The organism is Stenotrophomonas sp. CCNWLW162 (genome assembly GCF_037203745.1).
GTDB classification, from domain to species: Bacteria; Pseudomonadota; Gammaproteobacteria; order Xanthomonadales; family Xanthomonadaceae; genus Stenotrophomonas; species Stenotrophomonas maltophilia_AQ.
Map to the genome: position 1 here is coordinate 695,371 of NZ_JBBCBL010000001.1, position 57,671 is coordinate 753,041.

A 57,671-nucleotide genomic window follows, 5' to 3' on the forward strand; every position below is an offset into this window, starting at 1 on the left:
CAACGAAGATCATGTCCGCGCCCGCCTCCACATACGCACGCGCGCGTTCGATCGCCGCGTCCAGGCCTTCGCAGGCGATGGCGTCGGTACGCGCGATGATCATCAGCTCCGGGTCGATCCGCGACTGGCAGGCGACGCGGATCTTCGTGCACATCTCGCCCACGTCCACCAGCGTCTTGTCATCCAGGTGGCCACAGCGCTTGGGGAAGGCCTGGTCCTCGATATGCAGGGCGGCAACCCCTGCCCTTTCCAACGCGCGCACCGTACGTTCAACATTCGCGGTGCCGCCGAAGCCGGTGTCAGCGTCGGCGATCACCGGCAGATCGCAGGCATCGACGATCCGTTCCACCTGCGCAAGCACTTCGCTGAGACCGAGCAGGCCGATGTCCGGCACGCCGGCCGAACGTGCGATGGCCCCGCCGCTGGCGTACACCGCATCGAAGCCGGCCAGCTCCACCAGGCGTGCCGACAAGCCATCGAATACGCCCGGTGCGATCACGCTGCCCCGCCGAAGCAGATCGCGCAGCCGACGTGTCTTCTTCATGTGGTCTCCCTTGTAGTTGGTCATCTGTCGTGGGATACCGATGATGTTGCCGCCACCGGCGACCGTCCAATACCGTGTTCGTACAGCACCAGAACGCCTGAGGTTCCAATGGAACTGCGCCACCTGCGCTACTTCGTCATGACCGCCCAACTGCAGAGCTTCACCAAGGCCGCTGAGGCCCTGCATATCGCCCAGCCACCGCTCGGGCAGCAGATCCGCGCCCTGGAGGAAGAGATCGGCACGCCGCTGTTCCATCGCCAGGGACGCGGCATCGTGCTCAGTGACGCTGGCCGCGTGTTCTGGGCGGCTGCAGTGGACATCCTCGCGCGCGTCGACCAGGCCAAGGAACAGGCGCTGAGCGCTGCACGCGGCGAGGTCGGCACGCTCACGCTGGGGCTGACCGAATCGGCCTCATACAACGACGCGGTGACCGCCCTGCTGCGCAGGTTCCGGCAGGCGCATCCGGCGGTGCAGCTGCAACTGGTCGAAGACGGCAGTGAATCCCTGATCCGGCGCCTGGACGACGGCGAACTGGACGCGGTAATCGTGCGCCCACCGTACTCGCATCCCGGCGAGCTGGTGATCCAGCAGCTCAGCGCCGAACCACTGGTGGCGGTACTGCCGGCCGAACACCCGCTGGCCTGCCGGGCGGGCATCGCACTGACCGAGCTGCGCGATGAGCGCTTCATCCTGTTCTCGCGGAAATCCGGCTATGGCCTGAGCGCCGATGTCGTCGCTGCCTGCCGCAGCCAGGGCTTCACCCCCACCATCCAGCAGGAAGCGCCACAGGTGGCCTCGGCCATCAACCTGGCCGCAGCGGGCCTGGGCATCGCCATCGTGCCGGCCTCGATGCAGACCCTGCATCGGCCGGGCCTGGCCTTCGTCGCGCTGGAACTAGGCATGCCGATCACCGCCCTGCAGCTGGCCATGCGCGGCCAGCATCCCGCGCTGGCCGCCGCGCTACTGCGCTGTGCATGCAGCAGCGCATAGCCGCTGCCGGGGCCGGGCGACGCTCGCAGCACGGAGCTGCCTACCCCTTGATTATTTGACTTGGGCAAGTAATTATTTGACAAAGTCAAACAAGTGGATCGGCCATGACAACGGGTACGCTTTCCGAACGCGCCGATGCAGTGCGGCGCTTCAACCGTTTCTATACCCGGCAGATCGGCGTACTGCAGGAATCGCTGCTGCGCAGTGGCCTGTCCCTCACCGAAGTCCGCATCCTGTACGAACTGGCCCACCACGCACCGTTGTCGCCCTCGGACCTGTGCCGCGAGCTGGGCCTGGATGCCGGCTATGTGAGCCGGGTCATCGCCAGGTTCGAGCGGCAGGGCTATCTCATCAAGGACCGCTCGGCCGGGGATGCGCGCGTGGTCGTTCTGACCCTGACTCCGGTTGGGCACAGCGTGTTCGCGCCGCTGGAAGAAACCTCGCGGCGGGAAATGGCCGAGCTGTTGGCGACGCTGCCCGAGACGGCACAGCTGATGCTGCTTTCGGCCATGGGCCAGATCGAAAGCGTGCTGGGCGACAGGTCTCCCTCGTACCTGCTGCGTGACCCGCGGCCGGGCGACATGGGGCTGGTGGTCTCGCGGCAGTCCGCGCTGTACGCCCGCGAATTCGGCTGGAATGCGGAGTACGAAGCGCTGGTGTCGGAGATCGTTGCCAGGTACCTGCGCGAACTGGACCCGGCGCGTGAACGCTGCTGGATCGCCGAGAAGGACGGCGACATGGTGGGCTCGGTGTTCGTGGTCAGGCAGGACGACAGCACCGCCAAGCTGCGCCTGCTCTATGTGGATGCCACCGCGCGCGGCATGGGCATCGGCGCCCGGTTGGTGGAAGAGTGCATCGCGTTTGCGGCGTCCGCCGGCTATACGCGGATGACGCTCTGGACCAACAGCGTGCTGGCCGATGCCCGGCGCCTGTACGAACGCGCAGGCTTCCAGCTGGTGCAGGAAGAACCCCACCACAGCTTTGGCCACGATCTGCTCGGCCAGGTCTGGGAACGAGCGCTCTGATACCCGCATGCGCACGGCGTGCGGTGCCGTATATCAGTCCGCCCAGCTGGCCGTATTCTTGCCTTGGCGCTTGGCGTGATAGAGAGCCTTGTCGGCCGTGGCCAACCAGTCTTCCACGGTGCCCTGGCCCGGCGTCGCCGCGATACCGATGCTGACACTGAACTCCACGCCCGGTGCCACCTGCCTTGCCGCTTCGAGCAGATGCAGCCGGATCCGCTCGGCCACATGCATCGCATCACGCGTTGTGCAATCACGCAGCAGCACCACGAATTCGTCGCCACCCAACCGTGCCGGTATGTCGCCCGGGCGCGCGAATTCGCGCAAGGTGGCGGCGATCTGCCGCAACACCTCATCCCCGGCCCGGTGCCCATGTGAATCGTTGATGCGCTTGAAGTCGTCAACGTCGAGCATCAGCAGGCAGGCGAATCCACCCTGTCCCTGCGCCTTGTCCAGCACCTGCTGCGCGCGAAGGATCAGAAAGCCACGGTTGGCCAGCTCCACCAGTGGATCCATCCGGCTCAGCCGCTGCAGCTGGCGGTTCTGTGATTTGACCCGGCGTGCCAGTTGCCAGCTCAGGATGCTCAGCCCGATGCCATATACGAACAGGAACGGCACGCTCAGCACGATCGTGCGCTGCGAGGAGATGGGCTGGTAGGGAAATCCAAGCGCCCACCAGCTGAGCAGAAAGCCCAGCACCAGTGCCAGCGTCGCCCGCATCGCCAACCGCACGCCACCGGCAGCGATCTTGTCGGCGACCAGCAGCGCGGCGAACAACGCACTGGGGACCGCGCTCAGCGCCATGAAGGCGATCCAGCCGCCGCCGAAGAAGGAGTCGGCCACCATGCAGCGGAACTGGACCACTGCGGGCTGGCGGGATCGGTGGGTCAGCAGCAGTGCAAGCGTCGGCCACGCCAACGCGTTGAGCAGCAACAGTACCCACGCCCAGGCGCCATCCTGGCGTTCGAGAATGATCGAAGCGATGGGGATCGCCCCCAGCCCATTGCCGACGAAGCGCATCCAGCCGATGCGCCGCGCCGCGCCGATGCCCTCGACTGCGACTTCCGTCGCGTCAATCAAGAACGGCATGGCCGACCCCCTTGAGCGATCGCACGTTCCCCCCTGGCAGCCTGGCGGGCTGCCTGTGCCGAGTCTGACAGCTTCGCGTCAATTCCGGATCAAAGGTTGCTGGCTGCAACGGCGCGGGCCGGCGGCCGCACGTCCATTGCCCCGCACCGCCCTCAGCCGTTCCTGGGTGCAGCCGTCGAGCCGCGCAGCATCAGGCGGAAATCCAGCGTCTGCTGCAGCGGCACATCGACCTGCTCGATGATGGCGAGCAGCAGGCTGACCGCGCGCTCACCGATCTCGCGCATGGGCTGCCGGATGGTGGTCAGCGGCGGCGTGAGGTAACGCGACGATGCCAGATCGTCAAAGCCGACGATGGACAGGTCATCCGGCACGCGGATGCCCAGATCCCGGCAGGCCGCCAGGGCGCCCAGCGCCATCTGGTCGCTGAAGCAGAAAATCGCCGTCGGCGCGGCGGCCGAGGCCAACAGCCCCTGCGCAGCCGCATGGCCGGACTGCAGGGAAAAATCGCCCGGCACGATGCCCAGCTGGCGCAGGCGGCCACGCGCCTTGGCGGCGGCCCGGACCCCTTCCATCCGTTGCTGGTGCAGCGGATTGTCGGACGGTCCGCCGACCACGGCGATGCGCTCGTGCCCCAGTCCATACAGATGGTCCATCACCGCGCGCGCGGCGGCCGCGTTGTCGATGTGCACGCTGGGGATGCCCAGCGCGGGATCGAATTCGCAGCCATTGACCACCGGTGCAGCGGTGCCCCGCTGCTGGACGATCTCGTGGGCCGTCGGCGGCAGGCGGTGCCCCAGCACGATCAGGCCGTCGGCCTCGTTGCGCCGGAGCATCTGCGCGTAGCGCTCCTCGCGCTCGGGCAGATTCTGGGTATCGCCCAGCAGCACGGCGTAACCGACCGCCTGCGCCGCGTCCTCCGCGCCCTGCAGGATCTGCGCGAAGAATGGATTGGCGATGTCCGGGACGGTGACCAGGATCTTGCCGCTGCGCTGGGTCTTCAGCGTCCGGGCGACCGTGTTGGGCACATAGCCCAGGGCAGCGGCCGCCTGTTCGATGCGCGTGCGGGTGGCCGGCAGCACCTTGTCCGGCCGCGAAAGCGCACGCGACACCGTGCCAGCGGAAACGCCAACGTGCTTTGCGATGTCGTAGATGGTTGCCATGGCGTTACGTTGTTCCAGCCGCTGTGCAGTGCACAACGGGTCTGCAGGAGGCCCATGCTAGGGTAATGCAATCGATTGCATCAGGGCGAATCATCTTGAAGACGCTCAAGGGTCCAGCGCTGTTCCTGGCGCAGTTCATTGGCGACACACCTCCCTTTGATCGACTGGACACGCTGGCCGGATGGGCCTCGGCGCTGGGCTATTCTGGCCTACAAGTACCGACCAGCGCGCCCCACCTGTTCGATCTGGCCGAGGCCGCGCGCAGCCAGGCTTACTGCGACGACCTCGCTGGCATGCTGGGCGGGCATGGCCTGCAGATCACCGAGCTGTCCACCCACCTGCAAGGGCAGCTGGTTGCCGTCCACCCCGCCTACGACAGCCTGTTCGACGGTTTCGCGCCGGCAGACAAGCGCGGCGATCCGGCTGCACGCCAGGCCTGGGCGGTGCAGCAGCTGCTGCTGGCGGCCAAGGCCAGCCAGCGCCTGGGGTTGACCGCGCATGCCACGTTCTCCGGCGCACTGGCCTGGCCCTATTTCTATCCCTGGCCGCAGCGTCCACCGGGGCTGGTGGAAGAAGCCTTCGCCGAACTCGGCCGCCGCTGGCGCCCCATCCTGGATGCCTTCGACGCCTGCGGCGTGGACCTGTGCTTCGAGATCCATCCGGGCGAAGACCTGCATGACGGCGCGACCTTCGAGCGCTTCCTCGATGTGGTGGATCAGCACCCACGCGCGAAGATCCTCTACGACCCCAGCCACCTGCTGCTGCAGCAGATGGACTACCTGGGTTTCATTGACCGCTATCACGATCGCATCGGCATCTTCCACGTCAAGGACGCGGAGTATCACGCAAGCGCGCGCAGTGGTGTCTATGGCGGCTACCAGGACTGGATTGATCGTCCGGGGCGGTTCCGTTCGCTCGGCGACGGCCAGGTCGACTTCAAGGCGATCTTCTCGAAATTCGCGCAGTACGACTTCCCGGGCTGGGCGGTGCTGGAGTGGGAGTGCTGCCTGAAGCACCCCGAGGACGGCGCACGCGAAGGTGCCGCGTTCATCCGCGACCACATCATCCGGGTAACCGAGCGTGCCTTCGATGATTTCGCCGACAGCGGCACGGCCCCACACTCACTGCGCCGCATGCTGGGGATCTGAGCCATTACCGCCCTGGGAGGGCAAGCCATGACGCACACCATGTCGCGCTTGGGCGCGATGATGTTTCTGCAGTTCTTCATCTGGGGAGCCTGGTTCGTCACCCTGGGAACGTACCTGGTGCAGGGCCCGCTGCAGGCCAGCGCCAGCCAGGTGGCAACGGCCTTCCTCAGCCAGTCCATCGGCGCCATCGTCGCGCCCTTCCTGGTCGGCCTGATCGCCGATCGCTACTTCGCCGCGCAGCGCATCCTCGCGGTGCTGCACCTGGCCGGCGCTGTGCTGATGTGGCTGGCGTCCACGGCCACCAGCTTCAGCATGTTCTCGGCGTACGTCATGGGCTACATGCTGCTGTTCATGCCCACGCTGGCGCTGGCCAACAGCGTGGCGATGCGGCACATGCAGTCGCCCGAGAAACAGTTCCCGCTGGTGCGGGTGGCCGGCAGCATCGGCTGGATCGTGGCAGGCGTGCTGATCGGCTGGCTGGGCTGGGAACAGGCGCATCGTCTGGAGCTCACGTTCCAGATGGCGGCGATGGCCTCGCTGGCGCTGGGCCTGTACGCGTTCACCCTGCCGCATACGCCGCCTCTGGCACAGCAGCGTGACGCTGGACTGGGGCAGATCCTGGGGCTGGACTCGCTGCGGCTGCTGAAGTCGCGCGCCTACCTGGTGTTCTTCCTGGCATCCATCGCCATCTGCATCCCTCTGTCGTTCTACTACAACTTCACCAACCCATATCTCAACGACCTGGGCGTGCGCGGCGCGGCCGGCCTGCAATCGCTGGGCCAGGTCTCCGAAGTGCTGCTGATGCTGGCAATGCCGTTGCTGTTCGTGCGGCTGGGGGTGAAGACGATGCTGGCGGTCGGCATGGCCGCGTGGGTGGTTCGCTACGTCATGTTCGCCTTCGGCGATGCGGGTGGCGGCTTCTCGCTGCTGGTGATCGGCATCGTGCTGCACGGCATCTGCTACGACTTCTTCTTCGTCACCGGCCAGATCTACACCGATGCGCATGCCGGCCCTGATGCACGCAGCAGCGCGCAGGGCTTCATCACCCTGGCCACCTACGGCGTGGGCATGTTGATCGGCACCTTTCTGTCCGGCGCGGTGGTCGAGCACTACACGACGGCCGCAGGGCCGGACTGGCAGAAGATCTGGCTGTTCCCGGCCGGTGTTGCACTGGTCGTGCTGGTCGCCTTCCTGCTGCTGTTCCGCGAGCGGCCTGCCGCCGCGGCCACACCTTCCACGCCCTGAGGACCGCAGCCGATGCCAAAGCTTGGAATCGCCATCATCGGCGCCGGCATGATCGGTACCGTGCATCGCCGTGCGGCATTGCTGGCTGGTGCCGAGGTATGCGGCGTGGCGGCCTCGTCACCGCAGCGCGCGCGTGAGGCAGCGCAGTCGTGGAATGTGCCGCGCGCCTACCGGAACATCGAGGAGGTGGCCGCCGATCCGCAGGTGCAGGTCGTACACGTCTGCACGCCCAACCATCTGCACCGCTCGATGGCGCAGGCTGCGCTGGAAGCCGGCAAGCACGTGATCTGCGAGAAGCCGCTGGCCACCACGCTGGAAGATGCGCAGGCGCTGGCAGGTTTGGCCGCGTCGACCGGACTGGTTGCTACGGTGCCCTTCGTCTACCGCTACCACCCGGTGGTGCGCGAGGCGCGCGCACGCATCGCCCAAGGCGATCTGGGGCCGCTGCATCTGATCCACGGCAGCTACCTGCAGGACTGGCTGCTGGACCCTGCCAGCAACAACTGGCGCGTGGACCCGGCGCTGGGTGGCGCATCGCGCGTGTTCGCCGACATCGGCTCACACTGGTGCGACCTGGTGGAATGGGTCAGCGGCGAGCGCTTCACCGAAGTCAGCGCCGCGTTCGATACCGTGATCGCCGAACGTGGCACCGACACCGGCCAGAGCTTCAGCACGCCGACGGGGGGCAGCCCGATGCAGGCGGTGACGAGCGAGGATGTGGCGGCGGCAATGTTCAGAACCGGCGCCGGTACGCTGGCGTCGCTGACGGTCAGCCAGGTCTCGGCCGGACGCCGCAATCGCCTCTGGTTCGAGATCGACGGCGCCAACGCCAGCGTGGCTTTCAACCAGGAAGACGCCGAGCGGCTGTGGATCGGCCTGCCCGACCAGCGCGAGGAAATCTTCGTGCGTGGGCCCGGCGCCGGCAGTGCCGAGCAACGCCGGCTGTCGGTGTTGCCGGCCGGTCACGCGCAGGGGTACGCGCAGTGTTTCGAAGCATTTGTTGCGGATACCTATCTCGCCATCAACGGCGAGCGCCCGCAGGGACTGCCGACCTTCGAAGATGGGCTGCGCTCGGCGCAGATCGTCGATCGTGTCATTGCATCGGCCAGGTCGCGCGCCTGGACTGCCATCGGTTGAAAACCCGGGAGGATCTGTAGATGAAAACCCTTGTCCGTAGAACTGCAAGTCTCGTCCTGCTGCTCACTGCCCTGCCCGCCTTCGCAGGCGAAGCCGCCAGCACGCAGAAACCGATCGCGGTGCAGATGTACACCCTGCGCAACGCCGGCTCGCTCGACCAGCAGTTGAAGATCGTCCACGACGCTGGCGTACACGCGGTGGAAACGGTCGGCACCCAGGACACCAGCGCGACGGAACTCAAGCAGCTGCTGGAACGGTATTCGATCAAGGCGATCTCATCGCACGTGCCATTGGCCGAGTTGCGCAGCAACCTGGACGGTGTGGTCGCCTTCAACCGATCAATCGGCAACACGACGCTGGTTGTACCGTACCTGGACAAGAAGGATCGCCCGAGCGACGCCGCAGGCTGGACCGCGCTGGGCCAGGAACTGGGCAGTATCGCCAGGCAGGTGCGGGCCAAGGGCATGCGCCTGGCCTACCACAACCACGACTTCGAGCTGGTCGACTTCAACGGCAGGACGGGCCTGGAACTGCTGTTCGCCGCGGCCGGCCCCGACCTGCAGACCGAGCTGGACCTGGCCTGGGTCGCGCGTGCGGGCCTGGATCCGGCGGTGATGCTGGGAAAATTCCGCGGCCACATGTTCGCCGTGCATGCCAAGGACAATGCGCCGAAGGACCAGGCCGAAGACGAAGGCGGATTCGCTGCGGTGGGCCAGGGCGTGCTGGACTGGAACGCGATCCTGCCTGCTGCGGCAGCCGCCGGCGTGCACTGGTACATCATCGAGCACGACCAGCCACGCGATCCGGCCAAGGTCGTCCAGACCGGTGCGGACTATCTGCGTGAACACCTGACCACCAAAGCGCCTGCCCATGCGCGGCGCTGACGCATCAAGGAGCCCCACATGAAAATGATCCTCGCAATGGCGGCGGCCCTGGGCGGCATGAGCCTTGCGACAGCAGCATGGTGCAAGGATGACCCGGCCGCCGGTGCAAAGCTCTACACCGCGAACTGCGTGGCCTGCCATGGTGCGGATCGCGCGGGCATGCCGGGCGCATTCCCGGCGCTCACCGATATCGGCAAGCGCATGGCACCCGCGCAGATCAAGGAAAAGATCAGCAAGGGCGGCGGGCTGATGCCGCCCTTCTCCCAGCTGTCGCAGCAGGAAATCGATGACATCGCCAGCTACCTGGCGAAGTAAGCGGCCGGCAACCACGCCGGCCGCGTGCCACTACAGCTCGCGCACCCAGATGTTGCGGTAGCTGACCCTGGAGTCGTGCTCCTGCAGGTAGAGCGGCGCACACCCATGTGGCGCGTAGGAAGGCGCACCGATGTATTCGGTCTTGCCTGCCAGCACGGTGTCGTCCTGCACCAGCACGCCATTGTGCAGCACCGTGATGCGCGCGGGCGACGCAAGGCCGCCGCCCGCCGAGAAGCGCGGTGCTTTCCAGAGGATGTCGTAGGCCTGCCACTCACCCGGTGCGCGCGAGACGTTCACCAACGGCATCGCCTGTTTGTAGACCGAGCCTGCCTGGCCGTTGGCATAGGTCGGGTTGTTGTAGCTGTCGAGCACCTGCAACTCATACAGCTCCTGCAGGAAGATGCCGCTGTTGCCCCGGTTCTGTCCCTCGAAGCCCTTCGTGTCGGCGGGTGTGCGCCACTCGACATGCAGTTGGACGTCGCAGAAGCGTTGCCTGGTGCGAATGCCCTTGCTGCCGGGCACGACGGTCATGGCGCCATCGGCAACCTTCCAGGGCACGCGTCCGCCCTGCTCCGACTCCCACGCGGAGACATCCTTGCCATCGAACAGCACGATTGCGTCGGACGGGGCCCTGCCTGGCGGCGTGGCCACGGTCGCAGGCACTGGCGTCCACACCTCGGTCTTCTTCGGATCGCGTGCAGCGTCGGCACCGTTCTGCGCGAAGGCGGGTGCGGCAACCAGCACGGTCACCGCGATCAGCAGCGGCTTGATCATCCTGTTGCGCTCCATCAGCTGGTCCCCCACGCGGGCGTGCCGGGAACATAGGCCAGGTCGCCGTCGTAGCGCCCCGGCACCGCAACGTACTGCAGCACCCCGGTCGCGCCGACTTTGGAGGTGAAGAAGCCGAAGATAGCCAGCTGCTTTAGCATCGTGAAGTAGTGTGGCATCGCCTCGCCTTCTTCAGGCGTACCGGTTTCGGTCACATCGGCATGACGTGCCTTGGCTTCGGCGTCCAGCGTTCGCAGCAGCCCGGTGCGGGCTTCTGGCGTGAGCGACACGAAGCGGCCGCCGGCGCGTTTGTCGATGTCGGCCAGGCCGGCGCGGAACGTCGCCTGCTGCCGGGCGGTGTAGCAGTCGCTGACGAACGTCGCCATGAACAGGCCGGCGCCGGCATCCTTCGCGCCTGGCGTCCGGGTCCGCGGCAGGATGGTCTCGGCTATCTCGTCCAGCGTGCCGACATCGGCGTCGGAGAAATGGATCTTCGCAGTGGCGGCCGGGGCCTGCCCCTGCACGAGCGCAGGCAGGCCGACCATGGCCGCACCGGTGGCGGCGACGATCATTTTCAACAGTTCACGGCGATCCATCAGAGGTTCCCCGCTTTCAGTTCGCGCACCGCATGGTCGGCGGCCCGGGCCGTCAGCGCCATGTAGGTCAGCGAAGGATTCACGCAGGCGCTGGAGGTCATGCAGGCACCGTCGGTGACATACACGTTGGGCGCATCCCAGACCTGGTTGTGCTGGTTCAGCACCGAGCTCTTCCGATCACGTCCCATCCGCGCGGTCCCCATCTCGTGGATGCCCTTGCCCGGGGCATAGTCGTTGTCATGCATCTTCACGTCCTTGACGCCGGCCGCTTCCAGCATCTCTGCGGCATCGGCGGCCATGTCCTTGCGCATCGCCAGTTCGTTGGCGCGCATGGCAACGTCCATCGCCAGTACCGGCAGCCCCCACTTGTCCTTGCGCTCCCGGTCCAAGCGGATCGTATTGTCGTGGTGCGGCAGCATTTCGCCGAAGCCGGTCATGCCGATACGCCAGTCGCCCGGCACGGTCAGCGCTTCCTTAAGGTCGGCACCGATGTTGAGCTCGGCGATCTCGCGCGACCACCCCGTGCGGCTGGCACCGCCCTGGTAGCCGAAGCCGCGCAGGTAGCCGCGTTTGTCGGCCGCGACGTTGCGGAACCGCGGAATGTAGAAACCGCACGGACGACGGCCGAAGTAGTACTTGTCTTCGTATCCCTCGACGCGGCCGGAGGCACCCGCACCGAAATGATGGTCCATCACGTTGTGCCCCAACTCGCCCGACGAGGAGCCCAGCCCGCCGTCCCAGACATCGGTGGCCGAGTTCATCAACAGCCACGTCGAGTTGAACGACGAGGCGTTGAGGAAGATGACCTTGGCGGTGTACTGGTAGGTCTGGCCGGTCTCGGCGTCGATGACCTCCACGCCGCGGGCACGCTTGCGGTCCTTGTCGTAGAGCACTTCCTTGACGATCGAGAACGGCCGCAAGGTCAGGTTGCCGGTCTTCATCGCCGCCGGCAGTGTCGCTGCCTGGGTGGAAAAGTAAGCGCCGAAGGGGCAACCCAGGATGCACTTGTTGCGGTACTGGCAGTTGACGCGGCCCTGCTCGGGCATGGGCTTGGTGATGTTGGCAGTGCGCGAGTGGATCATGTGCCGGGTGCCGCCGAATGCCTTTTTGATCCGTGCGGCCACGTCCTTCTCGACGATGTTCAATGGGATAGGCGGCAGGAACTCGCCATCCGGCAACACGTCCAGCCCTTCACGCGTACCAGCAATACCGGCGAACTTCTCCACATGGTCGTACCACGGCGCGATATCGGCGTAGCGGATCGGCCAATCGGCCGCGATGCCGTCCTTGAGGTTCGCCTCGAAGTCCAGGTCGGAGAAGCGATAGCTCTGCCGGCCCCATAACAATGAGCGGCCGCCGACGTGGTAACCACGGAACCAGTCGAAGCGCTTGGTCTCGACGTAGGGCGAGTCCTGCTCGTTGGCCCACATTCCTTCCAGGTTTTCGGCCAGCCCGTAGTCGCGCATCAGCACCGGGAAATCGGCTTTCATCGCCTGGGTGGGCCGGTTTCGATGCGGGAAATCCCATGCCTCCTTCATCGCATTGACGTAGTCCTTGACGTGCTCGATGTTGCGTCCGCGTTCCAGCATCAGGACCTTCAGGCCCTTTTCGGTCAGCTCCTTCGCTGCCCAACCGCCACTGATTCCCGAGCCAACAACAATGGCGTCGTAGTGATTATCTGCCATGGGTTTCTCACCTGGGTGGATATCGTTTCAGACGTCGCAGAGGCGGATTGCCTCGCGCAATGAGCCAACGGGATCGGGCGCTGCAGGCATGAACTCCTGCGCCAGATATCCCTTGAAACCGGTGTCGCGGATTGCGCGGCAGATGGCCGGATAGTGGAGCTCCTGCTGGTCTCCGATCTCGTTCCGGCCGGGCACGCCCGCGGTGTGGTAATGCTTGAAGCAGGCATGATGCTTGCCGATGGTGGCGATGATGTCGCCTTCCATGATCTGCATGTGGTAGATGTCGTAGAGCAGGCCGAAGTTGTCCGAGCCGAGCCGCTGGCACAGCTCCACACCCCATGCGGAGTGGTCGCACAGGTAGTCGCGATGATCGACCTTGGAGTTCAACAGCTCCATCACCAGCACCACACCGCGCTTCTCGGCGTGCCCGAGGATGCGCTTGAGGCCGGCCTCTGCATTGGCCAGACCTTCCTTCGGGTCCATGCCGTTGCGGTTGCCGGAGAAGCAGATCAGGTTGCGATAACCGGCATCGGCGACCAGATCGATGTGCCGCGTGTAGCGTTCCACCAACTGGTCATGGAACTGGCGGCCAGCAAAGCCCTTGGTCAGGCCCAGCTCCGCGCCGTTGCACATCGAGCTGTACACGCCGTTGGCCTTCAGCGTCGGCCAGTCCTCCGGACCGACCAGGTCGATCGCGGCAAAACCGATGTCCTTCACTGTCGTGCAGAGCTGGGCGACCGACAGCTGCGGGAAGGTCCAGCGGGCGACGGAATGCTTCAGGTTGCCCTTGAGTTGCGCAGTGGCGGCGAATGCGGGGAGCATGCCTGCCGCCCCCAAGCCAATGCTGCCGGCAACTGCGAGACGCAGCGCATCGCGCCGCGTGAGGCCCGTCGCCGGGGCCGGTCTGATCGAATGGATGGACATCCACCTGCCGGCCTCCCAACCGGTATCAAACGCAACGATTCACAGCAATGCAATCGATTGCACCATAGGGGAGGAAATTGTCTGTTTGCAAGTCGCGGTGCACGAAAACCGATGCTGCGAGGCACAACTCCGAATGGATTCCGGAAAAAGAAAAGCCCCGCATCGCGGGGCTTTCTTTTCTGCTGCAGGCGACCGTTCGATCAGAACGGAATATCGTCATCAGCGAAGTCGTCCATCGGCGGCGCCTGCTGCGGCTGCGGGCGCTGGTTGCCACCCTGGTTGCCGTAGCCGCCGCCCTGGTTGCCATAGCCACCACCCTGGCCTCCGCGCTGGCCACCGCCGCCGCCGCCGCCGTACTCCTGGCGCGGCGCCTGCTGGCGCTGCGGGCGCTCACCGCCGCCGTAATTGCCACCACCACCACCGCCGCCGCCTTCACCGCGGCCGCCCAGCATCTGCATCTCGTCGGCGATGATGTCGGTGGAGTACTTCTCCACGCCGTCCTGGCCGGTGTACTTGTCGTAGCGCAGGCTGCCTTCGACATACACCGAGCTGCCCTTGCGCAGGTACTCGCCGGCGATTTCGCCGAGCTTGCCGAAGAACACCACGCGGTGCCATTCGGTACGTTCCTGCTGGTTGCCATCCTTGTCCTTGCGGACGCTGGTGGTGGCCAGGCTGATGCGGGTGATCGCCATGCCACCCTGGGTGTACTTCACGTCCGGATCGTTGCCGAGGTTGCCGACCAGGATGACTTTGTTGATGCCGCGCGCCATAGGTAAGTGATTCCATTGTCCGGGGGCTGGTGCCTGTCATAGCACACAGCCGGAGTTGCCGATACCCGGCCGCCCATGGGTGGGCACTGCCAGAAACCCGACATTCTATCATCGAGCCCCAGCCCACCGGGCTTGCCGCTGTTCCCCCGACCGCCAGAGTGGCGGCCGGGGCGGACGTTCACCCTTCCCGGATCAGGCCGCCTGCGACGGCACGCCGCCCAGGGTCACCTTGTCACGCCGGCCGGTGGCCGGATCGGTCCGGTGCATGGACAGGCTGCGCCCCGCGAACGGCCCGGTCAGCAGATCGCCCAGCATGGCCTCGGCCAGGCCGTTGCCGGGCTGGGCGAAGGGGGTGATGAACTCGATCAGCCACAGGCGATCGCCACTGTTCCAGTCGTCCAGTTCCAGCCGCTCGCCCTGCTCCAGCTTCTGCTCGGCCTGCTCGGACAGGTTCGCCCAGATCGCAACGCCCAGCGGCAGCTGCTCCAGCGCCTGCTGGGTCAACCCGGCGAAGGCCGCACCGGCTTCCTGCATGCCCGGCAGCGGCGGCAGTGTGCCGAAACGGAACACCCGGAACTGCTCCTTCAGCAGCGGCGGCATGAACGACCATTCCAGGTCCTTGAGCTGCATCTCACGGTGCAGCGGCGATTGCGAAAGCAGCCAGACGATCTGGCCCAGAGCCTCGGCAACAGTGCGCGGTGCCCCTTCGGCGGCGGCGGTGTCTGTCGTGGAAGTGATCATGAACGGGAAATCCTGTAGTCGGGAATGGCGGTCAACAGTTCCATGGTGGCCGGATCGCGCGCGGCCGTGCTGATGCCCTGGGCATAGGGCTGGGCGTCGAACGTGGACATCGCTTCGATCATCTGGAAGCGCTTCTTCTGCGCCAGCGCCAGATTGTCATGCAAGGCTGAGCGCTGTGTAGCCGGGCCGGACGGAATGCTTTCGTCGATGGGGGCACGCTGTTCCGACCGAGCCGATTGCTGCATACGCTCGGCTTCGGTGGGCTCAACGCCACCGAAGCGATCCCGGGATTCTGCCGCCGCCAGTTCCGCCGGGGCCTGCGACAGGTCAGCTGCAGGCGCTAAGCGTGGATCGCCGCCTCGGCGGTTGACCCGGCCGGAGGCGGCATCACCGCTGCCCAGGTCACGTCCGCCCTTGCCGGCGCCACCGTTGAGATTCAAGCCGTCCCCGTCAGCGTCCTCCTCCCGCTCTCCAAATGCGAAGAACATGTCCGACAAGGCCGCCTGGGTGCCATCGGTACGGGTGTACTGACCGTTGGCGTAGGTGGTGTTGTCCGGCGATGTACCGGGCATCTGCCCGGTGCGGCGCGCATCAAGATTGATCGACGCCACGCCCGCCTGTTGCAACGTCAACAGTTCACCGATCTGGCTGATGCCATCGCGGTTCGCGTCGCGCCAGACCTGGAACTCTGCAAAGCGAGCGTCGTTGGCATCCAGGCGCCGGTCACCATTGCTGTCATAGGCAGCCAGGCCTTCAAGGTCGGAATGGGCCCCCTCCAGATCCATCGTGAACGAGATTTCGGCGCCGGAATCGATCGTGCCGTTGCGGTTGCGGTCCAGGACAAGCAGGCCATCGTGTGGCCCGACCCAGCCTGTCAGGTCACGCACGCCATCACCATTCATGTCGAAGCGTGTGGCGCTTTGCGCCCAGCCCACGGTCTCGACGCCGTCGCCATCCAAATCAAGTACGACTGGGCCCAGGCGCCCGCCCCACTGGTTGACGACAAACTTCAAAGGATCACTCCACAGGCCGGCGCTGTCCTGCGACTGGACCACGATCTCATACCAGGTATCGTAATTGACCTCCTGGAAGTAGCCAGCCCCACTTCCGCGTGGATCCCCCCAATCTCCCGAGGTCTCCGTGCGCAGTCCACCTCGGGCAACAATGCGCTGGAGAAAGATATTGTCCGAGTAGGCCGCAAGGAACCCATCACCCGAGATGGCCCGCGTGGTGGTTCCCCCATCGAAGGTGTAGGTGTCCCCGGAATAGGTGTCCCAATACTGGCCCGACGTTCCGACAAACTCAACGGCACTGGTGACAACCAGGCGTGCGAAGAAGTCCTCGGGGTCACTGGCGGACACCACTTGGACAAAGTTCCCATCCTGCCAGGTCGCAATCGTCGGACGCTCATTGACGTTCTGCACATTGATCGTCACCCAGGTGGTGCTCGACAATCCGCCACGATCGGTGACCGTCACCTGGATCTGGTGGCTCTGTGCGGATTCATAGTCCAGCTGCCCGTGCAATGCGATCTGCCCGGTGGTGGCATTGATGCCGAACAGATTGCTGGCGCCGCCGGTAATGGCAAAACGGTGGTCGCGGTTGTACCACTGGCTGTCGGGGTCGGACCAGTTGGTGAACTGGAACACGGTCTGCCCTGCGCCCGGCGACGATTCAGCCAGCGTCAGGCTCTGGCCCCAGGTTGTCGGCGCTTCATTGACGTCTTCGATGCGTACCGTGATCTCGCGGTTGCCCGACACCAGCGCGCCGTCTGTCGCACGCACCGTGACGTTGTAGTACGCCTCCAGCTGGCCGTCGCCATCTCCGTCGATCAGCTGCAGGTACGGCGCCACGGCCTCGAAATCGAAGCTGCTGACGTTGTACTTGAGCTGGTTGCCGGATATCACGAACCAGGCAAACGGGTCGTTGATGATCTGGTACGAGGGCGCGGTTCCGTCCGGATCAGACGAGGACAGCGTGGCTACCACCTGCCCGGACACGCCGGTGTTCTCGGAGGTGAGGGCCACGTGCTGCACGACGTCCGGCGTTCGTGGTGCTTCGTTGACGTTGGACACGCCCACTTGGAACACTTGGTCGCGGGTCGCGCCGTGGGTGTCGGTCACCCTCACTGTAATTGCATGCGAAGTGGCTGCCTCGTAGTCCAGCAGCCCACCATTGGCGACGCTCAGTACACCAGCAGCAGTGATGGCAAAGCGGCCGCCGGCATTGTTGACCAGGGTGAAGGTCAGGCCGTCGGTGGCATCCTGGTCCTGGCCGCTGAACCTGCCGACCTCGGTGCCGTTGCCCGTGTTCTCGGCAATGCTGAGCGAGCGGTCGGCAGTGATACCATGAGGCGCGTCGTTGACGTCCTCCAGGCGCACGGTAATGGTGCGCGCACCGGCCGAGGTCAATCCACCGGATACCGCTTTCACCGACACCGAGTACACCACCTCCTGGCGGCCATCGCTGTCAGCATCGCTCAGTGTCATGCCGGCGGCCTTCAGCGCCTCGAAATCCAGCACCAGGCCGTCACGGAACTTCAGCTGGTTACCGACCAGAGTGAACCAGCCGCGCGAGTCTCCCTCCAGCACATAGCTGTAGCTGCCATTGCCGCCGCTGGAAGCCAGGTTGGCAATCACCACACCGCCCAACGCGGCATTTTCGGCAGCGATGGCCACCGGCTGGCTGGACACGGTCGGTATCGCCGGAGCTTCATCGACGTTGGTCACCGCCACGGTGAAGGTCTTGTCGCGGGTGAGGCCACCGGCGTCGGTCACGCGCACCACGATCTGATGCGATGTGTTGGTCTCGTAGTCGAGCAGGCTGGCATTGGCCACCGTCAGTACACCCGCCGCGGAAATCGCAAAGCGGCCACCGGCATTGTCGGTCAGGCTGAAGGTGAAGCCATCGTTGTCCGCGTCGACGCGGGCGAAGTTGCCCAGCACCGTGCCATTGGCCACCGGCGCATCCGCCGTGGATTCGACCGTGCTCAACGCGCGGTCGACCGTGATGTCGGTCGGACGCGCGTTGATGGAGACCGACAGGGTCTGCGTCTTGCTGCTGGTCAGGCCGGTGGCGGTCTCCTTGGCGATGGCGGTCACGGTCAGCGCCGCAGTGCCGGTCAGATCGGCCGACCACGTGGCCGGGCCGACCAGCGCTAGGCCGGCCAGCTGCGCCGGCGTCAGCGACCACACGCCGTTGCCCAGGTTCGTTCCCTTGTTCAGGGTCAGCCCGGTCGGAAGGTTGGAGATGCGGATCTCCAGGGTCTCCGAACCATCGGTATCGGACAACGCAGCCTGCACATCCAGGGCCAGCGTGCCACCGTCGAGGGTCGTACCGACCTGCACCGCGCGGCTGATCACCGGCGCATCGACCACCGGTTTCACGTCGAGGAAGAACACCCGCTCGGTCACCAGGCCACCCGCATCGGTGGCGACCAGCTTGATCGCTACCCGTCCGCTGGCATTGCCCTTCGGCACCAGGGTCACCGTCCGCTCGCCGTTGGCACCGGCGGTGATGGTCGGCGCGTTCATCCAGGCCACAGTGGAACTGAGATCGGTAGCGTCCAGTACGAACGCCTGTACGGTCACGCCGGATGCGGGGGTCAGGTCATCGCCCACGGTGAACTGCACGGCAACCTGTCCATCTTCGTTGATCGACTGGTCCGCCACGACGCTGACCGAGGGCAGACCGTTGCCATCCCAGTGGTGCCGCCATTGGTTCTCGAAGGACGCATCAGCATGCAGGGCCTGGTAAGCGGCTACCGTGGCGGGCTTGGTCCGGCCGGCCATCAGCGTGACCAGCGCCTCGGCGTTGATGGTACTGCTGGCATGCTCGCCGGCCAGGATGAAATCGATCTTGTAGTTGGCGCGGTCATTGGCGCTGGTCGTGGTGTACCAGCCCTTGATCGTGGTCACCACGCTGGTACCGATCACCGAGATCACCAGATCATCGCCGGTGCGGCTGAACCACAGATCATTCCGACTGATGTCGCGGTAGCCGATGACGTCGATGTCGTCGCCACTGGAATCGTAATTGCGGATCTCATCCGCACCCGAATCGCGATCGATCAGATAGACGTCACTGTCATCGCCACCGATCAGGATGTCGCTGCCGGCGCCGCCATACAGCGTATCGTTGCCGGCCTGCGCATCCAGCAGATCATCACCGTCACCACCATAGAGCGTGTCATTGCCGGCCCCCCCGTAGAGCGTGTCATTGCCGGCACCGCCCTCGATGTAGTCATCACCCGCGCTACCGGTGATGGTGTCGTTGAATGCACTGCCGATGATCCGCTCGAATGCATCTTCAAGCACGTCACCGGCCGCTGCGCCGCCATGGGTTCCCGTCGCCAGGTTCAGCACCACGCCGGCCGTTGCCGAAGCATAGGTCAGCGTATCGACACCGGACCCGCCGGAGAGTGTGTCAGCACCAGCGCCACCCTCAAGAAGGTCGTCGCCATCGCCACCGCGCAGGATGTCGTTGCCGAGGCCTCCCTTCAGCGTGTCATTGCCGATGCCACCTTCCAGCAGATCGTTGCCGGCACCGCCATCGAGAATGTCGTTGCCTGCATCGCCATACAGACGGTCATCGCCGTCTTCGCCGTACAGGTTGTCATCGCCGTCACCGCCACGCAGTTCGTCGATGCCCGCACCACCGTACAGGGTATCGCGACCGAGCTCGCCCCACAGTTTGTCGTCGCCGGCATCACCGCGCAGGGTGTCATCGCCATCGCCACCGTACAGATCGTCATTGCCACCGCCACCATTGATGGTGTCGTTGCCGCCCAACCCCTGGATCACGTCGCGGTTGGCCTGGCCGACCAGCGTTTCACCGGCTGCGGTGCCATACAGATAGTCGTCGCGGTTGACGACCGTGAACACCAGCTGCTTGCTGACACTCAGTCCAGCGCCGCCACGATCGGTTGCCGTGACTGTCACCGTCACCGTACTTCCCGCTTCATAGTCGACGATCGCGCCAGCCTTCAGGCGCAACTGGTTACCGTTGACGATCTCGAAACGGCTGTCCGAAACGCTGTAGGCCATGGTGGCGAAGTCGCTACCCGCCACGGTGTCCGGATCGGTGGCCGACAGCGTCCCCAGCAGGATCGCGGGCAGCGTGGTGCCGGTGGCCACCCGATCGGTTTCGTTGAAGCTGGTGGTTGTGGCCGCGAATGCCACCGCGGTCGGTGCTTCGTTTTCGTCTTCGATGGCATAGGTGAAGCTGAGGGTTCCGGCCGAGGCCAGCTCGCCGTCGAATGCCCTGACACTGGCGGTCAGCAGCACTTCCTTGATGCCATCGCCATCGAGGTCGACCAGAGTCGCGCCCTGCGCTGTCGCCAACGCCTCGAAGTCGATCGCAACGCCCGAACGCACCCGCACCTGTTTGCCCACCACCTCCAACAGGCCGCCCGGGTTGGTCACCAGCTGCAGGGTAGGCGTCGTGGTGTCGGGATCGCCAATCACGAAGGTGCCCACCACCGTACCGGCCCCGGTCTTCTCGCCGGCCAGAACCGGTGCGGTGTTCGGCGGGCGGGTCGGCGTGAACGGCGCCTCGTTGATGTTGCGCACGTCGATCGTGAAATCCTTTTCGAACCACGCGCCGGCGCCGTCGGTCACGCGTACGCGGATGGTGTGCGCGGTGCCGGTCTCATAGTCCAGCTTGGTGCCATCGCGGACGCTGAGCGTGCCATCGGCCGCAATCCTGAAGCGGCCACCGCCGTCATTGATGAGGGTGAAGGTGGCCGTATCTTCTGCACCGTCCCGGTCGACATGGCCGAAGCGGCCCAACGACAGGTTGTTGGCGGCGTTCTCGTCCACCGCCAGCGGACCCGGGGCGAGGATGTCGCTGGGCACGTCATTGACCGAACGCACCACCAGGTCCACCACCTGGTCGGCGGTATTGCCGTCGGCATCGGTGACCCTGACCACGAAGCGGTCGGTGCCGTGGCGATCGGCTGCGGGGGTATACACCCAGGCACCGGTGGCTGCGTCGAGTGCAACGCTGCCCATCGTCGGCCCCTGCAGCACGGCGTAGCCGGAGATGTTGTCGTCATGATCGACGGCATTGACGTTGCCCGCCAGTGCCACGTCCTCGTCAGTCGACAGCGACTGGTTGGCCAGCTGCGGGCCGGCCTTGCCGGTGGGATGCCAATAGCGCGTCAGCTGCGCCGCAATGGCTGCCGGCAGGACGGCCGGCACCTGCGTGGAGAATTGCGCCATGGCCTGGATCAGCGGCTCGGCATGGGCCAGGAACAGCGAGCCCGCCGCTGTTGCGATCTCCCGCAGGCGACCTGCCCCGGTGTAGTAGCCGGCGATCGTAACGCTCGATCCACCGCCCAGCACGCTCACCACCAGGTCGTCACCACTGCGCTGCAACCAGACCGATTCCGGACCGGCGTCCTGCAACACCAGCCGGTTGCGACCGAGCGAATCCTCGATCCGATCCGCTCCGTCATGACCCGCGACAACATAGGTGTCGTCGCCCGCACCACCGCGCATCAGGTCGTCACCACCGTCGCCGGACAACGTGTCGTTGCCGTCTCCGCCTTCCAGCAGGTCGTCGCCTGCGCCGCCGGACAGGACATCATCGCCGGCCTCGCCGTACAACTGGTCCGCGCCCGCCTGTCCCCCCAACGTGTCGTCGCCGTCTCCGCCCCAGGCCTTGTCGTCGCCCGCGTCACCACTGATCTGATCGTTGCCCAGACCGCCATACAGCTCATCGGCGCCGGTGCCGCCGGCCAGTACGTCCTTGCCCGCACCGCCATCCAGACGATCATCACCGTCATCGCCGGACAGCGCATCGTCGCCGTCGCCTCCCATCAGCGTATCGTTGCCGTCTCCGCCAACGAGCACGTCGTCGCCCGCCCGGCCGTCCAGCCAGTCGTTGCCCCCCAACCCGAGCAGCCGGTTGGCACGCGCGTCGCCACTGATCGTGTCACCAAAGTCAGCGGTTCCCACCACGTTCTCGACCGAGCTGACACCACCATTCAGCACGATGCTGTCACCGGTGGCGTGCCCGCCGAACAACGAGCCCGTGGCGAGATCGGCAACCAGCGCCGCGCTGGATGAGACGTAGCGGATCGTGTCTCCGTAGGCCTGCCCAGGCTGGATCGCCTGCCCCAGGCTCACACGGTCACTGCCGCCGTCCAGCACGTCCGCGCCAGCACCGCCCTCCAGCGTGTCATCGCCATCGCCACCGCTCAGCGTGTCGTTGCCGTCGCTGCCGGAAAGGACATCCTCACCCGCCCCTCCGTTGATGACGTCGGCCGCCGTACCGCCCAGGATCAGATCGTCATCGGCCGTGCCCCCCTGCGCGAGCTGGCGGAGATTGCGCAGTTCAACGGTAAGGCCATCGTTGAGCTGCGTGCGCTCAACACTGATCTGCGCGTTGCCGTCACTGCCGATCTTCACCGATCCATTCTGGGCCGCGACCACGTCCAACTGATTCTCGCCGCCGACAATGCGCAGGCGCAGATTGGACAGGCTGATGCCCTTTCCGAACGACAACAGGTCGTCGCCCGACGCGTCCTGGCGCGGCGCCTCACGCAGCAGCTGCAGGCCGTTGGCGGTGTTGCGCCAGGTCGTTCCCTGCAGGCGCCCCACCCCGTAGTTCCAGGCCGAAGCCGGCGGGATCGTGGCCTGCTGCTGCGAGAACAGGAAATCGACCTGATCGAAACTGCGGTAGGCCACCTCTCCGCTGAGGCGGTTGGTCAGGGTCAGCCGGTACGCATGCCGCCCCGCGCTATCGCCCAGGTAATCCCACGATGCCAGGTACGCGCCGGATACCTGGCCGTCCGCGCCCACCACTTCCTCCAGATCGAACGCCGCGTCCATGATCTGGTCGTCACCGTCGCCGACGTTGTACTCATACACATCGTCGCCCGCTCCACCACGCAGCAGATCGTTGCCGCCGCCACCCCGCAGGATGTTGTCGGAGGCATCACCGCCCAGGCGGTCGGCACCGCTTCCGCCGGCAAGGCCCTCGATGCCCTCATACACGTCGCCCTTGGCATGGCTGGTATTGCCGACGGTGTTGCCAAGATAGGCAACGACCGCGCTGCTGCCGGCATAGGATGCGATGTCGGTGCCCAACCCGCCAAACAGCAGATCGGCGTCGCTGCCCCCTTCCAGCGTGTCGTCGCCGCTCCCGCCGTAGAGGATGTCCGCACCGGCACCGCCCTTCAGCAGGTCCGATCCTTCATTGCCGTTGAGCAGATCATCGCCAGCACCGCCGTCGATGACATCGTCACCACCGTTGCCGGTCAGCCAGTCCTTGCCGGACGTTCCACTGATGGTGTCGTTGCCATCACTGCCGCCCAGCAGCGTCATCGCGGCAACGCCCAGGCGACCGGTGGCGGCGAACACCATGTTCTCGATGGAGCCGCCCAGCGCGTACCAGTCCTTGATCGTAAGCGTGTCTGTGGACTGCGACAGACGGCCCGCGTCGCCATCACGGCCCACGGTCAGGCGCAGATCGTTGCCGATCTGCTGCAGCAGGATGTCCTGGACGTCGATGCCCGCACCGAACTCCAGTGAATCAACGCCGGCGTTGCGCGCGATCACGCCATCCAGCGCGCCCATGTGGCGGCGCAGCACCTGTGCCTCGTCGTTCCAGTCGTTGTGGCTGATCCAGCTGGCGCCATTGAAGTACACCACGCCGTCCTTGCTGACCGTGCCATCGGCGTTGCGCACGTAGCCGTTGACGTAGCTGCCCTTCTCCCACACCAGATCCCAGTTGTCGACGTAGTCATCAAGAAGAATGTCTTCGCCATCGCCACGCTGATAGCGGAAGACATCATCGCCTTCGCCGCCCACGACCTCGTCGTTGCCGCGTCCGCCGACGACCAGATCCGAGCCGGAACCACCATATACACGGTCGTTGCCACCGTCGCCGAACACGGTGTCGTTGCCGTCGCCACCGAGCACCTGGTCGTTGCCGGAGCCGCCCATCACCCAGTCCTGGTCGCCGTCGCCGGCAACGAAATCGTCGCCGGCCCCGCCAATGCCGAAGTCATTGCCGGCCAAGCCACGGATCTCGTCATTGCCGTCACCGCCATAGATGAAGTCGGCGCCATAGGTACCGAGGATGACGTCCGATCCGGCGCTGCCGATGATGTAGGACGTCATGTCACCAATGCGGACCTCCTCACCATTGGCAAACCGCAGCCACTCCACCCGGTGGGTCGTCTCAAACCAGTCGCTGATCACCAGCTCGTCGCTGGTGGTCCTGGCACGGCCGGCCGAATCGATGAACACCAGCGAGATCACCAGGTTGTTGCCGTCCCTGCGCATGCGCAGGTTCTCGAACGCAACACCGGCGCTGAACACGATCGCATCCTCGCCGCCACGGACCGTGCCGTCGGCAAGGTAGTCGCCGCCGCCTGCCCAGCCACGTGCCAGCAGCCCCTGCTCCATCTGGCGGATGCGCCAGGCCAGCGAGTCACCGCCCTTGTTGGCCACCGACGCGCCGTCCGCCTCGTCGAAGATCACATCGCGGCCATCGCCAAATCCGAACAGGTACTGGTCCGAGCCACCGCCGCCGAACAGCGCGGCGCCATTTCCGAAGCGGTCGTCACCGGCACCACCGCTGATGATGTCGGCACCGTCGCCGCCCAGGATCCGGTCGACGCCGGCACCGCCTTCAAGCCAGTCCGCGCCACGGCCACCATAGAGGCGATCGTTGCCTGCGCCGCCGCGCAGCAGATTGCCGTTGCCGCCGTTGACGGCGATCGCCGCGGCCTCCGCTGCGGCATCGCCGGCCGCAAAGGTGATGTTGGAAACCGCGCCGGCGAACAGGACGTCGTCACCGTCCTGCCCGAGCAGCCAGTCATCCAGGCGTCCGCCGACCAGCGTGTCATTGCCGGACCCGCCGAGCAGATCATTGCCAAGGTCCCCGCCGCGGACGATATCGTCGCCGTCGCCTGCATCGATGATCGCGGCCACATCCACCTTGTGGCTGCCATTCATCGCCGCGCCGTTGACCTTGAGCGCTGCCGAAGAGGCCAGCACATTGCCTTCCAGCGAGATCTGGTCCGCCCCGCTGCTGCCGGCGATCTCATCCTTCATCGAGGTTTCGATGCTGTCGCGTATTGTTCCGGCGCGCTCATCACCGGCCATCACCGTGAACGTGCGCTCCTTGCCGTCGAGTGCCATGTAGAGATTGGCTGGCCCGATACCGATGCCGTCCACGGTGCCATCGAGGATCTCATCCATCAGCACCGAGAAACCGCCCGTCCAGTCGCTGGCGGCGCGCCGGTGCAGTCCCAGCTCGCGGGCACGTGCGAAGGTAATGGCCCAGCCTGCGGCGAAACCATCCGCCGATCCGGTCGACAGCAGGGCGTTGACCACGCTGGGATCGGCCATGTAGCGGCCATAGTCCAGGGCCACGGACAGATCGCCCACCAGCTGCGTTGAATTGAAGTCCTGTGGACGGGTGGTCGCCAGACCGTTGGACAAGGTCCGTTTGATGTAGATGTCACCGCCTGCCATCTGTGGCACCAGCGAACGCAGTGCCGCCAGGGAGCCGTAGCCGATCACCTCGGCGGCATCGCGCGTCTTGAAGACCACCGCCCCGTTGCGCCGATAGACGAAATCCTTGCCGTGGGTTCCGTATCCACCGGCAACCACGGACGCGGGATCGATCAGGCGTGAACCTGCCAGTTCCAGTACGTTGTTCAGCGTTCCGCTGACCGTCTGCGCGAAACTGATGGCCGCCATCGGGGTGGCGCCCGAGCGCTGCCAGACGCCGCTGATGGCGAACTTGCCCGAGGCCTGGTCCCAGGTCACCTCGGCGCCGGAACGCGGCTTGCCCCCGAACATCGATCCGATCACGCCGCCGAAAATGTAGCCAATGAACGCACCGATGACCGCGCCGACCGGCCCGGCCATGGACCCGAATCGCGTGCCCATCGCCGCACTGGAGGCTGCGCTGGCGGCGCCAACCATGGCACCGATGGACGCCCCCAGCGACGCGCCGATCTGCCCTGCGATGGTATCGAACTCCACCAGCTTGGAGGCCAGCTTGGTGCCCAGCCAGGTGGCCACCACCGTGCTGATGTTGAAGCTGCCCAGGTTGATGTTGCTCAGCGCTGGTACGCCGTTGGAAATGTTCTGGATGATCATCCCCAGCGCCTGCGCCGCTGCAGACTGGCCCAGCTCGCCGACCACCGTTCCCTCCAGGCCGAGGGCATGGATGAGCTCACCGGCCAGATAGGACGAAACCACGCCGGTGGCGTTGGCGCCCAGATCCAGTTCGATATCCTGGAACGCGGCATCGAATGCCTGGAACGCCGATTCGGTCACCCTCAGCTGCGCCAGCGCTTCGGCCAGATTCTCGCCCAGTGCGGAAAACACGATTGAACCGATGCTGCTGACCAGGGCGTCGTCGAACAGTACCGAACTAAGCGAGCTGCCGAAGCTTGAACCGATCGAACCGATGTTCACACCCAGATACAGCACATCGTCGGTGGTGGTCACCGTGCCATCCGCAGCGATGACGGTGTTGACCTCGATGCGGATGTTGCCGCGGGTGGTGACGTTGTCGATCTGGTCGACTTTTCCATCTCCGTTGCTGTCGATCCTCACCTGCGCGGTCTGGACATAGTCGTCCTCGTCGCTGACATCGCCGCCGGAGATCAGGAAGCGATTGTTGCCAAAGTTGCGACTGCCGCTGGTCTTCTCCTGCAGCACGCGCTCGATGCGGTCGTAGTCCCCGTCACCATCAAGATCGGTGCGGACGATCTCGATGACGTCGCCATTGATCGTCTCGCCTACGATCCTCACGCCGTCGCCCTGCGGTTCGGCGATGGTCAGGATGTAGCCGGTGGGCAGATAGCTCTGGCTCTGCCCGATGAAATCAGCCGAGGGCAGGATGAGCTCCTTGTCCGCCTTGGGCAGGAATGCGAGCGTGCCGTCGGTGCGGATGACCGCAATGTAGTCCTGTGCGGTGACCTGATGCTCCTTGTAGGCCTCGATTGACAGGGTATAGGCGGGGCCATTGTGAGCACCCACGCCTGTCACCATCACGTACTTCCCGCTCTCGGTCAGTACATAGAGATCCGGCAGGATCACAACATCGCCGAGGCGGCCACCGGCAGTCCAGGCGCCGCCCGGAACGAAATCCGATTGGCGCACATAGTGCGTGTAATGGCCCTGGATGAAGGCCTGCGCGGCCGTCGTATCCACCCCCTGACCATGCACCATCGCCATGATCATGCCGAGGCTGTCGGATGGATTCCCCACGCCAAAGCCGGCTGAACCCTTGCCAATGCCACTCATCCGGTTGATATCGAAGCCCACCGGCAGGTTGTCGCGGGTCAGGAACAGATCCATCATCTGCGTCTGCGCAAGCGCGGTTCCCAGCGAGAAGCCCGGGAAATACAGGTCGCCGAAGTTCAGTCCGATTCCCTTGGCATCTGCCAGCGCCTGTCGACCGAATGTGATGGCGTCCAACTGCTGCTGCGTTGGAATGTGCAGCGTGGCCAGGGCATCGGTAATGATGTCGCGCCAATCCACCGGGTTGGCCTGTGTTGGCCGATTGGCAACGATGAAGGAGTTGCTCGCGTCGTGATAGAGCGCCATCCCGAAATAGCCGCTCTTCTCTTCGGCGGAGGCTGAGATCACCGACCAGCCGGTGCCATCGAGCGCGACACGGATCGACATCTCGTCAAACTGCATGAGCTCGGCAATGGACGCCATCAGCGCTGCGTTGTCGCCAATCGAGGCGCTCGCGCTGGCGGTCTTCATCCGCCTGACGATCGTGGTGATGGACCGCTTCGGAACCTGGGTGATGGTGCGACCACTCATGTCAGTTCTCCACTCCATTGGGTTGAACAACAATTTCGGCACGTTGCCGGTTGGCAAAAAATGTGATCGGATTCAGGGTTGAGGTCCGCGCTCGCTCATCGCTCCCGCCCCGCTTCCTGCACACGTCTTGAAAGCGGCGACAACAGGTACTCAATGATGCGCCGATCACCGGTCTTGATTTCCGCCGTTGCTGCCAGGCCCGGTGCCAACGCGCGACGCCTCCCATCCACCTCGATCCAGGGCTGCAGCAGGCGCACGCGGGCCGGGTAGCGCAACCCTTCCTTCTCGGTCTGTACCGCATCGCGGCCCACAGTCTCGACCACGCCATCCACCACACCGTAGCGGGTGAACGGATAGGCCTCCAGCTTCACCTCCACCGGCTGCCCGTCGCGGACGAAGCCGGCATCGCGATTGGGCAGCATCGCATCGACCACCAGCTCGCCGTCATGCGGCACCAGCACCATCAGCGCATCGGCCGGCTTCACCACACCGCCGATGGTGTGCACCTGCAGCTGCTGCACCACGCCGGTCACCGGTGCGCGTAGCACCGTGTGACCGGCCTTGTCATGGGCCTTCTTCAATTCTTCGCCACGCAGCGCGCGCGCCGCTTCGGCCTCGGTCAGGGCATCCAATGCTTCGCGTGCGAACTCGCTGCGGCTCTTGCTCATCTGCTGGCTGGCCGCCAGTTGCGCTGCGGTCGCTTTGCGCTGCTCTTCGCGACGGATCGCCAGGTCCTGGCGCATGCCGACAACACGCTCCTTCACTTCGGCCACCTGCAGTCGCGGCACATAGTTGTCGCGGCTCAGTTCCTCCAGCTTGTTCAACTGATCGGTGGCCAGCGGCAGCTGCTCTTCCAACTTGGCGATCTCGGCCAGGATCATGCCGTGCTCGCCATCGCGCTGGCTACGCTCCTGCTGCAAGCCGCCCACAGTGGAATCGAACTCGCGCTGCTTGGCGGCCACCAGTGCCTGCTGGATGGCAACGATGCTGTCAGGCGTTCCCTCCGGTGCGATGAAGCGACCGGCCCGCCCAGCAACGTGGTCAACCACGGCCTGCGCCCGTGCCACATCGATCTGCGCGGTCAGCAACGCCTGGCGCGCCTGCTCGACTTCGGCATGGCTGACCGTCGGGTCCAGTTCGAGCAGCGGCGTGCCGGCCCTCACCGACTGCCCTTCGACCACATGGATCGCACGGACCACACCCTGGTCCGCGGCCTGGATCACCTTCACGTTGCCGCGCGGAATCACCTTGCCTTCAGCCACGGCGACCATGTCCAGGCGGCCAAGGCACGACCAGATCAATGCAATGGCCAGAAAGGCGATCAGCAACCAGAGAACGGTGCGGCCGATCGGGTTCGGTGGCTTTTCCAGGATCTCCAGCGCCGCCGGCAGGAAGTCCGGCGCCGCCGAATCGCGTTGGTCCGGCTGCGCACGCTCCGCGCGCAGGCTCTCGCGCAGGATGCCCAGGTGGTGCCTCAGTCCCTTCAACATGCGTGCTGTCCTTGGCTGGGCGCGCGGTGGTCAGTTCAGCGGGGCCGCCACGGCGGGCAGGCCCATCTGTTTGGTGTAGAGCAGTGAGTAACGGCCTCCCGCGCGCAGCAGATCCTCGTGCGTGCCGGTCTCGGTGATGCGGCCACGTTCGAGGGTCACGATGCGGTTGGCCTGGCGTACCGCCGACAGACGATGCGCGATGATGATCACGGTGCGGCCGGCGGACATCCGCTTGAGGTTGTCCTGGATGACTTCCTCGCTCTCCGCATCCAGCGCCGAGGTCGCCTCGTCGAAGATCAGGATCTTCGGATCGATCGCCAATGCACGCGCGATTGCCAGACGCTGCCGTTGGCCGCCGGAGAGATTGCCACCACGCTCGTCGATGCGTGTGTCGTAGGCCTCGGGCAGCTCCAGGATGAAATCGTGCGCACCAGCCAGCTTGGCCACTTCCACCACCCGGCTCATCGGCATCGCCGGGTCTGCCATGGCGATGTTCTCGCGCACGCTGCGGTTGAACAGCAGGTTTTCCTGCAGTACCACACCCACCTGCCGCCGCAGCCACGCCGGATCCACCATGGACAGATCGACACCATCCACCAGCACACGGCCACGCTCCGGGGTGTGCAGGCGCTGGATCAGCTTGGTCAGGGTCGACTTGCCGGACCCCGAGGGGCCGACCACGCCGAGGATCTCACCCGGAGCGATCTCCAGACTGACCGACGACAACACTTCCTGTCCCTCAGGCCGATAGCGGAACGACACATGCTCCAGCGCGATGCGGCCATCTACTGCCGGCAGGCTGGCACGCGAGGGTGAGCTGGCCGGTTCGGTAGGGGAGTTGAGGATGTCGCCCAGCCGCTCCACGGCAATGCGCGCCTGCTGGAAGTCCTGCGCCAACTGCGCCAGGCGCAGCACCGGTCCGGCAACCTGCCCGGCAAGCATGTTGAACGCCACCAGCTCGCCCACGGTCAGCTTGCCGTCAATCACCAGCCGCGCGCCGAAGAACAGCAGCGCCACCGTGGCCAGCTTGTGGATCAGCTGCACCGCCTGCGAACCCCAGTTGGCCAGCATGCTGGCGCGGAAGCTGGCCTGGATGTAGCCCGCCAGCTGCTTGTCCCAGCGGTTCTGCGCCTGCGGCTCGACCGCCAGCGCCTTGATGGTTTCCACACCGGTTACTGCTTCGACCAGGAACGACTGATTCTCGGCACCGCGCACGAACTTCTCATCCAGGCGGCGCCGCAGCATCGGCCCGACCACCATCACCACCACGGCGTACAGCGGCAGCGTGATCAGCACGATCAACAGCAATGCAGGGCTGTACAGCCACATCACGGCCAGGAACACGATGGCAAAGAACAGGTCCAGCACCACGGTCTGCGCCGAAGATGTGAGGAACTCGCGGATGGTCTCCAGTTCGCGCACGCGCGCCACCGAATCACCGACACGGCGCGCCTGGAAGTAGGCCAGCGGCAGATGGGTGAGGTGCGAAAACAGCTTCGAGCCCAGCTCAGCATCCACACGGCTGGTCGTATGCGAGAACAGGTAAGTGCGCAGCCCGCCCATCACCACTTCAAACACCGAAACCACCAGCAGGCCCAGGGCGAGCACTTCCAGGGTGGTGATGCCCTTGTGCACCAGTACCTTGTCGATTACCACCTGGAAGAACAGCGGCGTGATCAGTGCCATCAACTGCAGGAAGAACGAGGCTACCAGCACGTCACGCAGCAGGCGGCGATACTTCACCAGGGCAGGAATGAACCAACCGACATCGAAGCGCCTCGCGGCGCCGGCCACGCTTTCACGCGTGGTCATCAGCAACAGGCGGCCATCGAACTCCTGCGAGAACTCGCCAAGGGACAGCGTGACCGGGCGTCCGTCGGCCGCCGCGTCGAAGCACAACACGTTCTCGGCGTCGGCCTTGAGCACGAGCGTATAGCGTCCGTCGGCCAGGCAGGCGATGGCGGGCAGCGGATGATCGCGCAGCGCGGTAACCCGCGCCTGTACCACGCGTGCTTTGACGTCCATCCGCTTGGCCAGGCGCAACAGATCCTGTGTATCGATACGGCCTTCGGGGTGGCCCAGCTGGTGCCGGAGCTGGTCGGGGTCGGCAGGCCGATCCAGAAACCCCAACAGGGCGACGAAGCACGCCAGCGCGCCTCCATCGTCCACGCACAGCGACTCCTGCAGATCGATCCCTGATCCGTTGCTGCCCACGTCAACTGCCTTGTTGTCCCCTGGTGCGCGGACTCTAGGGCCATGCCATGGCAGCTGTCCATCTGCTGAATGTGCTTTTGTGCAAATCAGGTCAAAGTGACAAATTGGTCACATTTTTTAACATCAATCCCGTTCATTCAGACAGGAGCGCACCTGCAAGCAGGGGGCCAGCCTCATGGCATCATGATCGCTGCACGTTCCCTATCAGTTCCCATGACAATCAAAGGCAAAGCCACCTCCCTGGACATCGCCCACCTGGCCGGGGTCTCCCAGCCCACCGTGTCGCGGGCCCTGCGTGGCAGCCCGATGGTCAATGCCGAGACCCGCGAGCGCATCCTGCGCATCGCCCGCGAGCTGAACTACAAGGTCGACAAGAATGCCTCCAGCCTGCGCCTGCGCAATGCCGGCACGCTGGCCCTGCTGTTCTTCGAAGACCCGACCAACGACGACTCGCTGATCAACCCGTTCTTCCATTCGATGCTGGGCTCGATCACCCGCGCCTGCGCCCTGCACGGGCAGGACCTGCTGGTTTCGTTCCAGCAGCTGTCCACCGACTGGCAGGCCGATTACGAGGACAGCAACAAGGCCGACGGCATCATCCTGCTCGGCTACGGCGACTACCACGAATCGCGCGACCGCCTGCAACGGCTGGTCGAACAGGGTACGCACTTCGTGCGCTGGGGCGCCGCCCTGCCCGGCCAACCCGGCGTGTCGATCGGCAGCGACAATTTCCAGGGCGGGCACGACATCACCACCCACCTGCTGCAGCAGGGCTGCCGCCGCATCGCCTTCCTCGGCCATGCTTCCAGCCACTACCCCGAATTCCAGGAACGCTACCGCGGCCATGTCGCGGCCCTGCGGGACCACGGCCTGGCTGCCGAGGCGGCGCTGCAGCACGATGCGATCACCACCGAAGCCTCCGGCCAGGAGGCCTGCCAGGCACTGCTGGCGCGCGGCGAGCCGATCGATGCGATCTGCGCGGCCAGCGACCTGATCGCCATCGGCGCGATGCGGGCCCTGCGCGAAGCCGGCCTGCGGGTGCCGCAGGACGTGGCGGTGACCGGCTTCGACGACATCCCCTTGGCAGCATCGGTATCTCCCGCGCTGACCACCGTGCAGCAGGACACCAAGCAGGCCGGCCAGCTGCTGGTGGAGCGGCTGCTGGCACTGATCGGCCGGCAGGCAGTGGACAGCCAGAGCATCCCGGTAAAGCTGGTGGTGCGGGAATCGTCGCAGCGCGGGTAGTGTCGAGCTTGCTCGACCAGCGGATGCGACTCCCGTCGGGAAAGATCAGCCGAGCATGGCTCGGCGTTGCACAAAAACAGTCGAGCAGGCCCGGCTCTACGGATTGCCACCTGCCGTTTCAGGCATCGCGGTGCGAACCGCTGCGCTGAACTCGTCAAGCAGGAACGGCTTGGCGATCATCGCCATGCCCGCATCAAGGAAGGACGAGCGCTCCTGCGCCTTCTCCGCGTAGCCGGTCATGAACAGCACTGGCAAAGTCGGCCGCGAGTGACGGGCTATTTCGGCGAGCTGGCGGCCATTGAGCCCAGGCAGGCCGACGTCAGTGATCAACAGATCGATGCACTGGTTCGAAGTCAGGATCGGAAGCGCGGCGTCCGCATCGCCCACCACCTGGGCCTGGTACCCCAGGTCCTCGAGCACCACCGTGACCAGCATGCGCACCTGCTCATCATCCTCGACCACCAGGATCGACTGGCCAGCGCCGAGCCGGATGGCTTTGGCCTGAGCGGCCACCGCTTCGCTGGTCGCGGCCTCCACCAGTGGAACGAACAGGGAAATGGTGGTGCCCTCACCCAGGCGCGATTCGATCGCGATGTGACCACCGGACTGCTGCATGAAGCCATACACCATCGACATGCCCAGCCCGGTTCCCTTGCCGATGGGCTTGGTGGTGAAGAAAGGCTCGAATGCGCGCTCGACCACTTCCGGCGCCATGCCGGCGCCCGTGTCGGCGACTGCCACCACCGCATAGTGCCCTGCCGGCACTGCCGGATACTGGCCTGCATGCACATCTGCTTCCGCAGTGCGCAGGATCAGCTCGCCGCCATCAGGCATCGCGTCGCGTGCATTGATGGCCAGGTTCAGCACCGCACTTTCGAACTGGTTAGCATCCAGCGTGGCGTGCAGCGGCACCGGGCAGGTTTCGGTACGCAGCCGCACCGTTTCCCCGATCGTGCTGTGCAACAGGTGCTGCACCGATACCAGCAACGTGTTGATCTCCACCGGCCGCGCGTCCAGCGACTGCCTGCGCGAGAACGCGAGCAGGCGCTGGGTCAATGCCGCGGCACGCTGCGCCGAGGTGGTGGCCGTATCCAGGAAACGCTCCAGATCATCCACCCGCCCCATGTCCAGGCGCAGGCGCACGATGTCCAGCGCGGACAGGATGCCAGTCAGCATGTTGTTGAAATCGTGCGCGATGCCACCGGTCAACTGGCCGATCGCTTCCATCTTCTGCGACTGCCGCAGGGCGGCCTCGCTGGCCTCGCGTGCAGCCATCTGCGCTTCCAGCTCACGCGTGCGCTCGGCCACCATGGCCTCCAGTGCATGTGCGTGCTGCTGGCTGTTGCTCAGGGCCAGCTTGGCGGCGGTGATATCGGTAACGAAGACGTGGAATCCGTCGACCCGGCCCTCGGTATCGGTACGTGGCGAGTAACGCACTTCGCAGTCGCGCCGACCGCGTAGTGGATGCGGCCAGGTGATCTCGAAGAGCGCCGCTTGGCCATCCAGCGCGCGCTCCATCGCCGCCCTGCGCTGCTGCCATACGGATTCGCCGATCACCTCGCGAACGTGCCTGCCGATCACCTCGCCGGTGGCGAGATCGAACCAGGTCTCATAGGCTCGGTTGGCGAAACGGAAGCACATCGAACGATCAACAAAGGCGATCAGGACCGGCATCGCATCGGCGATCAGGCGCAACTCGGTTTCACTGCGGGACAGTGCGGCCCGCCCGTCCGCCAATGCCGCCATCTGATCACGCACGAGGAACTGCTTGTCACGGGCCCGCAGTGCGCCCTGGACGGCACTGATCAGGGACATGCTGCCAAGCGGCCGGTCCATCTCCACCACGTTGATCGAAGCTGGCAACAGTGCCTCGCGGGTGGAACGGCGGTACGACCGCGCCGAGCGCAGCAGGATGAATGGAATATCCGACCAGGCCGGTTGCTGCTGCAATGCAGGCAGCATGCCGTCGGCACCGCGCACCAACGCTTCCTGGGTCACCACCACCAGGCCGGTGCGATCATCCAGATGCTCGGCCAGCTCCTCCAGGTTGCCGGCGATGCGCGTTGCCAGCCCTACCCCCTCCAGTACCGCGGCAATGCTGTCGGCATCGCGTCCGAAGGGCGCCACGATGCGGACGACCGTGCAGCCTTCGTCCCTATCGGACATCGGACTGGCCCAGCAGCGCTGCGCTGTCACCCACGAATTCGGGCGTGCCGGTCAGGATGCCCTGGAAGTCTGCCAATGGCGCACTGACGGTGATGCCACGCCCGTCGATCTTCAGCTCACGGATGGTGTCTTCGTGCGCACCGCCGCGGTTCTTGATTACCGAAACGGCTTTGCGGATGCGACCCTTGGCCTCGAAGAAACGGAACAGCACCACCGCATCGGCGATGTAGGACACATTGAGGCTGCCGGTGGACATGGTGCCCACCAGGCCATGCTGCGGATTGATCAGGAACGTCGCTACGCCCTTCTGGTTGAGATAGGACAACATCTCGTGCAGCTGCAGCATCAGCTGCTTTTCCTGTGGCATTGCCGTGACATAGCCATTCAGGCTGTCGATCACCAGCACGCTGCAGTTGCGCTGCTCGACCGCCTTGCGCAGGTTCCAGGAAAACTCACCCGGCGACACCTCGGCCGGATCCATCTGCAGGATCTCCAGCAGGCCCGAGTGCAGATGCTTGTCCAGGTCGATGTCCAGTGCCGATGCACGCGCCAGCAAGGTACCAACCCGCTCGTCGAATTCGAAGATGCAGCAGCGTTCGCCACGCTCGCAGGCCGCCCATACGTACTGCAGGGCGACGTTGGTCTTGCCGCTGCCAGCGGGACCGGTCAACAGGGTCGAGGTTCCGCGCAGGGGGCCCCCGCCCAGCAGGCGATCGATCTCGTCGACGCCACTGCTCACCGGCGAACCCACGAACCGGTCGTGGTGCTCGGAGGCGATCAAGCGGGGGAAAATCTCGAGTCCTCCACGACGGATCACCATATCGTGGTAGCCCGCAATGAAATCCACGCCGCGCAGCTTCTGTACCTGCATGCGGCGCCGGGCCGGGCCGAAATCCAGGGTCAGGCGTTCCAGCGACAGCACGCCGTGGCACAGGCTGTGCAACTGCCCATCGCGCTCTTCGCCGGTAGAGGTCAGGTCATCGACCAGGATCACCGTAGCGCTCTTGGGCGCGAAGAACTGCTTCAACGCAAGGATCTGGCGCCGGTAGCGCAGAGAGTCCTGGGCCAGCAGGCGCAGTTCGGACAACGAATCGAACACCACGCGGGTGGGCCCGATGCTGTCCACCTTGGACATGATCAGATTGACCGTCTCGTCCAGCTCCATTTCCCACGAATGCAGCACCGACTGCAGGCGACCGTTGCCCATTGCGCCTTCAGCCGATCCCAGTTCGAACAGGTGCAGGCCATCCAGCGACCAGCCGTGGGCAGCGGCGACTTCGCGCAGTTCCTCGGCGGTCTCGGACAACGTGATGTACAGGCAGCGTTCGCCGCGCCGCAGGCCTTCCAGCAGGAACTGAAGCGACAACGTGGTCTTGCCGGAACCCGGTGGCCCTTCCAGCAGATACAGCCGCGCCTGCGGAAGTCCGCCGCCAAGAATGCTGTCCAGTCCCTCTACTCCGGTAACAGTCCGCATGTACGCCTGCATGGCAATGGCCCTGAGAGGCGCAAAGACTATCGGTGCCCCTGTCGACGTCCTGTGTGATCCGGCCGACCTTCCCCAACGCATTCAGGAAGACTTCACAGGCTGGCCCCCTGCCGCCCTGGCGAAGCCCCACGCACTGGAAGCCGCCCCTGCCGCGCCCTTCAACGGTGGGGTGCCCTCACCTGCTACCCGCACGGCACCATGACCAACGGCGCATGACGCCAGCCCGGTTGCGGGTGATAAACAGCGCGATCACACACGGAAAGGTGTACGTCGCATGCTGAAGATAGATTCGCTGTCCAAGACGTACGCCAACGGCGTGCACGCTCTCAACAATGTCAGCCTGGACATCCCGCGCGGCATGTTCGGCCTGCTCGGGCCGAACGGCGCCGGCAAGTCTTCGCTGATGCGTACGCTGTCCACCCTGCAGGAGGCCGACAGCGGTTCGGCCATCCTCACCATTCCCGGCGAAGCGCCGATCGACGTACTGCGCGACAAGGACGCGGTGCGCCGCCGGCTGGGCTACCTGCCGCAGGATTTCGGCGTGTACCCGAAGGTCAGCGCGCTGGACCTGCTGGAACATTTCGCGGTGCTCAAGGGGCTGACCCAGCGCGCGCAGCGCCGCGAGGTGGTCGATGGTCTGCTGCAGCAGGTGAATCTGTGGGACGCGCGCAAGCGCAAGCTCGGCACGTACTCCGGCGGCATGCGCCAGCGCTTCGGCATTGCCCAGGCACTGCTCGGCGACCCGCGGCTGGTGATCGTCGACGAGCCCACCGCCGGCCTCGACCCCGAGGAACGCAATCGCTTCCTCAACCTGCTGGCGGCCATCGGCGAGAACGTGGCGGTGATCCTGTCCACCCACATCGTCGAAGACGTGACCGACCTGTGCCCCACCATGGCGATCATGAACAAGGGCCAAGTGCTGCTGACCGGGCGCCCTGCCGAAGCCATCGATGCTCTGCAGCAGCAGGTCTGGCGCAAGCAGGTCGATCCTTCGGAACTGGCCGACCATGAAGCACGCTACGTAGTGCTGTCGACCCGTCTGGTCGGTGGCCGCCCGGTGATCCACGTGCACAGTGCCAACGATCCCGGCGACGGCTTCGCGGCGGTGGCTCCCGACCTCGAGGACGTGTACTTCCAGCGCCTGCGCCTGCAGGCCCGTGCCCGCGCGGCAGCCTGAGCGGAGCACGCCATGATCCTCAACTTTTTCCGCTTCGAGCTGCGCGAGCAGCTGCGTTCTCCCCTGCTGTGGCTGCTGGCCGGCCTGTTCGCCCTGCTCGCCTTCGCCGCTGCCTCCAGCGACGCCGTGCAGATCGGTGGCGGCAGCGGCAACGTACACAGCAACGCGCCCACCGTGATCGCGCAGATGCTGGGCATCTTCACCCTGCTCGGCATGCTGGTCACCGCCCTGTTCGTCAGCAACGCGCTGCTGCGTGACTTCGAGCTCGGCACAGCCGAGCTGATCTTCGCCAGCCCGGTGAAGCGCCGCGACTACCTGGCTGGGCGCATCGCTGCCGCCCTGGCCGCCGGCTTGCTGGTCTACATCGTGATTGCGTTTGGCCTGTGGCTGGCGCCGTTCATGCCGTGGATCGATCCCGAACGCATGGGCCCGATCAGCTGGCAGGGCTATGCCTGGACCTTCGCGGTCATCGTCATCCCGAACCTGTTGTTCACCACCGCACTGCTGTCGCTGCTGGCAGCGCTGACCCGTTCGATCCTGTGGGTGTACATCGGGCTGGTGGCCTACCTGGTGCTGTACGGCGCCAGCGCGGCCCTGCTGCGCGACATCGACAACACGTGGATCGCAGTGCTGAGCGAGCCGCTGGGCATGCGTGCGCTCAGCCGCACGATCCGCTACTGGTCCACCGCCGAACGCAACAGCGGAATTCCCGAGTTGGCCGGCTACCTGCTGGCCAACCGCGCTCTGTGGCTGGGTGTGGCCGCCGCGCTGTTCGCCGCTACCTTCGCACTGTTCCGCACCGAACGCAGCGGCAGTGGCCGTCGTCGATGGGGCCGCAGGCAGGCGCAGCCGGTTGCCGATGCCAGTGCGGTCCGCCCGACCCGTGCAACACTGCCGCGCGTGGTACCGGCGTTCACCGCCACCACGGCGTGGCAGCAGTTCCTGCGCCAGGTCCGCTTCGATACACGTGGCGTGTTGCGCAGCGTGCCGTTCATCGTGCTGCTGGTACTGGGCCTGGCCAACTTCCTGCCCAGCGCGCTGTTCCGGCAGACGCTGTACGGCACCTCGATCTGGCCGGTCACCTCGCAGATGATCATGGGCCTGCAGGGTGCCTTCAGCTGGCTGCTGGTGATCATCGTGCTGTTCTTCGCCGGTGAACTGGTCTGGAAGGAACGCAGTGCGCGCATCAACGAAGTAACCGATGCCATGCCGGTGCCGAACTGGGTGCCGCTGCTGGCCAAGTTCACTGCCCTGCTGGCAGTGATCGTCTGCTTCCAGGCAGCCGGCGCGCTGGCCGCGATGAGCGTGCAGCTGGCCAAGGGCTACACGCATCTGGAGCCGCTGCTGTACCTGCGCAGCCTGGCGCTGGATTCGGTGGTCTACATCCTGATGGGCGGCCTGGCGCTGGTGCTGCAGGTGCTCACCAACAACAAGTTCGTCGGTTACGCATTGCTGATCGTGGTGATGATCGGCCAGGGTGTGCTCGGCCTGCTCGACTACACGCAGAACCTGTACAACTTTGGCAGTTGGCCCAACGCGCCCTATTCGGACATGAACGGCTACGGCCACTTCCTGACCGGACAGCTGGCGTTCCAGGGTTACTGGGCGCTGTTCCTGCTGACCCTGATGTGCCTGGCCTCGGCGTTCTGGGTACGCGGTGTCAGCCAGGGCTTGCGCCAGCGCCTGGCCCTCGCCGGTCGTCGCCTGCGCGGTCCGACCGGCGCCTTTGCAGCGCTGGCGGCACTGGCCTTCATCGGTGTGGGCGGCTGGCTGTACTGGAGCACCAACATCCGCAACGAGTTCCTCTCGCCCGACCAGCAGCTGGATCTGCAGGCCCGCTACGAGCGTGAGTTGTCGAAGTACCGCACTCTGCCGCAGCCCCGCATCGTGGCGGTGGACAACCGCGTGGACCTGTTCCCGGAATCGCAGTCGATGGTGATCGATGCGAACTGGACGGTGCGCAATACCCACGCCACGCCGATCCAAGACGTGCACGTCTCGATGGGCGATGACAAGCAGCTGGTCGCGGTCGATCTGGGCGGGCAGACCCTGGCGATGCACGACGCTGACCTCGGCTACCGCATCTACCGTCTGGCCACGCCACTGAAGCCGGGTGAAAGCCGCAACGTCCATTTCCGGGTGGTGCAGAAGCCCAACGGCATTACCGCCGGCCAGGCACCGAGCAACATCGTGGACAACGGCACGTTCTTCAACAGCCGCGTGCTGCCCTCCTTCGGCTACAACGAAGGTGCGGAGATCAGCGACCGCAACGAGCGGCGCAAGCGTGACCTGGGTGAGCCGCGGCGCATGCCCAAGCTGGAAGACGAAGCCGCGCGTGCCAACACCTACATCTCCAACGATGCCGACTGGCTCGACTTCCGTACCACGGTCTGCACGGCGCCGGACCAGGTGGCGCTTGCCCCGGGCTACCTGCAGCACGAGACCACGGTGAACGGCCGGCGTTGCTTCAGCTACGCGATGGACCGCCCGATGCTGAACTTCTACGCCTACCTGTCGGCACGCTGGGAGGTACGCAAGGCGAAGTACAAGGACATCCCGATCGAGGTCTACTTCGACCCGGCGCACGGCTACAACGTGGACCGGATGATCGAAGCGGTACAGAAATCGCTGGCCTACTACGAAGCGAACTTCACGCCCTACCAGCACCGGCAGGTGCGCATCATCGAGTTCCCGGGCTATGCCCGCTTCGCGCAGTCGTTCGCCAATACCATCCCCTACTCCGAGGCCATCGGCTTCATCGCCGACCTGCGTGACCCGGACAAGGTGGACTATGTGTTCTACGTGACTGCGCACGAGATCGCACACCAGTGGTGGGCGCACCAGGTGATCGGTGCCAATGTGCAGGGCGCCACGGTCCTGTCCGAGTCGCTGTCGCAGTATTCGGCGCTGATGGTGATGGAGCAGGAGTACGGCCGCCAGCACATGCGCCAGTTCCTCAAGCGCGAGCTGGACGGCTACCTGTCTGGCCGCGGTGGCGAGGCCATTGAGGAGCAGCCGCTGGAGCGCGTGGAAAACCAGCAGTACATCCACTACCAGAAGGGTTCGCTGGTGTTCTACCGGCTGCGCGAGGAGATCGGCGAGCAGGCCCTGAACCGCGCCCTGAAGCGCTTCCTGCAGGACAAGGGCTACCAGCAACCCCCGTACACCACCTCACGCGAACTGCTGGGCTACATCCGTGCCGAGACCCCGGCTGATCGCCAGCAGCTGGTCACCGACCTGTTCGAGAAGATCAGCTTCTATGACAACCGGGTGCTGGCCGCCAGCGCGCGCAAGCGCGATGACGGCCGCTACGACGTGACCCTGGACCTGCACGCCGCAAAGCAGTACGCCGATGGCAAGGGCAAGGAGAGCGACGGGAAGATGGATGACTGGGTCGAGATCGGCGTGTTTGCCAACGGGCCTTCGGGCAAGGAACGCGACCAGAAGGTGCTGTATCTGCAGCGCCACCACATCACCAGCGCCGCGCCGAAGATCACGGTGACCGTGGATGAAAAGCCGGATGAAGCGGGCTTCGATCCGTACAACAAGCTGATCGACCGGGTGAGCGATGACAACCGGCGCAAGGTGACGCTGTGAAGTAATGGAGCGCCGGCGGTTGCGTCGGCGCTCCGCATGGCACATGTAGTGCCGAGCCATGCTCGGCACAGCGCTTTCAGCGCACCGTGGCCTTCGGCCCCAGCAACGCCAGCAGTACATAGACCACGATCGAAGCGACGGTGCCGAGCACCGCCGGCAACCCGAAGGCCCAGGCCGAACGGCCCTGCTGGCGCGCCCACTGCGCCAGATGCCACGCCGCGCCCAGGTTGATCAGCCAGGCGATGACGAACACCGGCCACTGCACAATGCCCACCGCGCGCAGCAAGGGCATGGCCACCAGCGCGGCGGCGATGGCCGCGATCAGGAAGATCAGGGCCGACCGGGAATGGCGAGGTGCGGGGGCATTCATGCGGCCACCCTGCGCATCATCACCAGCACGCGATAGTTCCGGTTGTCGGCTTCCTGCAGCGGCTTCCAGCCCAGCCGCGCATACAGGCCGCCATCCAGGGATTCGGTCTGCAGGTACAGTTCGGAAACGCCCATCCGCACCGCCTGCGCCGCGGCCTGTTCCACCAGTGCGCCAGCCAGCCCACGCCCGCGATGACTATCGGCCACGAACACGCTGCCCAGCCAGTGCTCGTACTGCGGGAATGCCGGCATCTCCCGGCGCTTGAGCTGCACCGCTCCGACCACCTGACCGTCATCGAAGGCGGCGATCAGGTGCGGAAAGCCTTCGGCATCCTGCGGCGGATTCAGCCGCTCCAGTTCCTGTTCAAGCGACAGACCGGCGTCCTGGCCCCATTCCGCGTGGTACCACCGGGCCAACTGCTGCCGTTCCGGTGCGTCGGCGGTTAATACCCTGAATTCCATGGCAATGCCTCTATCCCAATGTCATCCAAGGGGATCACGGACGGCGCTCGAAGGGAAGCCTTCTGCAGCGTCGAGCCATGCTCGACTCTGCAAACAGCACGGCAACGGCTCAGCCCTGGGCGAAGTCCTTCAGGATCTCGCCAACGCCACTGGGCGAGATCTCGAAGCCCAGAGGCGTACCCGGGTTGATCACGACACCGTAGCCGCTGGGCACCCGGCGCAGCACGTCCAGCGTCAGCCAGCGGATCTGGTGTTCGGCCTGCTGGCTGTAGATGCCCACCCGCGACGGATCAGTGAACACGGCCACATGCAGGGTGCCCTGCTTGTCGAACAGCAGCGGGTCGAAGCCACTGCCGTCAGGGGTGATCAGGCTGCCGGTCAGCAGCACCACCTCGGAGGCGACGAAGGCCGCCATGAAGGCGCGGATCGGCACCGCCCCGTCCATCGCCGCCTTCAGCAGGGTTTCGATCGGGGTCTGCGGGGCGAGGTCGGTCATGGCGATACTGCGGGGCGTGAGGGGCGCCTATTGTAGAGTCGAGCTTGCTCGACTGCTCGAAAAGCGTGCCAACCAAGGTTGGCACCCACCAGAGCGGTAGGCAGGTGCCAGGAATCCGGGGTTGCCGGCCAGCGGCCGGCACTACCGCCCCAGCCGCAGGTCCCGAGCCTGCTGGTCGGCCATCGCCTTGTCCAGCTCGGCCTGCAGCGCCGGCTGCTGCACGGCGGCATCCAGCACGTAGACCTTCACCCCGTGCGCCGGCACTTCCGCCTTCAGCGAGCCGTCCACCCGCAATGAACCGCCCTCCAGCGCGTCGCGCCAGTGGCCGTTCTGGACGAAACGCGCCACGGTGAAGGTCCTTGCCTGGTCACCTTTGTTCAGCAGCACCAGCGCGGTCTGCGCTACATCACCATGCTGCAGCACGCGGAAGAACACCGCCTCATCGCCCTTGAGGCGTTCGTTCACCTGCAAGCCGCGCTGCAGGGCCGGGATGGCTTCGCGCAGTTTGGCGATGCGCTGCAGCGGCGCGAAGATCGGGCTCTGCGGCGCGGCGTCCACGCGCGGCTGGCCGAAGTAGGCACGGTTGCCAGCGTGCTCGGCGCGGCCCCGCATGAAGCCGGTCTCCGAGCCGTAATAGACCACCGGAATGCCGCGCGCAGTGAACAGCCAGTTGTGCGCATCGATGAAGCCGCTGTCGCTGGCCTGTAGGCGTGGCATGTCGTGGTTGTCGTAGAAGCTCATCAGCTCGTACGGATTGGCGTACGGGCCGCCGGTCAGGTGCAGCGGCTCGGCCAGGGTTTCAAAGCCCTTGCCTGCGGTGCCGAAGGTCTGTTCCAGCGCGCCGCGCAACGGGAAATCGAGCACGCTTACGTTGGCATTGGACGGCCAGGTGTGTTCGGCGATGCTCGCCGCGTTGTAGTCGAACGCTTCGCCGAACATGAACATGCCCGGGTGTTCAGCGCGGATGCGGTTGACGAACTCATGCCACCACGGATGCGGCAGCCAGCCGATGGTATCGATGCGCAGCGCATCCACCCCCTGTGCAGTCCACTGCAGGTAGGCGCCCACCAGATAATCCATCACCGCCGGATTGTCCTGGTTGAAGTCGGACAGTTCAGCCAGGTTGCCATCGAAGATCGAGCCGTCCTTGCTGTCGACCGGACCGATGTTGTTGTAGAACGCGTGCAGCGGGTTGTGCTTCGGATCCAGTTTCTGCGGTGGCAGATTCTGGTGATCGGCGATCAGTGTGCCGTCCTTGGCGAAGATCTGGCCGAACTGCGGCTGCCGCTTGGGCATGGTCCAGGCCGGCGAACCATGGTTGCCGACGATGTCCAGCACTACCTTCAGGCCGGCGCCGTGCAGGCCCTTGGTCAACCCGGCGAAGTCCAGGTCGCGGCTGGGCAGGTGCTCGTCCAGCGTGTAGAAGTTGATGCCCCAGTAGCCGTGGTAGCCGGTCTTGCCACGATCGGTCAGCGTGCTGGTACAGCTGATCGGCTTGCTGCCGGTGAACGCCTCGTCCGGGTTGTCGACGATGGGCGTGATCCATACAGCGCCGAAGCCGAGGTTGCGGATGTACTGCGCATTGTCCAGCACGCCGCGGAAGTCACCGCCGAGGTAGCCGATGTTTCCGTCCACCTTGTCCGGGCACGGCACCGGGATATCGAAGGTGCGGTGCTTGCCGCCCTGGTCGCGATGATCGTTGGACGGGTCGCCGTTGACGAAGCGGTCGGTGACCACGAAGTACACCGCATCGCTGGCGAACGGCTCGGTGGTGCCGACGTAGTCCGGGCGTGGCGCGGCCGCCGCATGGCCGGCCAGCAGCACCAGGGAAACAGCAACAGACAGCGCACCACGCATCACACCACCTCCGGACGGGACGGAACCCGCAGCACGCACAGGCCGGCGACGAACAGGCTGCAGCCGCCCAGCACCAGCACATGCATCGGCTGGCCGCCCAACCAGGCGCGCAGGGCGAAGCCGAGCGCACTGGCCGCGACCAGCTGCGGGATCACGATGAAGAAATTGAAGATACCCATGTACACGCCCATCTTCGATGCCGGCACGCTGTCGGACAGCAGTGCATACGGCAGCGAAAGAATGGAGGCCCAGGCGAAGCCGACGCCGACCATCGACAGCAGCAACCAGTGTGGGTCGCGGATGAACATCAGCGAGACCAGGCCGGCGCCGCCCAGCCACAGGTTGACCAGGTGGCTCCAACGCAGGCCGATCGCACGCACCATCGGCGGGATCAGCACCGCGGCCAGCGCTGCGAAGCCGTTGTAGGCGCCGAAGAGCACCCCCACCCAGTTGGCCCCCTCGTTATAGGCTGCCGACTGAGGATCGGTCGAACCGAAGTGGGTACCGGCCACCGCGGCGGTGGTGTAGATCCACATCGCGAACAACGCGAACCACGAGAAGAACTGCACCCACGCCAGGCGGCGCATGGTGACCGGCATCGCGCGCAGGTCGCCGACGATGACGGCCAGCATGTGTGTGCCCGGCAGCGCACGGGCGAGCGCAAGCAGCACGCCGTAACCCGCACACAAGCCCGCCAGCACGTACAGCATCTTGTCGCCCTGCCGCCAGGCGATCAGCAGCGCCAGCAACACGCCGAGCCCCAGCCACAGCGCCACCTGCGTCCACGGCGCCGGGCCACTGATGGCAGTCCCTGCGTGGTGCGCCGGCGGCTCGGCATCGTCGAAGCCAGCCAGCTCCGTTGGTGAGTACTCGCGGGTGCTGACCACCGTCCAGGTGATCGCCGCCAGCAGCACCACCGCACCGAAGTAGAACGCATAGCGCACGGTATCGGGCACTTCGCCGGCAGCTGCGGTGTTGGCCACGCCGAAGTGGGCGAGGATGAACGGCAGGAAGCTGGCGACGATGGCACCGATACCGATGAAGAAGCTCTGCATCGCGTAGCCGACCGGACGCTGGCGCGGCGCCAGCTGGTCACCGACGAAGGCGCGGAACGGTTCCATCGACACATTGATGGAGGCGTCCAGCACCCACAGCGTGCCAGCGGCAATCCACAGCGTTGGCGAGTTCGGCATCACCAGCAGGGCCAGTGTGGTCAGCACCGCACCGATCATGAAGAACGGACGGCGGCGGCCCCAGCGCGTCCAGGTGCGGTCGGACAGGTAGCCGATCACCGGCTGCACCAGCAGGCCGGTCAACGGCGCAGCGATCCACAGCCCCGGCACCGCGTCCATGTCCGCGCCCAGGGTCTCGAAGATGCGGCTGGCATTGGCGTTCTGCAGGGCGAAGCCAAACTGGATGCCGAGGAAACCGAAACACATGTTCCAGATCTGCCAGAACGACAGCTGCGGTTTGGCGGGACGACTCATCGTGCGCCCTCTTCCATCGCCACCGGCGCCACCTTCAGCGCCTGCACCTGGGCCTGGTTGAGCACACCATCACGCCCGCCCTTGCCGCCGGTGTAGTGCGCGAAGTGCTGCAGCGCGCTCATGTTGAAGCCCTCTTCAAGCGTGACCGTGCACCGCCCCTTGGGCACCGCGAACGTTGCCGAGGTCGAATCCTGCACCGCTACGCTGTGCGGCAGGGTGACCGTATGCCGCTGCAGCGGCTGGCCCGGGCACTGCAGCACCAACTGCTTCACCGCTGCGGTCACGCCGGTGTTGATCGGCCCGTTCGCGTTGCGGTACTGCAGGCGCAGGCGCACCTGCCCGGCCTGGGCCGCGGTGAACTGCCAGCGTTCCTCGCCCTTCAGCACCTGCTGCGGACCGACGCAGAGCATCGGGCTGTGCAGTGATTCCAATGCACCCTCGCGCCGGGTCAGGCTGAAGCAGTGCTGCAGGCCATCGTCGCTGATGTGCACCTGGCCATTGCTGGCAGCGACGACCCTGCCGTCCTTCCACAGAACCTGCCCAGTCGTGACCGGCACGCTCCAGCCAGCGCCATTGCGTATGGCCTGCGGAGTGGTTGGCGTTACCGGCGCACGCGCATTGGCGTCGGCGGTTGTGCCACCGAAGCCGGTCGCGGACGGGGCAGCCATCAGCTGCACCGTGGTCGTGTTGCCTTGGGTCAGCGTCCTGCCCGCCACCAGCAGGCCATCACCCAGCTGCTGCGGGCGCTCCAGCACGTAGTGCTTGCCACCGGCGTCCAGGCTGATGCGACGCTGCGTGCCGAACAGCTCCGGCACCAGCACGGCCGGCAGCTTGGGCCGCACGTGGCCATCGTCCTGCACGCCAAACACACCTTCGAGCACCATCGACAGATAGCCGGCCACCGACCACAGCTGGCGTTCGGAGTTGACCACCGGGCCGCTCAGCCCACCTTCCTCGACATGCACGGCCTGGCTGACCAGCTCGTAGTTCTCCATGTTGGAACCGGCGAGCGCTGCGCCCTGCATCAACGAGCGGATCTCGGCGGCGATGCGTGGTGCATCATCCAGTTGCCGCGCCGCACGCAGAGAGTACGCGCTGACGAACGGCCAGATCGCGCGATTGTGGTAGATCGGCTGCGGCGCCTCCTGCGGCCAGACAACCGGGCTGCCGGCCGGCCCCACCGGGTAGGCCGCCAGCGCACGGCGCGCACGCTCGCCCGGCAACACCTCGGCGAGGATGCCCAGCGACAGGCCGAGCAGATCAACCTTGGCATAGGGCACCGGGTGCGCGGCTTCACCGATGTAGCTCATGTACTGGCCCATGTCCTCGCGCCAGAAGCGCGCATCGATCTGCTGCGCCAGCGCATCGGCCCACGCCTTGTAGTCGGCCGCTCGGCCATCGCCATGCTGGCCGGCCAAGCGTTCGGCCAGGCGCAGCGCCTGGTAGTGCAGCACGTTGGTGGACAGCGCATAGGAGTCGCCGATGAAGCGCACGTCCTCGCGGGTCCAGTCCGGATAGGTCTGCTCACGCCAGTCCAGGAACGAGGTCTCGCCGCGATACAGGCCCATCTGCGCGTCGAACACCATCGCGCGGTCCTGCGCCAGCGTACCCTGCAGCGCTTGCCAGACCTGGTCGGCAAACGCGCGATCATCCAGCAGGTGGCGCGCCGCCAGGAACCACACCACGCGGTCGCTGCTGATCGGCCAGCTGCCGCCGGAACCGGTGTCCTGCGCGACGAACAGGCCGGGCGTGTGCCCATCGCGCGCCGCCGACAGCTTGAACTGCAGCGACTGCCGCGTGCGCTGCGGGTCCAGCCGCGCCAGCGCCAGATCTGCGGCGAAGCTGACATCACGGGTCCACACATAGGGCCAGCGCGCACCAGTCTGGAAGCACTCGCACGGCACCGGCCTGCCCTCATCGAATGCAGGATCGCGGATCGCATCCACGCGGTCCTGGTCCATCTCCTGCTGGGCCAGCGCGAACAACGCATCGAACATCACGCTGCCGGTCTGGCTGCGCATCGGCATGGGCGCAATGCGCACCTCACTCTTGGGCGCGTGCAGCACGAAGCTGCCGTTGGCAGCGGCTTCGGCGCGCGCCTGGCGGCCGTCGAATGTCAGGTCGGCCGCGTGCGCGGTCGTCCCCAGCGCTGCCCCCAGGGCAGCGGTCAGGCAAATGATCTTCAGCATCGAAGCGGCAGACCGGCTTGCGCCCGTCGACCTCCCTCCCTCTCTGCACCGTTGTGGGTCCGCACTGCCGTTGCCGGCGTGCGGGCGCGGCCCCTCCCTCAAGGTGCCTTGGCCCCATGGTAGACGCGGGGCTGTCGGCTGCGTCCAGCTGCATACGTATTCATGGCGTTGCGCGGTAGCGGGCCTGCCGTGCTGGCTTATGGTCCCGGTCTGCCAACGGCGCCTTGGGAGGGGAAATGCCGACGTCACCCACAACGGTACGCGCAGTGTTCGCGCACGCTTTCGGCCTGGCCCTGCTGGGATGGGCCGCGCTGGCACAAGCGGCGGCACCGCAGATCGCCAGCGTCGAATCACCGGACAAGGTGCTGAAGGTCAGCCTGGTGCTGGACGGCGGTACCGCGCGCTACCGCGTCGAGCGCCTCGGCCAGACCGTGGTGGCCGATTCGAAGCTGGGTTTTGAACTGCGCGATGGTCGCCTCGACCGCGACTTCAGCCTGCTGGCGCAGGAACGGCGCAGTGTCGATGACAGCTGGGAACAGCCCTGGGGCGAGCGCCGGCTCACTCGCAACCACTTCAACGAACTGACCGTGCACCTGGCCGAAAGCACCGGCAGCAAGCGCCGGCTGGATGTGGTGTTCCGCGTGTACGACGATGGCCTCGGCTTCCGCTACATATTCCCTGAGCAGCCGAACCTGCGCGAGGCGACCATCGATGACGAGCTGACCGAGTTCGCCATCGCACAGGATTCCACCGCGTGGTGGATCCCTGCCGGGGAACCGATCCACTATGAATACCTGTACCAGCGCACCCCGCTGCGCGAAGTGCCGCTCGTGCACACGCCGATGACCCTGCGCAGCCACGACGGCCTGCACGTGGCCATCCATGAGGCGGCACTGGTCGACTACGCGGGCATGTGGCTGCGCCGCACCGAGGGCCAGCGCCTGCGCGCCCAGCTGTCGCCCTCGGCCGAAGGCTGGAAGGTGCGCCGCGCCCTGCCCTTCGCCACGCCGTGGCGCACCCTGCAGATCGCCGACCGTGCAGGTGGCCTGGTCGAGTCGGACCTGATCCTCAACCTCAATGAGCCCAATGCGCTGGGCGACGTGAGCTGGGTGAAGCCGGCCAAGTACCTGGGCGTGTGGTGGTCGATGCACCTGGACAACGAGAGCTGGGCGACCGGCCCGAAGCATGCCGCCACCACCGCCAAGACGAAGAAGGTGATCGACTTCGCCGCCGCACACGGCTTCCGCGGCGTGCTGGTGGAAGGCTGGAATCCCGGCTGGGACGGTATGTGGGTGGGCAACGGCTACGACTTCGACTTCACCCGCGCCACGCCCGATTTCGATATCGAGGCGCTGTCCGCCTACGGCCTGAAGAAGGGCGTGCACCTGATCGGCCACCACGAAACCGGCTGCGCCATCGAGCACTACGAGGACCAGCTGGGCGCCGCGCTGGACCTGTATGCGCGGCTGGGCATTGACCAGTTCAAGACCGGCTACGTCTGCGATGACGGCCAGATCGACCGCCGCAATCCGTCCGGCGGCCCGCTGTGGCGCGAGTGGCACGACGGCCAGTTCATGGCCCGCCACCATCTGAAGGTGGTGCAGGAAGCCGCACAGCGGCACCTGTCGGTGAACCCGCACGAGCCGATCAAGGACACCGGCCTGCGTCGCACCTACCCGAACTGGATCTCGCGCGAAGGCGCGCGCGGCATGGAGTACAACGCCTGGGGCCAGCCACCGAATCCGCCGGAACACGAGGTCAACCTGGTGTTCACCCGTATGCTGGCCGGGCCGATGGACTACACCCCCGGCATCCTCAGCCTGAAGGGCCGCCACGGCCAGGCCATTCCCAGTACGTTGGCCCGCCAGCTGGCGCTGTACGTGGTGCTGTACAGCCCGATCCAGATGGCCGCCGACCTGCCCGATCACTACCTGCAGCACCGCGAGGCGTTCCGCTTCATCGAGGACGTGGCAGTGGACTGGGAGCAGAGCCGCGTGCTCAATGGCGAAGTGGGCGACTACGTGACGATCGTGCGCCGCGACCGCAACAGCCGTGACTGGTTCCTCGGCAGCATCACCGATGAACACGGCCGCGTGCTGCCGGTATCGCTGGGTTTCCTGGAACCGGGCGTGCGCTACCGCGCCGAAATCTACCGCGATGGCGACGGCGCTGATTTCCGCAGCAATCCGTTCGCGTTCAAGCGCGAAACACGCGAGGTGACCAGCGCCGATGCACTGACCCTGGTGCTGGCGCCGGGCGGTGGCCAGGCGATCCGGTTCACGCCGCTCTGAATGGAACGCTAGTGCCGGCCAGCGGCCGGCACTACCGCAAACAGGACCTGAAAGCGATTACAACCCTGCAAACGCCATTGAATACGTATGCAGGGTGATTCCCGCGAAGAATGCGCTGCCTACCATAGCGGCGACGACAGCGGCCACCGCGTCGCACGTCCACGGTCACTCCGGGACGTTCACGAATCGATCTGCAACATTGCCTGGGAGGGGAAAATGTTGAACCACAAGCGCAGCGCGCTGAGCATCGCGCTGGCCGTTGTCCTGGCGCCGACGCTGGCGTCGGCACAGTCCACGCAGAACACCACCACGCCGGCCGCCACCGCCGCCACCGCCGCCACCAACCTGGATACGGTGCAGGTCACCGGCATCCGCCGCGGCATCGAGAACGCGATCGCGATCAAGCAGGACGCCACCTCGGTGGTCGAAGCGATCTCCGCCGAAGACATCGGCAAACTGCCCGACGTCAGCATCGCCGAATCGATCTCGCGCCTGCCAGGCCTGGCCGCCCAGCGCGTTGCCGGCCGTGCGCAGGTGATCAGCGTGCGTGGCCTGTCACCCGACTTCGCCACCACGCTGCTCAATGGTCGCGAAGTGGTCAGCACCGGCGACAACCGCGGTGTCGAGTTCGACCAGTACCCATCCGAGCTGGTCAACGGCGTGACCGTCTACAAGACCCCCGACGCGGCGCTGGTCGGCCAGGGCCTGTCGGGCACCATCGACATGCAGACCGCACGTCCGCTCAGCTTCCCCGACCGCGTCATCGCCGTCAGCGGCCGCTACCAGAAGAGTTCATTGGGCCGCGCCGCCGACACCGACCCGTACGGCAACCGCTTCAGCGCCAGCTACATCGACCAGTTCCTGGACAAGACCCTCGGCATTGCCATCGGCTACGCGCACAGCGACATGCCGATCCAGGAAAACCAGGTGGGCCTGTACGAGCCGTGGACCACCGAGCACACCACCAACGGCAACCGCCCCGGCGTTGCCGCTGGCACCTACTTCACCGATGGCATCAAGGCACTGCGCCGCACCGGTAACAACAAGCGCGACGGTGTGATGGCCACGATCCAGTTCCGGCCGAACAACAGCTGGACCAGCACCTTCGATGCGTTCCATACCGAAGCAGAGCAGATCGACACCGCCAACCAGTTCGAGCTCAACCTCAGCAACTACAACGGCAACTACACCCCGGGCCTGCTGGTCAGCAACCCGCAGGTCAATGCCAATGGCACCTTCACCGGTGGCACCGCCAGTGGCGTGTACCCGCTGGTGCGCGGCATGTACAACAAGCGCAAGGACAAGATCGATGCGTTCGGCTGGAACAACGAGTTCACCTTCGGCAGCGTCAAGCTGGTCGCCGACCTGAACTATTCCAAGGCCACCCGCGACGAACTGAACCTGGAAAACAACCTGCAGCTGACCCCGATGCCGCAGCTGGATACGGTCGGTGTGCAGTTCCGCCAGGATGGCTTCTCGCAGATCAGCCCGGGCCTGAACTACTCCAACCCGGACGCGCTGTTCCTGACCAACACCATCTACGGTTCTGGTTACGGCAAGGTGCCGAAGGTGGAAGACCGCCTGAAGGGCGGCAAGCTGGCCGCGACCATCGCCCTGCCCGAAGCAATGGCGTCGTGGGCACCGGATCTGGATATCGGCGTGAACTATGCCGACCGCCGCAAGGTGAAGACCCAGTCCGAAGGCAACATCCTGCTCGGCGCGCAGGGCGATGCCAACATCGCATCGGATCTGCAGTACCGCCCGGTCAACCTCGGCTTCGCCGGCCTGGGCACCATCCCGGCCTGGAACGTGCCTGGCGCGGTCGGTCGCTACATGACCTTCAATCCGGTCGACAACCTGGACTACCTGATTCCCAAGTCGTGGACGGTGCAGGAAAAGATCACCACCGCCTGGGCGCGCCTGAACATCAACACCGATATCGGTGTGGTGGGCGTACGCGGCAATATCGGCGTGCAGATGCAGCACACCGACCAGAGCTCGGACTCGCGCTATTGGGACAGCTCGCAGGCGGCCGGCAACAACATCCAGCCCTACTCGGACGGCCGCAAGTACAACGACTGGCTGCCCAGCTTGAACCTGGCCTTCATGTTCCCGCATGAGCAGACCCTGCGTTTTGCTGCAGCCAAGCAGGTCGCGCGCCCGCGCGTGGACCAGATGCGCGCGGGCCTGGAGTTCGGCGTGGATACCGGTACCGGCCGCCCTGGCGGCAGTGGCGGCAACCCCCTGCTGGATCCGTGGCGTGCCACCGCGCTGGACCTGTCCTACGAGAAGTACTTCGGCGAGAAGGCCTACGTGGCCGCCGCGATCTTCTACAAGGACCTGAAGAGCTACGTCTACACCCAGTCGGTGGACAACTACGACTTCACCGGCCTGCTGGGCAACTATGTGCCGCCGCCGGGCATGGTGGTGCCGGTGCTGCCGACCGGCACCTTCTCGACCCCGGTGAACGGCAAGGGCGGCACCCTGAAGGGCCTGGAGCTGACCGCGTCGTTCCCGCTGGAAATGCTGACCGACAGCCTGCGTGGCTTCGGCGTGCAGGCCAGCGCGACCTTCAACAAGAGCGACATCCAGATCCTGGATCCGGAAAGCGCGTCCAGCGTGGGCACCGACCCGATCAGCCTGCCCGGCCTGTCCAAGCGCGTGTACAACTTCACTGCCTACTACGAGCGTAGTGGCTTTGAAGCACGCGTGAGCCAGCGCCGCCGTTCGGACTTCATCGGCGAGATCGGCAACTTCAACGGTAACCGCACCCTGCGCTACGTGGTGGGCGAGAACGTGACCGATGCCCAGGTCAGCTACACCTTCAGCGACAGCAGCACCCTGCGCGGCCTGACCCTGCTGCTGCAGGGAAGCAACCTGACCAACGAGCCGTACCGCACCTACGCCGGCAGCAAGGACCGCCCGCTGGAATACATCGAATGGGGCCGCACCTACATGCTGGGCGTGAACTACAAGTTCTGACCACGACCGGGTAGTGCCGGCCGCTGGCCGGCAACGACCCATCGGAAACCCGCTGCGCAGGCAGCGGGTTTTCTTTTGCGCGAATGCCGGCAGTAGATCCACGCCATGCGTGGATGCGTTTCGCCGGAATCCCGCCCACAAAAAAGGGACGGGGCGCTTCGGCCCCGTCCCCGCAAGTACCGCCACCGGAGAAAACGGTCAGCTGCGTCGGGCGCAATACACCGCGCGCGGCGGCAGCTGGAGTTCATTGCCCTGCACCGTGCCCGCATCCGGGCCCGGTACCGCCACCTGCTGCCAGTTGCCCGGCGGCAGCGGATGGCTCACCGCCTCGGCCGACAGGTTGAACGCCAGCAGGAGGGTTTCATCTGCAAGCATACGCTCGAACAGCAGCACTGGCTCGGCGCTTTCGATGAATCGGATGCTGCCATGCAGTAGCGCAGGCTGGGTATGCCGCCAGCCCAGGAATGCCCGGAACGCGGCCAGCACCGAGTGCGGATCCCGCTCCTGCACGGCCACCGCCGTCGCCCGGTGCTCGGCCGGGATCGGCAGCCACGGCTGGCCCGTGGTGAAACCCGCCAGCGGCGCATCGGTCCACGGCAGCGGGGTGCGGCAGCCATCACGGCCCTTGAAGTTCGGCCAGAAGGTGATGCCATACGGGTCCTGCAGGGCCTCGAACGGCACCTCGGCCTCGGCCAGGCCCAGTTCCTCGCCCTGGTACAGACAGACCGAACCGCGCAGCGAGCACAGCATCGCCACCAGCATCCGCGCCAGGCGGGGATCGGCCGGGTGGCCGCCCCAGCGGCTGACCGCCCGCTCCACGTCGTGATTCGAAACCGCCCAGCACGGCCAGCCTTCGGTCATTGCCGCTTCCAGCCGCGAGACCGTGTCGCGGATGTAGGCCGCGCTGTAATCGTCCACCAGCAGCTCGAAGCTGTAGCCCATGTGCAGGCGGCCATCGCGAGTGTACTCGGCCGTGGTCGCCAGCGAGTCCTCCGAGGAGATCTCGCCCAGGCTCACCGCGCCCGGGTACTCGTCCAGCAGCGCGCGCAGCTGCTCCAGGAACGGCAGGTTTTCCGGCTGGGTGTTGTTGTAGTAGTGGTACTGGTAGGCGTACGGATTGTCCGCGCTGAAGCCGCGCCCTACCCGCTTTTCGGCCGGCTTGGCCGGGTTGTCGCGCAGCTGCGCATCGTGGAAGCAGAAGTTGATCGCGTCCAGGCGGAAGCCATCCACGCCACGGTCCAGCCAGAAGCGCACGTTGTCCAGGGTCGCCTGCTGCACGTCCGGGTGATGGAAGTTCAGGTCCGGCTGGTCGACCAGGAAGTTGTGCAGGTAGTACTGCTCGCGGCGCGGCTCCCACTGCCAGGCGCCGCCGCCGAACAGCGACAGCCAGTTGTTGGGTGGGGTACCGTCCTCGCGCGGATCGGCCCAGACGTACCAGTCCGCCTTCGGGTTGGTGCGGTCCTGGCGGCTCTCGCGGAACCAGGCATGCTCGATCGAGGTGTGGCTCAGCACCTGGTCGATCATCACCTTCAGGCCCAACCCGTGGGCCTTGGCCAGCAGGCGGTCGAAGTCCTCCAGGCTGCCGAACAGCGGGTCGACGTCGCGGTAATCGGCGATGTCATAGCCGAAGTCGGCCATCGGCGATTTGAAGAACGGCGAGATCCAGATCGCGTCCACACCCAGCGCGGCGATGTGGTCCAGGCGCTGGATGATGCCGGGCAGGTCGCCTACCCCGTCGCCGTTGGCGTCGAGGAAACTGCGCGGATAGATCTGGTAGATGACGGCTCCGCGCCACCATGGATAGTGCGACATCGACAGCCCCCCTCCGGGCATGCGGGACCCGCCGGGAGCGGGCCGAAATCCTGATGCCGCAAGCTTAGCGGTGGGTCCCCGGGCTTGGCGCAACCTGCATACGTATTCACGCGGGCGGCAGCCGTGGCCGGGCCAAGGACGTCGGCCAGCCCGGTTTGCGCCCGAATTCACAGGCAACGCCTATAATCAGCGATGAGCCTGAAAGCCTGATCGCATGACCATCACCGAAGACACCCGTCCCGCCCTGGGCCTGCCCCAGATCCAGTCGCTTGCCGCGGCCGACATGGCCGCCGTCGACGCCCTGATCCGGCGCCGGCTGTCCTCGGACGTCGTGCTGATCAACCAGATCGCCGATCACATCATTTCCGCCGGCGGCAAGCGCCTGCGCCCGATGCTGGTGATGCTGGCCGGCCATGCGGTCGGCCAGGCCGGCCCGGATCACCACCAGCTGGCGGCGATCATCGAGTTCATCCACACCTCCACCCTGCTGCACGACGACGTGGTGGACGAATCCAGCCTGCGCCGCGGCCGCAGCACCGCCAACGCGCTGTGGGGCAACGCACCCAGTGTGCTGGTCGGCGACTTCCTGTACTCGCGCAGCTTCCAGCTGATGGTCGAGCTGGAGCGCATGTCGGTGATGCAGATCCTGGCCGATGCCACCAACCGCATCGCCGAGGGTGAAGTGCTGCAGCTGCTGCACGTGCACAACCCGGATACCGACGAAGCGGCCTACCTGCGCGTGATCGAGCGCAAGACCGCGGTCCTGTTCGCTGCCGGTACCCGCCTGGGCGCGCTGGCCAGCGGCGTGGACGAAGCCACCCAGCAGGCCCTGTTCGACTACGGCATGCACCTGGGCTACGCGTTCCAGATCGCCGACGACGTGCTGGACTACTCGGCCAATGCCGAGGAGCTGGGCAAGAACCTGGGCGACGACCTCGCCGAGGGCAAGGCGACGCTGCCGCTGATCCACGCGATGGCCCACTCCGACGACGCCACCCGCGAGCGCCTGCGCACCATCGTGCAGGACGGCGACGCCTCGGCGATGCCGGAAGTGCTGGCCGCGATCCGCGCCACCGGCGGACTCGAGTACAGCCGTGCGCGTGCCGAGGAGTATGCCGAAGCCGCCGAGCGCGCGCTCGATGGCCTGGGCGACAACGATGCCGTGGCCGCCCTGCGCGGCCTGGCCCGCTACGCGGTGCAGCGTTCGCATTGACCAGCGGAGGTGTGCCGAGCAACGGTCGGCACCCACAATGACCGGTAGGTGCCGACCGTTGGTCGGCACTGAAACATCGGTAGGTGCCGACCGTTGGTCGGCATATCTCTTCAGCGTTTCTCGAAGCGCTCCTCGAAGAACTCATCCAGCGCCTTCCACGCGCGCTTGGCCGCCCGTTCGTTGTACTGGCAGCCCGGCGGGCTGTTGGCATCGCGCTCGGCGAAGCAGTGCACTGCCCCGCTGTAGTTGGTGAATTCCCAGTCGACCTTGGCCGCGTTCATTTCCTTCTGGAAACCGGCGATGTCCTCGGCGCTCACGCTCTTGTCATCGGCGCCATTGAGCACCAGCACCGATGGGTGCGTGCCACCGGCCTGCGCCGGCAGCGGCGAACCCAGCCCGCCGTGCAGGCTGACCACACCGGCCAGCGGCGCACCGGCACGGGCCAGCTCCAGCACCGTGGTGCCGCCGAAACAGAAGCCCACCGCGCCGATCCGGCTCGCATCGAGCGGCGTCTTGCCGGCCTGGGCCTTGAGCACGTTCACCGCCTCCAGCGCGCGTGCGCGCAGCAGCGACCGGTCATTGCGCAGCTTGGTCGCCACCGGCCCGGCCTCGGCATCGGTCTTCGGCCGCACGCCCTTGCCGTACACATCGGCCACCAGCACCACGTAGTCATCGCCAGCCAGCTGTTTGGCCTTCTCGACCGCCGATTCGTTCACGCCCTTCCAGTTCGGCACCATCACCAGACCGGGACGCTTGTCGTTGTCGCCGTCGTCATAGACCAGCACGCCACTGAAGGTCGTGCCCTGGTGTTTCCACTCCACCGGTTGCGTCTTCATTGCCGCCCACGCCGGCATCGCCGCCAGCCCCAGCATCACCGCTACACCGCATCGCCAACGATTCATGCGCCTGCTCCGCAAGAAAAAGGGGACGGAGGGGATCAAGCCGTATTTGCCCCTCCCGCGTCGCATTCTGCATTGGCGACGTGACGCAGGTGTGGTTGGATACGACTTAATCCCCTCCGTCCCCTTTTTCGCATGAACCTGGTTGATCGCTTTCTGTCTGGCCTGATTCCACGCCTGCCTGCCGACGATGCCCCGCAGTGGGGCCACGTGCAGGGCGCCAACGCCGAAGACCTGCAGCGCCTGCGTGCGCAGTGGCCGCAGGTTCCGGACAGTCTGGTCGCGTTGCTGTCGCGCGTGGATGGCACGCACTTCCGCGAGTACCCCGGCGGCGAGGTCCGCGTGCTGATGCTCGGCTCGGACGTGGAGGAAGGTGGCTATCCGTACTACCTGCGTTCGGTGGCGCAGGTCTTCG

The 57,671-nt window shown here is 65.7% G+C and carries 37 protein-coding genes (2 of these 37 only partly in view); 15 read left to right on the plus strand and 22 right to left on the minus strand.

What is annotated here, in order from left to right; all coding sequences use genetic code 11:
• A protein-coding gene (locus V9K93_RS03330; protein ID WP_136638419.1) for an isocitrate lyase/PEP mutase family protein crosses the window boundary here: on the minus strand, positions 1–544 show its 5' portion. The gene continues 305 nt to the left of window position 1, outside the view; 544 of the gene's 849 nt are visible here — the first part of the coding sequence; the start codon lies at positions 542–544; the stop codon falls past the left edge of the window.
• Positions 545–652: 108 nt separating this feature from the next.
• Here V9K93_RS03330 and V9K93_RS03335 point away from each other — a divergent pair, with 108 nt between their 5' ends.
• Entirely contained in the window at positions 653–1,534 is an 882-nt protein-coding gene (locus V9K93_RS03335) for a LysR family transcriptional regulator (RefSeq protein WP_136638418.1), read from the plus strand.
• A 104-nt stretch (positions 1,535–1,638) separates the two neighbouring features.
• On the plus strand, positions 1,639–2,559 hold the full coding sequence (locus tag V9K93_RS03340) for a bifunctional helix-turn-helix transcriptional regulator/GNAT family N-acetyltransferase (RefSeq protein ID WP_046985717.1): 921 nt from the start codon (positions 1,639–1,641) through the stop codon (positions 2,557–2,559).
• A 33-nt stretch (positions 2,560–2,592) separates the two neighbouring features.
• On the opposite strand, the gene V9K93_RS03345 is transcribed toward V9K93_RS03340, so the two are convergent.
• The gene (locus tag V9K93_RS03345; protein WP_136638417.1) at positions 2,593–3,645 is read right to left on the minus strand and encodes a sensor domain-containing diguanylate cyclase; all 1,053 of its coding nucleotides are present in this window, start codon (positions 3,643–3,645) and stop codon (positions 2,593–2,595) included.
• Positions 3,646–3,797: 152 nt separating this feature from the next.
• Positions 3,798–4,805 carry a LacI family DNA-binding transcriptional regulator gene (locus V9K93_RS03350; RefSeq protein WP_136638416.1) on the minus strand — a complete coding sequence of 336 codons (1,008 nt, stop codon included), beginning with the start codon at positions 4,803–4,805 and terminating at the stop codon, positions 3,798–3,800.
• Positions 4,806–4,900: 95 nt separating this feature from the next.
• Here V9K93_RS03350 and V9K93_RS03355 point away from each other — a divergent pair, with 95 nt between their 5' ends.
• The 5 genes from V9K93_RS03355 to V9K93_RS03375 are packed head-to-tail and all read left to right on the plus strand — an operon-like array spanning position 4,901 to position 9,534.
• A complete protein-coding gene (locus tag V9K93_RS03355) occupies positions 4,901–5,953 on the plus strand; it encodes a sugar phosphate isomerase/epimerase family protein (protein ID WP_295377418.1) in 1,053 nt (350 codons plus the stop codon).
• A 27-nt stretch (positions 5,954–5,980) separates the two neighbouring features.
• Positions 5,981–7,198 (plus strand): nucleoside permease, encoded by a 1,218-nt coding sequence (locus V9K93_RS03360; RefSeq protein WP_136638414.1) that lies wholly within the window; start codon positions 5,981–5,983, stop codon positions 7,196–7,198.
• A gap of 12 nt (positions 7,199–7,210) precedes the next feature.
• Positions 7,211–8,335: a Gfo/Idh/MocA family protein gene (locus V9K93_RS03365; protein ID WP_337302080.1), complete on the plus strand. Its 1,125-nt coding sequence runs from the start codon at positions 7,211–7,213 to the stop codon at positions 8,333–8,335.
• 20 nt (positions 8,336–8,355) lie between these two features.
• Complete coding sequence (locus tag V9K93_RS03370) at positions 8,356–9,219, plus strand: sugar phosphate isomerase/epimerase family protein (protein WP_253078454.1); 864 nt, start codon at positions 8,356–8,358, stop codon at positions 9,217–9,219.
• Positions 9,220–9,237: 18 nt separating this feature from the next.
• Positions 9,238–9,534 (plus strand): c-type cytochrome, encoded by a 297-nt coding sequence (locus V9K93_RS03375; RefSeq protein ID WP_046985711.1) that lies wholly within the window; start codon positions 9,238–9,240, stop codon positions 9,532–9,534.
• Between the two features lie 30 nt (positions 9,535–9,564).
• Here V9K93_RS03375 and V9K93_RS03380 read toward each other — a convergent pair whose 3' ends face one another.
• The 7 genes from V9K93_RS03380 to V9K93_RS03410 form a co-directional block, all read right to left on the minus strand.
• On the minus strand, positions 9,565–10,308 hold the full coding sequence (locus V9K93_RS03380) for a 3-keto-disaccharide hydrolase (protein WP_337302081.1): 744 nt from the start codon (positions 10,306–10,308) through the stop codon (positions 9,565–9,567).
• Positions 10,309–10,322: 14 nt separating this feature from the next.
• Complete coding sequence (locus V9K93_RS03385; RefSeq protein ID WP_046985710.1) at positions 10,323–10,898, minus strand: gluconate 2-dehydrogenase subunit 3 family protein; 576 nt, start codon at positions 10,896–10,898, stop codon at positions 10,323–10,325.
• Positions 10,898–12,583 carry a GMC oxidoreductase gene (locus V9K93_RS03390; protein ID WP_046985709.1) on the minus strand — a complete coding sequence of 562 codons (1,686 nt, stop codon included), beginning with the start codon at positions 12,581–12,583 and terminating at the stop codon, positions 10,898–10,900. The genes V9K93_RS03385 and V9K93_RS03390 overlap by 1 nt, the downstream gene beginning before the upstream one ends.
• 27 nt (positions 12,584–12,610) lie before the next feature.
• Entirely contained in the window at positions 12,611–13,507 is an 897-nt protein-coding gene (locus tag V9K93_RS03395; RefSeq protein WP_211195185.1) for a hydroxypyruvate isomerase family protein, read from the minus strand.
• 200 nt (positions 13,508–13,707) lie between these two features.
• Entirely contained in the window at positions 13,708–14,277 is a 570-nt protein-coding gene (locus tag V9K93_RS03400) for a single-stranded DNA-binding protein (protein WP_337302082.1), read from the minus strand.
• Between the two features lie 192 nt (positions 14,278–14,469).
• Positions 14,470–15,018, minus strand: coding sequence for a toxin-activating lysine-acyltransferase (locus V9K93_RS03405; RefSeq protein ID WP_136638394.1), 549 nt, complete (start codon positions 15,016–15,018; stop codon positions 14,470–14,472).
• Positions 15,015–27,680, minus strand: coding sequence for an SPM autocatalytic domain-containing protein (locus tag V9K93_RS03410; RefSeq protein ID WP_337302083.1), 12,666 nt, complete (start codon positions 27,678–27,680; stop codon positions 15,015–15,017). The genes V9K93_RS03405 and V9K93_RS03410 overlap by 4 nt, the downstream gene beginning before the upstream one ends.
• A gap of 25 nt (positions 27,681–27,705) precedes the next feature.
• Here V9K93_RS03410 and V9K93_RS03415 point away from each other — a divergent pair, with 25 nt between their 5' ends.
• A complete protein-coding gene (locus V9K93_RS03415) occupies positions 27,706–27,906 on the plus strand; it encodes a hypothetical protein (RefSeq protein WP_046985705.1) in 201 nt (66 codons plus the stop codon).
• A 13-nt stretch (positions 27,907–27,919) separates the two neighbouring features.
• On the opposite strand, the gene V9K93_RS03420 is transcribed toward V9K93_RS03415, so the two are convergent.
• Together V9K93_RS03420 and V9K93_RS03425 are read right to left on the minus strand one after the other, a co-directional pair.
• Positions 27,920–29,314, minus strand: coding sequence for an HlyD family type I secretion periplasmic adaptor subunit (locus tag V9K93_RS03420; protein ID WP_046985704.1), 1,395 nt, complete (start codon positions 29,312–29,314; stop codon positions 27,920–27,922).
• 30 nt (positions 29,315–29,344) lie between these two features.
• Complete coding sequence (locus V9K93_RS03425) at positions 29,345–31,528, minus strand: type I secretion system permease/ATPase (protein WP_282568112.1); 2,184 nt, start codon at positions 31,526–31,528, stop codon at positions 29,345–29,347.
• A 213-nt stretch (positions 31,529–31,741) separates the two neighbouring features.
• On the opposite strand from V9K93_RS03425, the gene V9K93_RS03430 reads away from it, so the two are divergent.
• Positions 31,742–32,773, plus strand: a complete 1,032-nt coding sequence (locus V9K93_RS03430) for a LacI family DNA-binding transcriptional regulator (RefSeq protein WP_046985703.1) — start codon at positions 31,742–31,744, stop codon at positions 32,771–32,773.
• Positions 32,774–32,869: 96 nt separating this feature from the next.
• On the opposite strand, the gene V9K93_RS03435 is transcribed toward V9K93_RS03430, so the two are convergent.
• On the minus strand, positions 32,870–34,939 hold the full coding sequence (locus V9K93_RS03435) for a PAS domain-containing protein (RefSeq protein WP_337302084.1): 2,070 nt from the start codon (positions 34,937–34,939) through the stop codon (positions 32,870–32,872).
• Positions 34,929–36,425, minus strand: coding sequence for an ATPase domain-containing protein (locus tag V9K93_RS03440; protein ID WP_046985701.1), 1,497 nt, complete (start codon positions 36,423–36,425; stop codon positions 34,929–34,931). Before V9K93_RS03440 ends, V9K93_RS03435 begins: the two co-directional genes overlap by 11 nt.
• A 274-nt stretch (positions 36,426–36,699) precedes the next feature.
• Here V9K93_RS03440 and V9K93_RS03445 point away from each other — a divergent pair, with 274 nt between their 5' ends.
• Together V9K93_RS03445 and V9K93_RS03450 are read left to right on the plus strand one after the other, a co-directional pair.
• The gene (locus tag V9K93_RS03445) at positions 36,700–37,602 is read left to right on the plus strand and encodes an ABC transporter ATP-binding protein (RefSeq protein WP_004147722.1); all 903 of its coding nucleotides are present in this window, start codon (positions 36,700–36,702) and stop codon (positions 37,600–37,602) included.
• A gap of 12 nt (positions 37,603–37,614) precedes the next feature.
• On the plus strand, positions 37,615–41,199 hold the full coding sequence (locus tag V9K93_RS03450; protein ID WP_337302085.1) for an ABC transporter permease/M1 family aminopeptidase: 3,585 nt from the start codon (positions 37,615–37,617) through the stop codon (positions 41,197–41,199).
• Between the two features lie 76 nt (positions 41,200–41,275).
• Here the strand turns inward: V9K93_RS03450 and V9K93_RS03455 are convergent, their stop codons facing one another.
• From V9K93_RS03455 to V9K93_RS03480, 6 genes are all read right to left on the minus strand, one after another.
• Positions 41,276–41,569, minus strand: coding sequence for a hypothetical protein (locus V9K93_RS03455; protein ID WP_046985698.1), 294 nt, complete (start codon positions 41,567–41,569; stop codon positions 41,276–41,278).
• Complete coding sequence (locus V9K93_RS03460) at positions 41,566–42,030, minus strand: GNAT family N-acetyltransferase (RefSeq protein WP_337302086.1); 465 nt, start codon at positions 42,028–42,030, stop codon at positions 41,566–41,568. Before V9K93_RS03460 ends, V9K93_RS03455 begins: the two co-directional genes overlap by 4 nt.
• A 109-nt stretch (positions 42,031–42,139) precedes the next feature.
• A complete protein-coding gene (locus V9K93_RS03465; RefSeq protein WP_046985696.1) occupies positions 42,140–42,526 on the minus strand; it encodes an SseB family protein in 387 nt (128 codons plus the stop codon).
• Between the two features lie 141 nt (positions 42,527–42,667).
• Positions 42,668–44,383, minus strand: a complete 1,716-nt coding sequence (locus V9K93_RS03470; RefSeq protein WP_337302087.1) for an alpha-amylase family glycosyl hydrolase — start codon at positions 44,381–44,383, stop codon at positions 42,668–42,670.
• Positions 44,383–45,870 (minus strand): MFS transporter, encoded by a 1,488-nt coding sequence (locus V9K93_RS03475; protein WP_337302088.1) that lies wholly within the window; start codon positions 45,868–45,870, stop codon positions 44,383–44,385. Before V9K93_RS03475 ends, V9K93_RS03470 begins: the two co-directional genes overlap by 1 nt.
• On the minus strand, positions 45,867–48,059 hold the full coding sequence (locus V9K93_RS03480) for a glucosidase family protein (RefSeq protein ID WP_337302089.1): 2,193 nt from the start codon (positions 48,057–48,059) through the stop codon (positions 45,867–45,869). The genes V9K93_RS03475 and V9K93_RS03480 overlap by 4 nt, the downstream gene beginning before the upstream one ends.
• Before the next feature lie 236 nt (positions 48,060–48,295).
• On the opposite strand from V9K93_RS03480, the gene V9K93_RS03485 reads away from it, so the two are divergent.
• Positions 48,296–50,350 carry a glycoside hydrolase family 97 protein gene (locus tag V9K93_RS03485; protein WP_337302090.1) on the plus strand — a complete coding sequence of 685 codons (2,055 nt, stop codon included), beginning with the start codon at positions 48,296–48,298 and terminating at the stop codon, positions 50,348–50,350.
• Between the two features lie 216 nt (positions 50,351–50,566).
• A complete protein-coding gene (locus V9K93_RS03490) occupies positions 50,567–53,332 on the plus strand; it encodes a TonB-dependent receptor (protein WP_337302091.1) in 2,766 nt (921 codons plus the stop codon).
• 198 nt (positions 53,333–53,530) lie between these two features.
• On the opposite strand, the gene V9K93_RS03495 is transcribed toward V9K93_RS03490, so the two are convergent.
• Positions 53,531–55,144: an alpha-glucosidase family protein gene (locus V9K93_RS03495; RefSeq protein ID WP_136638384.1), complete on the minus strand. Its 1,614-nt coding sequence runs from the start codon at positions 55,142–55,144 to the stop codon at positions 53,531–53,533.
• Between the two features lie 214 nt (positions 55,145–55,358).
• On the opposite strand from V9K93_RS03495, the gene V9K93_RS03500 reads away from it, so the two are divergent.
• Positions 55,359–56,357, plus strand: coding sequence for a polyprenyl synthetase family protein (locus V9K93_RS03500; protein ID WP_004147673.1), 999 nt, complete (start codon positions 55,359–55,361; stop codon positions 56,355–56,357).
• A 110-nt stretch (positions 56,358–56,467) separates the two neighbouring features.
• Here V9K93_RS03500 and V9K93_RS03505 read toward each other — a convergent pair whose 3' ends face one another.
• Entirely contained in the window at positions 56,468–57,259 is a 792-nt protein-coding gene (locus V9K93_RS03505) for a dienelactone hydrolase family protein (RefSeq protein WP_337302092.1), read from the minus strand.
• A gap of 132 nt (positions 57,260–57,391) precedes the next feature.
• Here V9K93_RS03505 and V9K93_RS03510 point away from each other — a divergent pair, with 132 nt between their 5' ends.
• Positions 57,392–57,671: the start of an SMI1/KNR4 family protein gene (locus V9K93_RS03510; RefSeq protein WP_295377359.1), read on the plus strand. The gene runs 314 nt beyond the window's last position; only the first 280 of its 594 coding nucleotides appear in the window; the start codon lies at positions 57,392–57,394; its stop codon lies beyond the right edge, outside the window.

What these genes read in the sequence shown, in the direction of transcription:
- V9K93_RS03335 (WP_136638418.1), top strand. Translation starts at nt 653, where the DNA reads ATGGAACTGCGCCACCTGCGCTACTTCGTCATGACCGCCCAACTGCAG.
- V9K93_RS03340 (WP_046985717.1), top strand. Translation starts at nt 1,639, where the DNA reads ATGACAACGGGTACGCTTTCCGAACGCGCCGATGCAGTGCGGCGCTTC.
- V9K93_RS03345 (WP_136638417.1), bottom strand. Translation starts at nt 3,645, where the DNA reads ATGCCGTTCTTGATTGACGCGACGGAAGTCGCAGTCGAGGGCATCGGC.
- V9K93_RS03350 (WP_136638416.1), bottom strand. Translation starts at nt 4,805, where the DNA reads ATGGCAACCATCTACGACATCGCAAAGCACGTTGGCGTTTCCGCTGGC.
- V9K93_RS03360 (WP_136638414.1), top strand. Translation starts at nt 5,981, where the DNA reads ATGACGCACACCATGTCGCGCTTGGGCGCGATGATGTTTCTGCAGTTC.
- V9K93_RS03365 (WP_337302080.1), top strand. Translation starts at nt 7,211, where the DNA reads ATGCCAAAGCTTGGAATCGCCATCATCGGCGCCGGCATGATCGGTACC.
- V9K93_RS03370 (WP_253078454.1), top strand. Translation starts at nt 8,356, where the DNA reads ATGAAAACCCTTGTCCGTAGAACTGCAAGTCTCGTCCTGCTGCTCACT.
- V9K93_RS03375 (WP_046985711.1), top strand. Translation starts at nt 9,238, where the DNA reads ATGAAAATGATCCTCGCAATGGCGGCGGCCCTGGGCGGCATGAGCCTT.
- V9K93_RS03380 (WP_337302081.1), bottom strand. Translation starts at nt 10,308, where the DNA reads ATGATCAAGCCGCTGCTGATCGCGGTGACCGTGCTGGTTGCCGCACCC.
- V9K93_RS03385 (WP_046985710.1), bottom strand. Translation starts at nt 10,898, where the DNA reads ATGGATCGCCGTGAACTGTTGAAAATGATCGTCGCCGCCACCGGTGCG.
- V9K93_RS03390 (WP_046985709.1), bottom strand. Translation starts at nt 12,583, where the DNA reads ATGGCAGATAATCACTACGACGCCATTGTTGTTGGCTCGGGAATCAGT.
- V9K93_RS03395 (WP_211195185.1), bottom strand. Translation starts at nt 13,507, where the DNA reads ATGTCCATCCATTCGATCAGACCGGCCCCGGCGACGGGCCTCACGCGG.
- V9K93_RS03400 (WP_337302082.1), bottom strand. Translation starts at nt 14,277, where the DNA reads ATGGCGCGCGGCATCAACAAAGTCATCCTGGTCGGCAACCTCGGCAAC.
- V9K93_RS03405 (WP_136638394.1), bottom strand. Translation starts at nt 15,018, where the DNA reads ATGATCACTTCCACGACAGACACCGCCGCCGCCGAAGGGGCACCGCGC.
- V9K93_RS03410 (WP_337302083.1), bottom strand. Translation starts at nt 27,680, where the DNA reads ATGTCGATCCGTGTCGCGCTCGATGGCACCGGCTGGTCGGTGATCTCA.
- V9K93_RS03415 (WP_046985705.1), top strand. Translation starts at nt 27,706, where the DNA reads ATGGACGCCATCAGCGCTGCGTTGTCGCCAATCGAGGCGCTCGCGCTG.
- V9K93_RS03420 (WP_046985704.1), bottom strand. Translation starts at nt 29,314, where the DNA reads ATGTTGAAGGGACTGAGGCACCACCTGGGCATCCTGCGCGAGAGCCTG.
- V9K93_RS03430 (WP_046985703.1), top strand. Translation starts at nt 31,742, where the DNA reads ATGACAATCAAAGGCAAAGCCACCTCCCTGGACATCGCCCACCTGGCC.
- V9K93_RS03435 (WP_337302084.1), bottom strand. Translation starts at nt 34,939, where the DNA reads ATGTCCGATAGGGACGAAGGCTGCACGGTCGTCCGCATCGTGGCGCCC.
- V9K93_RS03440 (WP_046985701.1), bottom strand. Translation starts at nt 36,425, where the DNA reads ATGCAGGCGTACATGCGGACTGTTACCGGAGTAGAGGGACTGGACAGC.
- V9K93_RS03445 (WP_004147722.1), top strand. Translation starts at nt 36,700, where the DNA reads ATGCTGAAGATAGATTCGCTGTCCAAGACGTACGCCAACGGCGTGCAC.
- V9K93_RS03450 (WP_337302085.1), top strand. Translation starts at nt 37,615, where the DNA reads ATGATCCTCAACTTTTTCCGCTTCGAGCTGCGCGAGCAGCTGCGTTCT.
- V9K93_RS03455 (WP_046985698.1), bottom strand. Translation starts at nt 41,569, where the DNA reads ATGAATGCCCCCGCACCTCGCCATTCCCGGTCGGCCCTGATCTTCCTG.
- V9K93_RS03460 (WP_337302086.1), bottom strand. Translation starts at nt 42,030, where the DNA reads ATGGAATTCAGGGTATTAACCGCCGACGCACCGGAACGGCAGCAGTTG.
- V9K93_RS03465 (WP_046985696.1), bottom strand. Translation starts at nt 42,526, where the DNA reads ATGACCGACCTCGCCCCGCAGACCCCGATCGAAACCCTGCTGAAGGCG.
- V9K93_RS03470 (WP_337302087.1), bottom strand. Translation starts at nt 44,383, where the DNA reads ATGCGTGGTGCGCTGTCTGTTGCTGTTTCCCTGGTGCTGCTGGCCGGC.
- V9K93_RS03475 (WP_337302088.1), bottom strand. Translation starts at nt 45,870, where the DNA reads ATGAGTCGTCCCGCCAAACCGCAGCTGTCGTTCTGGCAGATCTGGAAC.
- V9K93_RS03480 (WP_337302089.1), bottom strand. Translation starts at nt 48,059, where the DNA reads ATGCTGAAGATCATTTGCCTGACCGCTGCCCTGGGGGCAGCGCTGGGG.
- V9K93_RS03485 (WP_337302090.1), top strand. Translation starts at nt 48,296, where the DNA reads ATGCCGACGTCACCCACAACGGTACGCGCAGTGTTCGCGCACGCTTTC.
- V9K93_RS03490 (WP_337302091.1), top strand. Translation starts at nt 50,567, where the DNA reads ATGTTGAACCACAAGCGCAGCGCGCTGAGCATCGCGCTGGCCGTTGTC.
- V9K93_RS03495 (WP_136638384.1), bottom strand. Translation starts at nt 55,144, where the DNA reads ATGTCGCACTATCCATGGTGGCGCGGAGCCGTCATCTACCAGATCTAT.
- V9K93_RS03500 (WP_004147673.1), top strand. Translation starts at nt 55,359, where the DNA reads ATGACCATCACCGAAGACACCCGTCCCGCCCTGGGCCTGCCCCAGATC.
- V9K93_RS03505 (WP_337302092.1), bottom strand. Translation starts at nt 57,259, where the DNA reads ATGAATCGTTGGCGATGCGGTGTAGCGGTGATGCTGGGGCTGGCGGCG.